This is a genomic window from Pseudomonas sp. LA5, assembly GCF_028640825.1.
In the GTDB taxonomy this organism is placed as follows: domain Bacteria; phylum Pseudomonadota; class Gammaproteobacteria; order Pseudomonadales; family Pseudomonadaceae; genus Chryseomonas; species Chryseomonas aestiva.
The window spans coordinates 1-43148 of the sequence record NZ_JAQYZY010000036.1 but is presented as its reverse complement, the minus strand read 5'-3'; the positions used below and the strand labels follow the sequence as shown (position 1 = coordinate 43148).

General features: G+C 60.0%; 47 protein-coding genes, 2 pseudogenes and 1 riboswitch. Of the genes and pseudogenes, 9 read left to right on the top strand and 40 right to left on the bottom strand.

Annotation, left to right across the window (positions count from 1 at the left end):
- Nucleotides 1-43: 43 nt before the first annotated feature.
- From PVZ72_RS12015 to PVZ72_RS12005, 3 genes are all read left to right on the top strand, one after another.
- Entirely contained in the window at nucleotides 44-1414 is a 1371-nt protein-coding gene (locus PVZ72_RS12015; protein ID WP_081049679.1) for an IS3 family transposase, read from the top strand.
- Nucleotides 1415-1565: 151 nt separating this feature from the next.
- Nucleotides 1566-1626: riboswitch (Fluoride riboswitch) on the top strand.
- 107 nt (nucleotides 1627-1733) lie between these two features.
- Nucleotides 1734-2117 carry a fluoride efflux transporter CrcB gene (crcB, locus tag PVZ72_RS12010; protein WP_027597932.1) on the top strand — a complete coding sequence of 128 codons (384 nt, stop codon included), beginning with the start codon at nucleotides 1734-1736 and terminating at the stop codon, nucleotides 2115-2117.
- 10 nt (nucleotides 2118-2127) lie between these two features.
- A complete protein-coding gene (locus tag PVZ72_RS12005; RefSeq protein WP_027597933.1) occupies nucleotides 2128-2478 on the top strand; it encodes a DUF190 domain-containing protein in 351 nt (116 codons plus the stop codon).
- 165 nt (nucleotides 2479-2643) lie between these two features.
- On the opposite strand, the gene PVZ72_RS12000 is transcribed toward PVZ72_RS12005, so the two are convergent.
- From PVZ72_RS12000 to PVZ72_RS11985, 4 genes are all read right to left on the bottom strand, one after another.
- Nucleotides 2644-3807, bottom strand: coding sequence for a TDT family transporter (locus tag PVZ72_RS12000; RefSeq protein WP_027597934.1), 1164 nt, complete (start codon nucleotides 3805-3807; stop codon nucleotides 2644-2646).
- A gap of 129 nt (nucleotides 3808-3936) precedes the next feature.
- The gene (locus tag PVZ72_RS11995; protein WP_027597935.1) at nucleotides 3937-4311 is read right to left on the bottom strand and encodes a COG4315 family predicted lipoprotein; all 375 of its coding nucleotides are present in this window, start codon (nucleotides 4309-4311) and stop codon (nucleotides 3937-3939) included.
- A gap of 32 nt (nucleotides 4312-4343) precedes the next feature.
- A complete protein-coding gene (locus tag PVZ72_RS11990; protein WP_037007585.1) occupies nucleotides 4344-5804 on the bottom strand; it encodes a YncE family protein in 1461 nt (486 codons plus the stop codon).
- A gap of 5 nt (nucleotides 5805-5809) precedes the next feature.
- Nucleotides 5810-6163, bottom strand: a complete 354-nt coding sequence (locus PVZ72_RS11985; protein WP_051398701.1) for a DUF305 domain-containing protein — start codon at nucleotides 6161-6163, stop codon at nucleotides 5810-5812.
- Nucleotides 6164-6293: 130 nt separating this feature from the next.
- Between PVZ72_RS11985 and PVZ72_RS11980 the strand changes: the two genes are divergently transcribed.
- From PVZ72_RS11980 to PVZ72_RS24225, 3 genes are all read left to right on the top strand, one after another.
- A complete protein-coding gene (locus tag PVZ72_RS11980) occupies nucleotides 6294-6806 on the top strand; it encodes an RNA polymerase sigma factor (protein ID WP_027597937.1) in 513 nt (170 codons plus the stop codon).
- A gap of 29 nt (nucleotides 6807-6835) precedes the next feature.
- Nucleotides 6836-7558 (top strand): anti-sigma factor family protein, encoded by a 723-nt coding sequence (locus tag PVZ72_RS11975; RefSeq protein WP_108576350.1) that lies wholly within the window; start codon nucleotides 6836-6838, stop codon nucleotides 7556-7558.
- 283 nt (nucleotides 7559-7841) lie between these two features.
- Entirely contained in the window at nucleotides 7842-8186 is a 345-nt protein-coding gene (locus tag PVZ72_RS24225; RefSeq protein WP_145248304.1) for a DUF3742 family protein, read from the top strand.
- Nucleotides 8187-8225: 39 nt separating this feature from the next.
- On the opposite strand, the gene PVZ72_RS11970 is transcribed toward PVZ72_RS24225, so the two are convergent.
- From PVZ72_RS11970 to PVZ72_RS11950, 5 genes are read right to left on the bottom strand one after another with little or no spacing between them, the layout of a single operon-like run.
- Nucleotides 8226-9782, bottom strand: coding sequence for a conjugal transfer protein TraG N-terminal domain-containing protein (locus tag PVZ72_RS11970; protein WP_145248302.1), 1557 nt, complete (start codon nucleotides 9780-9782; stop codon nucleotides 8226-8228).
- Between the two features lie 9 nt (nucleotides 9783-9791).
- Nucleotides 9792-10154 carry a hypothetical protein gene (locus PVZ72_RS11965; RefSeq protein ID WP_145248300.1) on the bottom strand — a complete coding sequence of 121 codons (363 nt, stop codon included), beginning with the start codon at nucleotides 10152-10154 and terminating at the stop codon, nucleotides 9792-9794.
- Between the two features lie 2 nt (nucleotides 10155-10156).
- A complete protein-coding gene (locus PVZ72_RS11960) occupies nucleotides 10157-11530 on the bottom strand; it encodes an integrating conjugative element protein (RefSeq protein WP_145248298.1) in 1374 nt (457 codons plus the stop codon).
- Between the two features lie 17 nt (nucleotides 11531-11547).
- Nucleotides 11548-12495, bottom strand: a complete 948-nt coding sequence (locus PVZ72_RS11955; RefSeq protein ID WP_145248296.1) for a TIGR03756 family integrating conjugative element protein — start codon at nucleotides 12493-12495, stop codon at nucleotides 11548-11550.
- Entirely contained in the window at nucleotides 12492-12929 is a 438-nt protein-coding gene (locus PVZ72_RS11950; protein ID WP_186304685.1) for a TIGR03757 family integrating conjugative element protein, read from the bottom strand. The genes PVZ72_RS11955 and PVZ72_RS11950 overlap by 4 nt, the downstream gene beginning before the upstream one ends.
- 281 nt (nucleotides 12930-13210) lie before the next feature.
- Between PVZ72_RS11950 and PVZ72_RS24220 the strand changes: the two are divergent.
- Nucleotides 13211-13303, top strand: a pseudogene (locus PVZ72_RS24220) (DEAD/DEAH box helicase); the annotation flags it as partial.
- A gap of 40 nt (nucleotides 13304-13343) precedes the next feature.
- Here PVZ72_RS24220 and PVZ72_RS11945 read toward each other — a convergent pair.
- A complete protein-coding gene (locus PVZ72_RS11945; RefSeq protein ID WP_027602314.1) occupies nucleotides 13344-13625 on the bottom strand; it encodes a hypothetical protein in 282 nt (93 codons plus the stop codon).
- A 1407-nt stretch (nucleotides 13626-15032) separates the two neighbouring features.
- On the bottom strand, nucleotides 15033-15266 hold the full coding sequence (locus PVZ72_RS11940; protein WP_144949569.1) for a hypothetical protein: 234 nt from the start codon (nucleotides 15264-15266) through the stop codon (nucleotides 15033-15035).
- Between the two features lie 233 nt (nucleotides 15267-15499).
- On the opposite strand from PVZ72_RS11940, the gene PVZ72_RS11935 reads away from it, so the two are divergent.
- Together PVZ72_RS11935 and PVZ72_RS11930 are read left to right on the top strand one after the other, a co-directional pair.
- Entirely contained in the window at nucleotides 15500-15676 is a 177-nt protein-coding gene (locus tag PVZ72_RS11935) for a hypothetical protein (protein WP_155951382.1), read from the top strand.
- Nucleotides 15677-16000: 324 nt separating this feature from the next.
- Nucleotides 16001-16558 carry a hypothetical protein gene (locus PVZ72_RS11930; protein WP_145248294.1) on the top strand — a complete coding sequence of 186 codons (558 nt, stop codon included), beginning with the start codon at nucleotides 16001-16003 and terminating at the stop codon, nucleotides 16556-16558.
- 40 nt (nucleotides 16559-16598) lie between these two features.
- Here the strand turns inward: PVZ72_RS11930 and PVZ72_RS11925 are convergent, their stop codons facing one another.
- The 29 genes and pseudogenes from PVZ72_RS11925 to PVZ72_RS11785 all read right to left on the bottom strand — a co-directional run.
- Entirely contained in the window at nucleotides 16599-17249 is a 651-nt protein-coding gene (locus tag PVZ72_RS11925; RefSeq protein ID WP_186304684.1) for a DsbA family protein, read from the bottom strand.
- Nucleotides 17250-17281: 32 nt separating this feature from the next.
- On the bottom strand, nucleotides 17282-17593 hold the full coding sequence (locus PVZ72_RS11920; protein WP_145248290.1) for a hypothetical protein: 312 nt from the start codon (nucleotides 17591-17593) through the stop codon (nucleotides 17282-17284).
- Entirely contained in the window at nucleotides 17590-20607 is a 3018-nt protein-coding gene (locus tag PVZ72_RS11915; RefSeq protein WP_145248288.1) for a conjugative transfer ATPase, read from the bottom strand. The genes PVZ72_RS11920 and PVZ72_RS11915 overlap by 4 nt, the downstream gene beginning before the upstream one ends.
- Nucleotides 20607-21053, bottom strand: coding sequence for a TIGR03751 family conjugal transfer lipoprotein (locus PVZ72_RS11910; RefSeq protein WP_145248286.1), 447 nt, complete (start codon nucleotides 21051-21053; stop codon nucleotides 20607-20609). The genes PVZ72_RS11915 and PVZ72_RS11910 overlap by 1 nt, the downstream gene beginning before the upstream one ends.
- On the bottom strand, nucleotides 21031-22545 hold the full coding sequence (locus PVZ72_RS11905) for a TIGR03752 family integrating conjugative element protein (protein WP_273862012.1): 1515 nt from the start codon (nucleotides 22543-22545) through the stop codon (nucleotides 21031-21033). The genes PVZ72_RS11910 and PVZ72_RS11905 overlap by 23 nt, the downstream gene beginning before the upstream one ends.
- Nucleotides 22529-23434: a TIGR03749 family integrating conjugative element protein gene (locus PVZ72_RS11900; protein WP_145248282.1), complete on the bottom strand. Its 906-nt coding sequence runs from the start codon at nucleotides 23432-23434 to the stop codon at nucleotides 22529-22531. Before PVZ72_RS11900 ends, PVZ72_RS11905 begins: the two co-directional genes overlap by 17 nt.
- Entirely contained in the window at nucleotides 23431-24087 is a 657-nt protein-coding gene (locus PVZ72_RS11895; RefSeq protein ID WP_145248281.1) for a PFL_4703 family integrating conjugative element protein, read from the bottom strand. The genes PVZ72_RS11900 and PVZ72_RS11895 overlap by 4 nt, the downstream gene beginning before the upstream one ends.
- Nucleotides 24084-24464, bottom strand: a complete 381-nt coding sequence (locus PVZ72_RS11890; RefSeq protein ID WP_145248279.1) for a TIGR03750 family conjugal transfer protein — start codon at nucleotides 24462-24464, stop codon at nucleotides 24084-24086. Before PVZ72_RS11890 ends, PVZ72_RS11895 begins: the two co-directional genes overlap by 4 nt.
- Before the next feature lie 15 nt (nucleotides 24465-24479).
- Nucleotides 24480-24845, bottom strand: coding sequence for a TIGR03745 family integrating conjugative element membrane protein (locus PVZ72_RS11885; RefSeq protein WP_145248277.1), 366 nt, complete (start codon nucleotides 24843-24845; stop codon nucleotides 24480-24482).
- Nucleotides 24846-24863: 18 nt separating this feature from the next.
- Nucleotides 24864-25103, bottom strand: coding sequence for a TIGR03758 family integrating conjugative element protein (locus tag PVZ72_RS11880; protein ID WP_042133079.1), 240 nt, complete (start codon nucleotides 25101-25103; stop codon nucleotides 24864-24866).
- Nucleotides 25100-25396, bottom strand: coding sequence for an integrative conjugative element protein, RAQPRD family (locus tag PVZ72_RS11875; RefSeq protein WP_244950589.1), 297 nt, complete (start codon nucleotides 25394-25396; stop codon nucleotides 25100-25102). The genes PVZ72_RS11880 and PVZ72_RS11875 overlap by 4 nt, the downstream gene beginning before the upstream one ends.
- 164 nt (nucleotides 25397-25560) lie before the next feature.
- Nucleotides 25561-25890, bottom strand: coding sequence for a hypothetical protein (locus tag PVZ72_RS11870; RefSeq protein ID WP_145248275.1), 330 nt, complete (start codon nucleotides 25888-25890; stop codon nucleotides 25561-25563).
- A 215-nt stretch (nucleotides 25891-26105) separates the two neighbouring features.
- Nucleotides 26106-26846, bottom strand: coding sequence for a hypothetical protein (locus PVZ72_RS11865; protein ID WP_273862011.1), 741 nt, complete (start codon nucleotides 26844-26846; stop codon nucleotides 26106-26108).
- Between the two features lie 66 nt (nucleotides 26847-26912).
- A complete protein-coding gene (locus PVZ72_RS11860) occupies nucleotides 26913-27842 on the bottom strand; it encodes a hypothetical protein (protein ID WP_145248271.1) in 930 nt (309 codons plus the stop codon).
- A 145-nt stretch (nucleotides 27843-27987) separates the two neighbouring features.
- On the bottom strand, nucleotides 27988-29454 hold the full coding sequence (locus PVZ72_RS11855) for a UvrD-helicase domain-containing protein (RefSeq protein WP_145248269.1): 1467 nt from the start codon (nucleotides 29452-29454) through the stop codon (nucleotides 27988-27990).
- A gap of 108 nt (nucleotides 29455-29562) precedes the next feature.
- Nucleotides 29563-30309, bottom strand: a complete 747-nt coding sequence (locus PVZ72_RS11850; protein ID WP_145248267.1) for a TIGR03747 family integrating conjugative element membrane protein — start codon at nucleotides 30307-30309, stop codon at nucleotides 29563-29565.
- A gap of 40 nt (nucleotides 30310-30349) precedes the next feature.
- Complete coding sequence (gene traD / locus PVZ72_RS11845) at nucleotides 30350-32608, bottom strand: type IV conjugative transfer system coupling protein TraD (RefSeq protein WP_145248265.1); 2259 nt, start codon at nucleotides 32606-32608, stop codon at nucleotides 30350-30352.
- A gap of 2 nt (nucleotides 32609-32610) precedes the next feature.
- Nucleotides 32611-32868 carry a hypothetical protein gene (locus tag PVZ72_RS11840; protein WP_145248263.1) on the bottom strand — a complete coding sequence of 86 codons (258 nt, stop codon included), beginning with the start codon at nucleotides 32866-32868 and terminating at the stop codon, nucleotides 32611-32613.
- A 9-nt stretch (nucleotides 32869-32877) separates the two neighbouring features.
- Nucleotides 32878-33378: an integrating conjugative element protein gene (locus PVZ72_RS11835; protein WP_273862010.1), complete on the bottom strand. Its 501-nt coding sequence runs from the start codon at nucleotides 33376-33378 to the stop codon at nucleotides 32878-32880.
- Nucleotides 33375-33953 carry a transglycosylase SLT domain-containing protein gene (locus tag PVZ72_RS11830; protein ID WP_145248259.1) on the bottom strand — a complete coding sequence of 193 codons (579 nt, stop codon included), beginning with the start codon at nucleotides 33951-33953 and terminating at the stop codon, nucleotides 33375-33377. Before PVZ72_RS11830 ends, PVZ72_RS11835 begins: the two co-directional genes overlap by 4 nt.
- A complete protein-coding gene (locus PVZ72_RS11825; protein ID WP_145248258.1) occupies nucleotides 33938-34690 on the bottom strand; it encodes a TIGR03759 family integrating conjugative element protein in 753 nt (250 codons plus the stop codon). The genes PVZ72_RS11830 and PVZ72_RS11825 overlap by 16 nt, the downstream gene beginning before the upstream one ends.
- A 12-nt stretch (nucleotides 34691-34702) precedes the next feature.
- Nucleotides 34703-35407, bottom strand: coding sequence for a methyl-accepting chemotaxis protein (locus PVZ72_RS11820; RefSeq protein WP_145248256.1), 705 nt, complete (start codon nucleotides 35405-35407; stop codon nucleotides 34703-34705).
- A 193-nt stretch (nucleotides 35408-35600) separates the two neighbouring features.
- Nucleotides 35601-37274: an ArnT family glycosyltransferase gene (locus PVZ72_RS11815; protein WP_425326775.1), complete on the bottom strand. Its 1674-nt coding sequence runs from the start codon at nucleotides 37272-37274 to the stop codon at nucleotides 35601-35603.
- Nucleotides 37275-37289: 15 nt separating this feature from the next.
- The gene (locus tag PVZ72_RS11810; RefSeq protein ID WP_145248254.1) at nucleotides 37290-38963 is read right to left on the bottom strand and encodes an ArnT family glycosyltransferase; all 1674 of its coding nucleotides are present in this window, start codon (nucleotides 38961-38963) and stop codon (nucleotides 37290-37292) included.
- A gap of 29 nt (nucleotides 38964-38992) precedes the next feature.
- Complete coding sequence (locus PVZ72_RS11805) at nucleotides 38993-40345, bottom strand: UDP-glucose dehydrogenase family protein (protein WP_145248252.1); 1353 nt, start codon at nucleotides 40343-40345, stop codon at nucleotides 38993-38995.
- A complete protein-coding gene (locus PVZ72_RS11800) occupies nucleotides 40342-40743 on the bottom strand; it encodes a hypothetical protein (protein ID WP_145248250.1) in 402 nt (133 codons plus the stop codon). Before PVZ72_RS11800 ends, PVZ72_RS11805 begins: the two co-directional genes overlap by 4 nt.
- The gene (locus PVZ72_RS11795) at nucleotides 40740-41081 is read right to left on the bottom strand and encodes an EamA family transporter (protein WP_145248248.1); all 342 of its coding nucleotides are present in this window, start codon (nucleotides 41079-41081) and stop codon (nucleotides 40740-40742) included. The genes PVZ72_RS11800 and PVZ72_RS11795 overlap by 4 nt, the downstream gene beginning before the upstream one ends.
- The gene (gene arnT / locus PVZ72_RS11790; RefSeq protein ID WP_145248246.1) at nucleotides 41078-42721 is read right to left on the bottom strand and encodes a lipid IV(A) 4-amino-4-deoxy-L-arabinosyltransferase; all 1644 of its coding nucleotides are present in this window, start codon (nucleotides 42719-42721) and stop codon (nucleotides 41078-41080) included. The genes PVZ72_RS11795 and arnT overlap by 4 nt, the downstream gene beginning before the upstream one ends.
- Nucleotides 42718-43148, bottom strand: a pseudogene (locus PVZ72_RS11785) (4-deoxy-4-formamido-L-arabinose-phosphoundecaprenol deformylase); the annotation flags it as partial. The gene arnT and the pseudogene PVZ72_RS11785, both read right to left, overlap by 4 nt.

The window sequence follows — 43148 nt, the reverse complement described above, 5'->3', positions numbered from 1 at the left end:
TGAAATGACCCCCGAAAGTTGGACGCTGCCTTGAAGGCGTACCATGCCCAAGTACTCTCTAGCGTTCAAATTGAAGATCGTCGCTCAGTACCAAAAGGGCGATTGCAGCTACGGCCACCTCGCTAGGGTGCATGACGTCAGCGTGGTGCAGGTAAAAGGATGGATTGGCGCCTATGCCAATCACGGAAAAGCGGCTCTACAAAAGCGTTATCGTTATCACAGCATCGATTTCAAGATCGAGGTGGTGCGACAGATCGTCGAAGGCCTATCAATCCGACGGGCTAGTGAGCGATTTAGTCTCAATCGCTCCCAAATGCAGCGCTGGGTCGATGCGTGGCAGAGGTATGGTATCGAGGGGTTGGCCAGCAAACGCAGAGGTGACTCCTTGCCCCTTCTTCCCGTTCCAGATCCATCCGCTTTCAAGCCCCACATCGCAAACCCAGTCCGAGAGCTGGAAAAGCAGGTTGCCTATCTGCAGGTCAAAAACGCCTTTCTGCGCAAAGCCATGAGCTTGGGTCTCAAGGACAGTGACCTGGACAATCAGCAGAAAGCACTTATCGTGCAGGAGTTGCGGTCACGATATCCACTTGATGCGCTTCTTCAGGGAGCATGTCTTCCTCGAAGCAGCTTCTACTACCACCTCAAGGTCACTCGCCAACCAGACAAACAAGGTGCCCGCAAAGAGAGCATCCGGACGATGTTCGCGCATCATCGGGGTCGCTATGGCTATCGCCGCATCACGCAGGCGCTACGCAATCAGGGGCAGCAGATCAATCACAAGGCAGTACAGCGGCTGATGGGCGAAATGTCGTTAAAGTGCACGCTGCGACGCCGTCGCTATCGTCCATTCACAGGGCCGGAGTCCTGCGTGGCGCCTAACCTGCTGGAACGCCGCTTTACCGCACCGCAGCCCAATCAGCGGTGGGCGACTGACATAACGGAGTTTCGTGTCAATCAAAACCGGCTATACCTGTCACCGATTCTTGACCTCTTCAATAAGGAAATTGTGGCTTTCGAGATAAGTGAGCGCCCATCGTTCGAGATGGTCTTACGTATGTTGAAAGACGGATTGAAGACCCTTCGGCCTCATGAGAAACCGCTCATCCATTCCGATCAAGGCTGGCACTATCAATACCCTGCCTACCAACAGCTGATCCGTCAGCATGGACTGACTCAGAGTATGTCAAGGCGAGCCAATTGCCTCGACAATGCGGCAATGGAAAGCTTTTTTGCAGTACTAAAATCTGAGCTTTTCCACTGCAACAGGTTCTCAAGCGTAGAGGAGCTGGCAGTAGCAATTCGGGCCTATATCGACTACTACAATAAGGAGCGAATCAAATTGGCACTGGGTGGGCGCAGTCCAGCTGAATATCGTCTGGCAATAGCGAAAGCTGTGAATACCTGTGACGAATAGGACGTTTGCCTCATAGCTACCGCAGAGTCGATCGGTTTCTAGACCCTCGGCGTTTGAGGAGTGCAGGCATGCTCCGGGTCTCAATAAGCAGTGGCAGGCATGTCGGCTTCAAGAACGAGCCATCTTCAAAGTCATCTGCTGCGCTGCTATGATCCGCTAAGGAGATGGCATTCCTCCTCAAACCGCCTCGTGCTGATGATGCCTACGTAACCCCTTGGCAGGGTGCGTAGGTGCGCCCTGTCTTTTTCGAGGACAGCGCTATGCACCGACCATATCCCTCCCCGGCCCCTAGTCTTCCATTCCCCTTGGGAGACGTTCCATGCTGAAGCCGCTCATAGCCATCGCACTCGGTGCGACCTTGGGTGCCTGGCTCCGTTGGATACTGGGCTTGAAGCTAAATGCCTGGTTCCCGTCGCTCCCGCCTGGGACGGTCGTTGCGAATCTTGTAGGTGGCTACATCATCGGAATGGCCGTAGCCATCTTCGCTGCTTGGCCCGGGATTGCGCCTGAATGGCGGCTGTTTCTGATCACCGGATTTTGCGGCGGCTTAACCACCTTCTCGACGTTTTCTGCTGAGACACTGATGCTAATCCAGCAAGGAAGGCTGCTCATGGCGCTGACTGCAATCAGCGTTCATGTCGTGGGGTCCCTGTGCATGACAGCCCTGGGTATCTTGACCATCAACCTGCTGCACCCACGCTAAAGGCAATAGCATGAACGACTATCTCGTTACGTTCTATACCGAACAAAATCGTCGCCATGAACATCAGCAGATTGGAGATTGGCTTCTGGATCTTGCTAAAGAGCTTCACCTAAGTGGCGCAACGTTGTCAGTGGCGGCTGAAGGCTTTGGCCAAGATGGAAAACGCCACTCCGCTCATTTTTTTGAGCTTGCCGATCAGCCCATCCAGGTAACGATGGCGCTGACTCAAATTCAACACGACATGCTGTTTCAACGCCTCGAATCGGAAGACTTGGCACTGTTCTACATCAAGACGCCTGCCGAGATTGGCACGGTAGGACGCCACCGCCCTTCCCAAGAGACAGAGTCATCCTCGTCCTGAGCTGACGCACCTTTGAATCGGTTAAGGCGGCCGCGGTAACCAACGGCATCAAGGGATGGCTTTCACTGAGCCCCATTTGCGGACTCATCAGCTCACTCGTCGTAGAGAGTGGGCTGATGGTCCTAGCTTGGTAGCGTTGCTCAGCGAGGCGCCACCTAATCGACCTCATTTGCGTGGTTGCAGATGAGCAATGCAAGGCGAGACGAACAGCGTCCCGCGGTAGGCACCGGCTAGGGTGCGTCCCGCGACCACCGCCCACAGAGCAGTCAAGGCGACGACCAAAAAGGCACCGAAGACGGTAAGGAAACCTGACCCAAGCGTGCTTCCCAAACGTAGCGTCGTGACGGCATAGACGCCCAGTGGAAAAGTAAAACCCCACCATCCCAGGTTGAAAGGGATGCCGTGGCGCGCGTACTTCAGCGTGATCAGTATGGCAAGGCTCATCCACCACAAGCCGAGTCCCCATAGTAGGATCCCGCCAATTACGCCTAGCCCCTGCGCGACGGCGCCAATTCCGGCCATACCGTGAGCAGCGAAGATGACCGGCGCGTCGCTGCCCATCACGAGCAGACCCAACGCACCTGTACCAATGGGGCCAAGCGATAACCAGCTCGATGCAGCCATGTTCTCGTGAGGCAGCTTGTGCAGTGCCATCCGCAATAGCAGGATCACGAGGACACTTAGGGCGACAGGTACCGAATAGGCCCAAAGCACATAGCTGGTCACCAGCACGGTGAATTGGTGCCCGCCATCGGCTAGGTGCGGTGCCAACAGCCCGCCACTGGCAGCGGCCACTTCGGCGGCTACCACAGGTAGCAACCATACCGCCGTCATTTGATCGATGCTGTGCTGCTGACGAGTAAACATCAGGTACGGAATCGCTACTCCGCAAACCAGTGCCATGGCCGCATCGACCCACCAAAGTCCGGTGGCAATCGTGACAGCCACCTCACCCCATCGTGGCAGCCCAAAGATCAGCATCCCGTTGATGATTGTTGCCAACCCCATCGGAATGGTGCCGAAGAACATCGATACGGTGGAGTGGGCAAAAATTTGCTTGGCTTCGTTGTAGAACAAGATCCAGCGAGCGGCATACAAGCCGCTGAATAGAACGAAAAGCAAAATGTTGAACAGCCACAGTCCTTCGGCGATCAGACGCAAGCCGGGTACCGACGCGGGAAAACTCGCTAAGGCGATTGCCAAAATACCGGTGCCCATCGTTGCCGCAAACCAGTTGGGGGTGAACTGGCGAACGACTTCGAGCGGCTGCTTGAGCTGGCTGAGCGGCTTGCCGCCGGTGCGCAGGGCTATAGCATCCTTTAATGTCATGAGGTGAGCTCCGCTGAAGAATGCAAACAGTCTAGCCCGGCTCGATTATCTGAAAAATTGAATATGATATAAAAAGTAATCTACTAAATAGATAAGCAGTCCCCGCTGTCCGCAGGGACTGCTCCACGATCAAGGCTTCGCGACGTGCCAGACTTGATTGACACCTTCACCGGTCGTTTCACCGGGCTTGCTGTCCTTTACCCAGGTATAGAGTGGCTGCCCCTTATAGGCCCATTGCTGGCTACCATCCTCACGCTGTACTACGGTATAGCCGTCACCGCTCTTGGCCCCTGCCGGTGCCATCAGCGGCGGCCAGTTCTTGGCGCACGGGCCGTTGCAGGCGGACTTACCCTCGCTGTCCTTGGTGAAGGTGTAAAGCGTCATACCCTTTTCATCCACAAGCACCTTACCCAAGGTGGTGTCGCCAACCTTGGCGGGCGTGGCCGCCACGGCCAGCCCTGTCATGGAGAAAATGGCAGTGGCAATCAACACTTGTCTGAGCATGCTGGACCTCGATGGTTATTGGTTATTGGTTATTAGTATTTCGATTGGAGCACTTGCACTTGCACGGGAGCACCTGGCGCATCGGCTGCACCAGGTGCGATGACGAGGTAGCGCTGTTCATCCGCCTGGGATTGCTGAACCAGTTGGCGTATCGGTCCTACCGCATTCACGATAGCTGCGCCGGCGGGATTGGTTTGAAAAGCGGCGAGAGACTCAAGAGCGCCGCTACCGTCTGCATGACGAGCCAACGCTAGTACATAGGGCTGCTTGGCCACCAGGCCCGTAACCGAGGCCTGCAGGACCTGAGTCAAGCCCTGGTCGAAAAGTGTCACCTGAGTGGTATGACGTTCGTGTTGACCCGGCGGAGCCAGGGCGATCTGAATACTCTTGGCGGCGCTCCCTAACGGCTTAAGATTTGCCAGCCCAGCGCCCTGGGTAGCGGCGCGGGGAACGTAGACCAAAGCCTGGGGCGCCTGCCCCACGGGTACAGTGGTTTCAACGCTATTGGTCAGCGTATTGATGACGGCCACACTGTCAGCATTCTCTAGTCCCACGTACAACCGCGTGCCATCTCCTGACGGCCAGAGACCGTGGGGCAAAGCGCCAACAGGAATGCTGGCGACTTGGCTGAAATCATCGGTTCGGAAGACCTTGACTCGATTTTCTCCGCCTACCGTTACATAGGCGAAGCTTCCGCGGGCATTGCGAACCAAGTTGACGTGATTAGTGATCGCGCCAGTATCAAGCGTCTTAATCAAGCTGAACGGCGGTTTGGCTGCGAACACCTGGGTCTTACCGACATCTTTTAGGGTGAGCCAGACCTGTTGGCCATCTGCAGACGCAGCGATGTTGGGGCAGAAGGGACTCGCCTGAGCGACGCGGCCAACAATTCGATGCTCGGCAACCGAAACCACTACGGTTTCCGGAGTGAACGAGGAGCAGACGTAGCCATAGCGGCCATCAGGGGAGAAGATCTGCATGCCAGGGCCTGGCGGTACGCCAATTCGCGTCTTCTCTTTGAAAGTCACCGGGTCGATCACGGCGATATAGTCCTCGCCCCGTACCGTGACCCAGAGCTCTTTGCCGTCAGGGGTGAAAAAGGCTTCATGAGGCGCGCGACCCAGATAGGTTTTACCCTTCACCTGGTTGTTGGCGGTGTCGATGAAGGACACGGAGTTCGAGCCTATCGCTACGACGGCCAAGGTTCGCCCATCTGGCGAAAATCCCAAGCCATGCACCAGTAGCTCGCCCTTGTACAAAGGACTCAAGTTCTTGGGTTGGCTGTCGCCTAGGGTGATGACGCCGAGCAATTTTTCCGTGCTGGGATCAATCACCGATACCGTGTTGGAGAACTGCTCCGCCGTATACACACGGTCTTGGGAACTAATCGTGATGTCCGGTTGTGCAGCAGCACGCGGAACTTGACCGGCTGAAGCGGTGCAGGAGATTACTAACAACACAGCGGCGAGCGGGGTGAGCGACAATCGAGGCATGAGGATTACCGAGTTGGAGAGGCGGGCAATTCAGAAAGCGCCTGCTGCATGACGGCGATTTCCTGTTGTTGGGTGACAATGATCTCTTGGGCCAGACGGCGTAGGCGTTCGTTATGGCCATACCGCAATTGGATCCGTGCCATTTCGATCGCACCCTGGTGATGTGCCGTCATCTGGGTCACAAAGTCGCGGTCTACGTTGCCACTGCTGGGCTTGTGCATCGCGGCCATCATCTGATCCATGGCCTGACGGTTGTCGGCCTGCGCCGTGGCGGCGCTGCTATCAGGTTCGGCCCAGGCAATGGGAAGCACGAGCACCAGAAGGGTGACTGCCAACAACGGGTGTTTGACTGAAAACACGTGGCGCTCCAGCAGACTGGTGAGTTTCCAATGCAGACGTTTGTACGGTCTGGGTTATTCCATACCTACAAAAATAAAAATTGTGGGGAATAAAAGGTCAGCTCAAGCGTCTGTCAGCGATACCAGGGGAATGTCCATGCTTGATGACGCCATGCTTTCTCAGCTACTACCGTCTCTGCGTCGCTTCGCAAGATCGCTTACTCGTCACGAAGCCAGCGCCGATGACTTGGTCCAGAGTTGTCTAGAACGGGCGCTTACGCATGGGAACACGCGCTGTCCCGCCGGTGATGTGCGAGCCTGGCTGTTCACCATCCTGTACCGCCAATTCGTTGATGGCCGACGTCGTGAGCGCCGCTATGGTCGTCTGTTGGAGTGGCTGGGATTCCAAGAGGTCCCGGTTGAGCCTTCGGCTGAGACGATCTATCTGGATCAAGAAGCGTTGACGAATCTTGAGAGACTCAATGACGAACAGCGTGCCCTGCTGCTGTTGGTCGCGGTGGAAGGCATGAGCTATCGCGATGTATCACAGGCGCTTGGCATTCCACTGGGAACCGTCATGTCTCGTTTGGCGCGGGCACGCGCGGCCTTGAGACAGATCCACGAAAGTCCTTTGGCTACCGCCGCTTTGCGAGTATTGAAATGATGTATCGACCTCCTACTCCTGAAGAGTTGATGGCTTATGCCGACAATCAGTTGGATGCGCTGCGGCACGAGGAGGTGATGCGCTATCTTGCAACCCATCCGGAAGATGCCGCACGGGTAGCTGATATCCGCGAGCAGAATCGTCGGCTACGGCTGATTTTTTCTCCCGTGCTTGAGCCTTTACCGACACACCTTATGCCAGCAGTCGTGCGACACCGGATAGTCGCCAGACGTAAAAGACGTATGACTTATCTCGCTTCGCTAGTGCTGACGTTAGGCCTGGGTAGCGGCTTAGGGTGGCAGGCACGGGAATCGATGCTGCGGCGGGCGCACGTTCCAATGGCGGATGCCGTGGAGGCTTATCGACTATTTGCGAGCGCCGAGGGGCGGCCGCCAGTCGATGTAACCGGCCAGGACGGTGCGATTCAGCATTGGCTTGAAAGGACATTTGTGCAGGCGCCCGCCCTCCCTAACCTGGAGCGCTTCGGCTTGATCCCAGTGGGTGGTCGTCTCATGGCCACGGACACCGGCGCCGCCGCGATGGTGCTCTACCGGGATACGAAAGGGCGCCAAGTGATCTTCTATGTGCGGCATCCCAACAGCCAGCGCGACGTTGGCCACGGATCTCGTAGGGAAAGCGATGTTACGGCTGACTATTGGTCAGGACAGGGCTACAACTTTGCGTTGGTGAGTCCTAGCGAAGCATCGTTTGATACCTTGCGTGAGGCGATCTCGCAGAGGCCACCTCTCTAGTTCCCGTTCAGACCAGTGCTCGTTGCTTGAAACCAACCCTGTCCAACATTTGGGGGTCATTTCACCAACGGCGGAGCCCTTTCTGGTAGGGCTTTTACCCTTGAAGCCCCCTTCCATTCCCTCCTTTGCTCCAGCCCATTTTCGCCTCTAAACCCTTGAATGATGTGACAGATAGCTCATATCCCGTTAGGCCTTAGCACGATAAAGCTGTTGCAGGCTAGTGAGCTGGGGCGTATAAGTGGTGTCATTCCGGCACTACATCTTTGTGAGGGGTCTAGAAGTAATGGCCACTTCTATCACTATTCCTGCGCAAATCGGTCATGCTATCGGGCGTTTGCTTTCTGCTGTTCTTAACGCTGAAGCTTCTGCCTGGCGTGTCGCTAGAAAAGCAGGCTTGCCAGCTTTTGCGACTGGTGGCCTACGTTGGACAGTTAGGGCGCTAGCCATCTTGGTCATGGCCTACATCTCACTGTACCTCCTACTTCCGGTCTTGCTTGTAATCGGCTTTGGATTGGTTTTTTCCAAATTGCCAGCTGGCACCACTGAGCTGTTCAGTTCTCACGTTTACCGGGACGGTATTGAAGGTTACGGCTACTATTGCGAAGTGAGTGGTAGACGGATCTCTTGATCCGCCTATCTTCTCTAGATCTACAGTTCTACGCAGTCGTCACTTCGCACCATTCGCAGCCACTTTTTGAGCCACATCAGCACCTTTCTGACTTGATGCCTTAGCGTCCTGCGTGCCTTTGGTCAGACCATCAGCTAGCCCTCCCACCCTGAAGCCGGCCCAAGTCATCGCAGTCATCCAAAACGCCGGCAGGATCAGAAACATCGCGCCCATGACGTAGTTCAGCAGCATGTCTCCCTGCATGTTGCTCAGGCCGATGATGGGGTCGAAGTTCGCGTGGGGCGCGGTATTATTTACCTTGTAGATCCCCGTGCCATACAGCGCGTCCATGATGGTGCTGTCTACCCACCTCGCCAGTTGCAGCCAGAAGTCCACGAAGATCAGTGCGAACTGGGCAAACGTGAGTGTCATGGCCACCTTGAGGTCATAGGTACCCAGTACCAGCACAATGGGGATGCAGATGATGAACGCCATCTTGAGGAAGGCCATCACCATCGGCGCGGCTTGCCGGACGCTGTCCATGGCCGGGAAGTAAGCGAGTGAGCCCACTGCTTGTCCCAGGCCAGCCGTGACCCTGGCGGCATCGTTGTACAGCGAACTGCCGATCTGGCCACCGTAGTCCCCGTAGACCTGCCCCTGTGTCAGCGTCTGCTTCTTCGGAGACACCAGGTCCCGAATCACGGAGTCATTCACCTCGTCCTGAGACATGAAGCTTGCCCACTTGGCCAGCTTGGCCAGAATGCCCGGCTCCACCTGTGCCAGCAGTCGTGCCCTGAGCCCCTTGGAGCCGTCCGACCACCACTGGGTGCAGGTGGGATAGCCACCGCCGCCGGTAGTCAGTGCCAGACCCGCGTCCCGGGTAGCATCGTAGGGCCATGCTGTACGCGGGGTATGGGAGCGGAAGCCCGAGCTGCCATCGCTGTAGTAACCGCTGGTGCTGAGGAAGTACTTCGAGCCGATCCAGCTAACGTCCAGGTACTGCTTGTCGGTCAGGGTAGGCTGGGTCATGAACAGCTTGGCGCGAGCCCGGGCGTAGCAGTCGTTGGTGAAGTCGGCGACCTCCTGGGCGAGGAGGGGGTTGTCGATCCGCTCCGCATTGACCTCCATGCGCAGCTGCTGCAGATCCTGACCGCAGGGAATGCTGGCCACGGCACCCGCCGCCATGCCCTTCGACAGGGCGTGGACCACCATCCACCAGACCGGCACTTGGGCGCTCTTGCCGTTAAGGGTGCTGAACGACGTTCCCCAGCCCGTTCCGTCCGGCTTGGGCACGTCGACCTGGCATTGCTTGGAGCGGGTCTGGTCGTACTGGATGGTCGAGAAGCTGACGTTCGCATTCGGAAGCGGCATCAGGCCGAGCATGATGACGACCAGGGCCACGAAGAACCGGTTCTCGATGCGCGCCAGGCTCAAAGCCCCCTTGTTGCCTTCGTCCTGGCCTTCGCCGCGGGCGCGCAGCCACTCCTGGATGATGATGGCGGCGAACGGCGCGGCAAACAGTCCGGTCCCACCGATCATCTCCCAGATGCCGCTGTTGATGATCCAGCCCACAAGGGTCAGGTAGTACTCGAGGTAGTCGTTGGTATAGAGCTGCATGGCAATCTCCTACAGCACGCCGGCGTTGCGCAGTTCAAAGAGGCCGATGACCACCAGGGCGAGCCCCTCACAGCGATAGATACGACCGCGCTCATCGGTCGCCGCCATCAGCCGGCGTCTCACCGGCCACCAGCAGCAGATCAGTCCGGCGTACAGGCACAGCCGCCACACCAGGAAGTGGCCACGATGCTCGGCCTGCCACTGGCGGTAGCTCTGCAGGTCGCCGAAGCCCCAGGCCGTCACAAGCACGAAGCCCAGGGCGATGGATACCGCCAGCAGGAAGGGCCAGAGCAACGACCAGGTCAGACGAAGGCCGCGCCGGCCGAGCCGGAGTCCGGTCCGAACGCGCTGAGTCCACGAGTATGTCGTCATGGTCACTCGCCTTTCTTCGCCGGGTTCTCGGTGCGATCAAGCCGGTTCGGCAGCGGATCGCCCTGGAAGATGCCTTTGGAGGCGTCCTTGCGGATCGAGGCACGCTGCAGGATGGTGGTCGGCGAGTTGCCGGCCAGCTCCCGGCGCATGTCCAATTCGGTCTTGAGGTTCTGGATCTCGGCCTGCAGGTTGGCGGCGTTCTGGTCGACCTGCGTCTGGGCGACCTGATTGGCGGCGACGTTGGGCTCCTGGCGGCCAGCGGCCAGGGTACGGACCAGCGACAGCGCCTTCTCGATCACATCGGCCAGGGACACCTCCGACACGAGCCGCTTGGCCAGTACGTCCTGGTCTTGCTCGGTACGCAGCGATTCGATGATGCCGCGGGTGATCGGGATGGAGTTGCTGCCGGCAGCGGCCAGGTTCTCGGCCGTCATGGGCTGGGTGCCGGCGATCAACGCATTCACCGCCTTGAGCTTGGTGTCGTAGGTCTCCTGAATCAGCGGGGTGAGCCCCACCCCGGCCTGGGTCACCGTCTTCTGGCAGTTGTCGCAGGTCTGCTGCTGTTGCTCGCCCAGGACGCGGGTGGCAAAGGTCGCGGCTTCCTGCGGCGACGACCAGGTGCTGCAGACCAGGCCGCCATTGCAGCTGCTGGTCGGGATCGAGCCGGTGGCGGTGGGCGAGCGGCCGCTCAGCAGGTTGTAACCGGCCTTGGTGACGTCGCTGACCACCTTGATGGACTGCTGGCCACTGCCTCCGGCCTTGCTTCCACCGACCCAAGTTACGCCCTCATTCCCGCTCTTCTGCTCGACCTGGTTGATCGCGGCGACCGCATCGGTGGTGCCGGCGGCGGCCGACTTCATTGCCTCCCCCTCGGCGAGCTTGTTCCAGCCGACCTGGCCGCCGGCGACATCGAGCATCTTGTCGGCGATCGCGCGGCAGGTGCCCTTCGAGCGATCAAAGTCCAGGCGCGCCTGGCCAATGCCGTTGGTGATGAGGTTATACAGGCCCGGGTTGGCGCGCTGCAGGATCAGGCCGGGCAGGGAGGCAACGGCGCCGGTGGCGTTCTGCAGCACCGAGCTCATGATGGTCTGGAAGCCCTGAGTGGCGCCGTTAAGCTGGTTCTGCAGGGTATTGGTGAGGCTCATGTTTCCGCAGATCAGGTTGGTGTTCCAGCCACCGCCAATCTGGATGCTGTCCATGTTGCCGACGCTGCCCATCGACACAGCATTGCCGCCGCCGATGCTGTAGAGCACGTCGTCACCGATGACGCTGCCCTGGGACTGCAGACGGTAGGGCTCGGCTGCCTGGACAGCGCTGCCGAGAAGAAGCCCGGCCAGGCAGGTGCTGGCCAGCAGGGTGAGGCGAGAGGTATTCATGATCGACGGCTCCCTGATCATTGAAAGTCGGTGCTGCCCAGGAAGACCTGGCCTTCACGCTTGCAGCAGCTGTAGGGGCGCCACAGCGCCCAGGCATAGGCGCCCATGGCGTCTTGGACGTGAGGGCCCGGGTTGGGAAAGGCAGCGCAGCTCTGGCTCAGCGTGGGCGTGAGCTCCTGCCACTTGCCCGTGGTGGCATCGCCCTCGAGCAGCTCGCCAGCGGGCCAGTAGCCGTCTTCTGGCTGGGCCAGCAGCGACTGGTAGACGTGGATCTGGCCAGAGCGCGTGACCACATCCCCGGCGCGCTGGGCCATGACCGCCGCAGCCTTGTAGTCGTCGGGCTGATGCAGGAAGCCGCTGCGCGGATAGACGTTGCCCCACAGGTCGCCAGACAAGGTGCCGCCCACTTCGCGCTTGCCCGGGATGAGGGCCTCCGGGTAGACGGCTTCGGGAATGCCGTATCGCCAGGCCAGGTAGTCGTAGTTGCTCAGCAGGTAGGGCATATACGCGGTACCGGCACCCTTGCAGACGTAGCCCGAGCCGCTGGCGAACTGGCTAAACGCATAGCCGCCCGGGTGGCCGATGACATCGGTGTTCTTGAAGCGGGCGCTGATAGTGGTGTTGGCCTGGGTCGCGCTGTCGCCCGGGTCGTTGCCGCCGGCGGCAACGCTGCTGACCGGGCTGAAGGACGCCATCTCCGTCCACGGGTTCTCGCCGGTATTGGCGTAGCTGGACACCACGGCATCGGGTACGAAGTGCCGGACCTTGGCCGAGGTCTTCACCTTGCAGCCGTAGGGGGTGCAGAACAGCCAGTAGCAGATGCCGACCACCTTGTATTCGAGGCAGTCGGGCGAGAGCGAGGACGACACAATGGTCGCGGTGGTGACCGCTGCGGTGGCCTGCAGGCTGGTGGCCAGCGGGATCGCCAGGGCAAGGCGCCTTAGACGCTGCACAGGCCGACTCATCGTCCACTGCTCCGGTAGCGCTCAATGCTGGCCACGGCGGCCGCCACGTCGGGCTGGCCATAGATCACATACTGACGATCCACCACGACGGCCGGCAGCTTGGCCACGCCCAGGCTCCACGCATCAGCCACGTCCTGGTGCGCCTTGGCGAGGTCACGTCCCAGCTGCTGCGCGGAGGCCGAACGCATCCGCTGCTGCATGATGGCTACGGCCTGGCGCAGATCCGCCGGCAGGCCTTCGGAGAGCTGCTGCTCAAGGCGTTCCGGGGCATCCAAGAGCACAACACGGGCGCCGGTGCTGTTGATGAGCGGATGAGCGGCGTCGGAGATGGCCAGCACATCCGCTGTGGCGACGGGGACACAGGCGGTGGCCAGGACAAAGCCCAGCAGGCGGGCTTTCAAGCCTGCTGAGAAGGTAGGGGGGGAAATGGACATGCGCGGTACCAGGCAGAGGAGTGGCTGGTACAGGAAACGCGATCAGAAGGGCTGGGTCAGCGGGAAACCATATCTACGTCGCTGGAGGTTGAGATACCCGCATCCGAACGGAAAGAGCCTGCTGCGGGTTTCCGAAGTAATTGCGACTTTCTGCGGGATTTCGCATGGACTGTTGTGGGATGGCTTTAATGGCCTCGGCAAAGCTCGGGGGGCTGCTATCGACCCAAAGCTGCCGTTGGCGGTCGACCCGTAGCTGACCTTCGGCGAGGGCGGTAAACGACCAGAAGCAGGTTATACGGGTGCTGTTCTTCGGCTACGCCGGCAGTTGGCAGATCACCTGCCTGCAGGTGAGGGCCGAAAAAATCGCGGTGGCCTAGATGACGAGTGGCTGACGCCTGCCTACGATCATATCCCTTACGACCATTTCCTTAGCTTGCTGATCTCCACACGGCGCGTCGCGGCGTGACCGCAGAGCTCGTTGCAGAGGTCGGCCGCGATCGCGCCCATCGAACAGATGTCCAGAATTGCGAGCAACGGACCTTCATAGCTCGTGGTCCTGTCAGTTATTACGTCGCAGACGGTGAGGATCCTATCGTCAGGATTGGTCTCGCTTCGTTCGAGCATCACCTCGAAGTTTGATGGGAAGAACGCCTCCACGTAGGAGGTAAGACTGAATTTATTTACTTGATGACTCATTTTTACCTCCACGTGCGACTTACCTAGCTTGGCAAAGGAGGGTACGTTTCGGTCAAGCGTAAGCGGATCGGATTTTCACCGAACTTTTGCCTTTGTCTTCAGACAACCGGTAATGGTGGCCACTGAACTGTGCACCGATTACCCCTTCCCATGCAGAGCATATATCGTAAACATGGGAGACAACGATGTCAGATATTCGAAGACCAAGAATTGATGCAGGAGCAGCCCCGGAAGACCTTCCGCCTACGCTTGAAGAGACTCAGGCACGGAACGCTCAGATCCGCTTAACCAAAATTGCAAAGCTCCGTCAACAAGCGCTTTGCGACCGCTCGAAGGCGGCCGATAGGAACGAGAAAGTGAATCCCTAACAATAGGGACCGTCGGTAATAGTGGCCACTGAACGAGCGTGTGTTTTCCACTTCCAAGCTTATGAGGCCATTTTCGGCCTCAATGTGAGGTGGTAAATGATCACTACGTCCAGAGTCTTCCAACGCTTCAGTTCGCCGATTGCGCCGGCCATGATAGTGAGATCGCTATTCGGGATTGACGCGGCTATCGCGGGTTCTCGTTTCGCGCAGGCGACTGAGCCTGATGCGGTTGAACCCTTGGACCCTGACCAGGCCGACCCAGCAAATCAGCCTGATTCCGATTTGGACGCTCCGGAAGATCCGGTGACGGGCGATATCGACGACCAAGAGCCAGCGCCTCGCTAGCTTAATTGCAAACCAAACAAAGCCCAGCCATTGCGCCGGGCTTTTTCTTTTCTAAAGTAAAAAATGGATCCATCTGACTGGGGCGGTGAAAATCTGGTTAGATGGGGCACGGCCGGCGGCATTGGTTTGGCCTGGGATCTTAACCAACTCTGCAAGTTCTTCTCCCGCGTCAATGCCGGTGTAACTAACGGCCACGCCGAGAATGACATCCTTGATCGCTGCAGTGTTTCGGGGCTACCTCTGCTTGAACCAAGATTTTCGCTAGAGAACCGGCTATTCAAGCCTCAGTGAATGACCTTAAGCCTATTCAAGTCAAGCTCAAGTATGCGGACTTTTTCGAGATTCTCCGCGTAACGCTGGAGCAGGATTTCTAAAACGGCCCTATCAGCTGATAATTTCAGTTATTCGATGCTGATTTTTTGCCGGGTGAGATGTTCGACTTCTCTGGTGCCAACGTACAATTTTCTTGCTTCGCTCATTTTTCAATTCCATTCGTAGTTGCCGGCATACCAGCACCATAAGGAGGTTTTTACGTGCCAGTAGCAAGATGCTTTACTTTGAATATCATGCCTTAGCTCGCAAAGTCTGCCGAGTTAGCTCCTCGCCGTGTTAAATTTGCGCAAGCGAAACGATAATGAGAAAATCCCAAAATTAAGCGATGCACTTCGCATTTTAGGTCGCGACTACCGTCTCGCTAGGTCTCTTGAGGTCTTGCGTCAGATTCCAATAGAAAGCGAAACGCTTTTAAAACGGTCTCTTGTCGTTCTTGAATTTCGACAATGCATAGACCCAGCATATTGCGAAGAGCTTCGGTATCAGCTGTTCCATGACATTCATAAATTTGACGTAGTAGCTGATTAATGGCGTCTTGTTCCGCTGAGTACCGCTCGAGCAGCTCTATTCCGTGCTTTCTATCCAGCTCTTTCATGCCACGCTCCTATAGTGAGAATCGCTACGATAACCATTCATGAGAGATAGTATCTATGGCAATATCACGTTTTCGCTCATCTGATGAGCGGTGGATAACAGTCTATCTTACCAGGTGTCTTCTCATTATAGCCTTTGGTTAGATGAGCGGAAATCGAAATGGACGACCTCCGACAGGCGCTGTCTGCGTTAGACCCACCTATAAAGCATTTTATTGAGTATAGGAGTAGTGGCATGCTTTTGACGCTGTTGGATATTGAAATTTACGCCAGTGTCTTCAGATTCATCACCCCTCGAACCATGCGAAGCGCAGAGGCCCTGAACCTGACAATACTTTACGCCATCAATGAATTGCGGGTTAAAGGCTCACATCTTCCACTAGATGCAGATACAGTAATTATCAAAGCCTGAGCTATACTAGCGGTCATCTAACATTGAAGCGCTAACGGCGAGCTGGAGATTACCCGCATATGCCTGGATGGCGGCATATTCTGGCAAGTCTATGGCGCAGATATATTTTCCGACACACTCCATTTATTGCCAGGCTGTATTGGGTTCGTTGACTTAAATAAGTCTGTCTATGGGCTGTGGGTTTTATTACACGATAGGCGAACTTCTTCACTGTTAGCTTTTTTCCTACCTGTCCGCTTTCGACCGATTTTAATCCAGTGATGAAGGACTGCTATTGGCCGTTTGCTGCCCCCGCCGAAGGGCAGCTCTGGGTCGATTGCTGTCATGCGCTATTTCGGTAATTTCAGAACTCCACAACGAGTTCGAAAGCCGGCGTCTGCTTCAGGTGAGATGTCTCAGCGCTGCCAAGGCACTGCCTACGGCTACCTGGTGCAGATGTTTCTCTTCTCGACGCCCCTGCCAATAGCCTCGGCGTTCGGCATACCGCATCGCGAGGGCGGTATCTCCTCGGCGAAGAGCAGCCAGCACCTGTTCATCTGCGATGTCACGAAAGAGGGTGAAGAGCAATCGCTCGGCCGATTCCATCGCTTCCCGCTCACTGCAGTAAGACTCCTGATGTTCATAGGCGCCCACTCGGAACAGCCACTGGTGACTGGACCCTTGGGTGACTCGTGCCAGCTGGATGGGCGGAAGTGCGCTGCCCGCTTCAAATGCGATCCTAAGCTTCGGTACTTCATCGGTGACACGGGGGAGGGAATACTAGCGGGATTGCTCATCGGCGTTGCCTGGCATTGGAGAACGGTGGCGCGGGGTATCCCGGCGTTGCATCTCGGCATCGATCATCCGCAACAGATGGCTGAGGCGGCTGTTGAGCCGCCGTAGGGTCCGATCGGAAAGGCTGGCCAGCCACGGCGGAATGTCATTAGCGCCGCTGTGCATCCGCACCTCCCTGACTCGCCAGCCAGTCCATGGCAGATAGCATGCCGGCTTCGTCGAGCAACGACGGAAGCCGGATCGTACGGCCAGACCGATTGTCACGGAGCTCGAAGGTCGGGGTGGCATCGATCCGCTTCTGCGCTGCGGTTGCGGTCTGCTCAGCCACTACCCGCCGCACGGTCGTATTGTCCTGGATGCACGCTTGCAGGTGCTGCAGCGATACGGCTGGTTGCAGGCCGAGTTGCTCGATCGGCACTGCCAGGCCGGCACCGTTGCCAGGGCTGTGCTGGTAGAGCGCTTCGACCGCCCGCCAGAACACCGGATTACCGCCCAGCCATCCCGCACACGTGACCAGCCGTGCTTCGTACTGGGCCGCATCGCCGTGCATGGGCAGCGGCAGGTGATGCCACTGCCAGTTCAGCGCTTCGTGCCGATCGATCAGCTGTTTGACCTGCAGGAAGGCTTCCTTGCAGTAAGGGCATTCCAGGTCGCCGTACTCGATCAGCGTGAAGCGCGCTTTGGCAGCCCCATAGATGAACGTCGGTGGCTCAGGAGTAACTCGTGGCTCTACTGTTGCGAGCCATCCAAAGAGGTGCCATAGGACATAGAGCAACACGGCCAGCAGTATGAGAGCCATTGCCGCTGGTTGCCGAGATATAGCTCCCCTAATCATGCCGAAGCCTCATGGGCAGAAGACTGATCGAGTTGCCGGCTCAACACGTCGCGATGCAGCACCTCCAGCAGCGCCTGTTGTGCGTCATCCGGCTGCGGATGCTTGACCAGCCAGTCCTTGAGCGCCGTGTCGAGCTGGGCCTCGATCTCACGGCGATCCACCGCGCGTGATTTCACTGCCTGCAGGTTGCTGATCAAGACCGGTGCGCAGATCTTCAGGGCCGTGAGCGTCTCGGGCAGGTGCGGCTGCCGAAGCAAGCCGGTCAGACTGTCGATGAGGTCCTGGGTGAATTGGTCCATCACTCTCATCGATGGGCTCCTCGAGCCGGTGGCAGCTTGAAGGGGTAGGGTTCGATCCCCCGTAGCCGGTCTAAACGGGCGGCGACGGCCAGCGCGGCGCCCAGCTCGTCGGTGCCGAGCTCTTCCATCAGCTGGGCGCGCTCCGCCTTCTCCTCTGGTTCCGTCATAGCCAGCGCCAGATAGAGACTAGGCGGTACCGCGCGGAAGAGCGTCTCCATCGACTTGGAGAGCACCACGCCTTCGGTATAGGCGCCGCTTTGCTTGCGCGCCGACAGCATCAGCTCCTTCTGCGCGGTACTCAGATTGCGGAATTTGGAGATTTTCTCGACTTCATCCGGCGGCATGTTCAGGCAGATCCACCACTCGATCATGTTGAGCATCGGCGCGCCGGAAATCGGGATGTCATCAATGTTCTGGGTCGCCAGCCAGAACCAGGCGCCGAGCTTTCGCCACATCTTGGTGATCTTCATCGCATAGGGCAGCAGCAGCGGGTGCTTGGTGATGATGTGGCCTTCGTCGGTCAGCTTGATCAGCGGCCGGCCCTTGTACTGGTCACGCTCAGCGATGTTGTTGATCGAGTTCAGCAGCGAGATATAGGCGATGCCGAGCTGCGCCTGATAGCCCTCTCGGGCGTAGGTGGCAAAGTCCACGACAGTCAGGTCAGCCTCTGGCCAGGGCGTGCCGGGGCGGTTGAACATCTCGCCGTCGGCGCCCATGCAGAACATCTCCATGGCTTCGGCCATCTCCTGCAGGCGCTCCCGTCGTGGCGCTGGCAGGCGTTCGTCACGTGAAGCTTCGCTCAGGGCGTCGCGCACATCTTGGGTGAGGACCGTCTTCTCTGCCTTGGAGCAGGCCTTGGCGGCATTGATGATGGCGTGCCGGATGGCAGCGCGGTCGGCGCGTGTCATGCGGGCGTCTTCCTTCTCTTCGCCGCCGGTGATCATCAGGCGAGCCACGATCTCCATCTCGCCGAGCACGTCGCGTTGATCGTCCTCTAGGTCGGGCTTCGGACTGCTGGCTTCGTCTGAGGCGTCGAGGTCCTCGGCATCGAGTACGGCCACGTGAGCCGGATCCTCAGCCAGGCGGATGGCGTCGGCGAAGGGTGCCAGGCTGACGCCAGCGCCGGGGACAAGACGGACCTTATGGACGGTCAGGCCGAGGCGCTGTGCAAAGTCCGCCAGTAGCCCGAAGCTGTTACCGGCTTCGGCCACGAAGATTCGCGGCCGGTAGATGGCCAGCCACTGGATCAAGAGGTTGTTGAGCGTCGCCGATTTGCCAGCACCGGTAGGACCAAAGACGAAGCCGTGTGCATTCATCTGCCGATCAAGCTTGCTGAGCGGATCGAAGGTCAGCGGACTGCCACCGCGGTTGAATTGAGTGATGCCCGGATGTCCCGTTCCGGTTGAGCGGCCCCAGATAGGTGTCAGGTTGGCGACATGCTGAACCAGCATATGCTGGGTGTACCACTGCAGTGCTCGTGGTTGGTTGGGATCGAAGTTGCCGGGGAGCCAGCGCAGGTAGCTGTTGAGAGCGGCCACCTCATCCTCGGGCCGCACCGGCTCAATGCCGGCGCTGGTCAGGGTGTTGGTGAGGTCGTTGCAGCGCTGCTCCAGCTCCTGCTCGTCTTTACCCCGGACATAGAAGGCCACGCTGCCCTGGTAGAGCTTGTGCTTGCGCCCGATCAGCTGACGGGCGTCCTTGATGGCCTCCCGTGTGAGGGCAGAGGCCTGGTTGTCGCCGACGGCCTTCTTGTGCAGGTTGTTGAGGTGAGCTTCGAGCGTATCCTGGGGCGTGGCCACCAGCGTGATGGCCAGTACGGTGTCCTCGGGCATCTCGTCGAAGAGGGCGTGCAGGGCATCACCAAAGTTGCGCTCGCCGGTCATGTGACCGGTCCTTGGCGCGGTGCGCAGCCGATCCAGCATCACCACACGATGAGGTTGACCATCGAAGAACCACAGGCCCTTCTGCGCATCCGAGCGAGGCTCACGGTACATCAGGCACTGGGAGAAATCGGTCCCACTGGCCAGGAAGGGAAGGGTGCCTTCGGCTAGCAACTCGTCCTGGTCGAAGGCGCTGTTGACCACCTCGAAGAACCGCTGCTGGTCCTTGGCCGAGGTGCCCAGGTGATCCGGGCACGGATTGAACCACTGCAGCAGCCAGTAGCGAATGGCGCGCTCGTCCATCCGGTGAGCCGTCACGCCGGCATTACGCAGCGCGCCGGTCAGCCGGCTGCAGATGTTCGCCAGGTAGGCAGCGGGCGCCTGCCCCCTGACCAGACCGTCGCCGATGCTCCGCCGGGAAACGACCATCCGGACGCGCCGATGCTGACCGCGCCAGGGCAGGTGGGATACGGCCGTGTCGTTGAATAGACCGCCAGGCTTGGCGATAGCATGCAGGTGGTGCTTCATCAGGCTCTGATAGAGCTTGGTGAATTCGGAGCCGCGGGCGCGCGGCTGGATGTAGTTGGTCAGCCCCGTGAGGTAGCCGTCGAACTGGGTCTCGTCGCGGGCATAGAACTGGATGACCCAGGGACTCTGCTCCAGCTCATCGAAGGCGTCCTGCAGGGCGTTCTCCAGGGCGTCGCGGGCCTGGCGAAGCCAATTGGCTTCGCGGCCCTCGGTACCGATCGGCACCAGGTCGAAGAAGGCGGCCAGCGACTTGCCGTCTTCCAGCAGCATCGCCTGATGCTCGGGCAGGTATTCGATCCAGGGCAGCAGGTTGGTGAAGCTGGGATTGACCTGGTGCATGTTGGCAATGTCAGCGACCGTCGCGGGCTTCTCCTTGCCCGTCATCCAGGCACCTGGCTCAGGGATACCGTGCGCTCTCAGGCGATCCAGGTAGCGCTGGTAGGCGGCTTCCTCGTCGACCTCAAGGGCGCGGGTGGCCCGGATGGATTCAGGATGAATGACTGGCTCAATGTTATCAGCTGGCTCATCAAGGGCTTGCTGGCTTTCCACCAGCGCAGGCTCAGCAGTCGAAGTATTGGGGGTCTTCTTGCCACGCAGGCGTTCGAAAATGCCCATCAGTAGTTCTCCACCCGCTCACCGGGCATGGCGTACTGCACACGCTGGTAAAGCGGGAAAACGGTGGTATAGCCGGGGATGGGTGCCGGGTCGGAGCCGGCCAGGTGCGGGAAGACGTACATGACCAGGTCCGGATTGGGCAGGCGCTTGAACTGGCTATAGATCTCGTTCTGCGCGGTGCGCGAATAGCCAACGTTGTCAGCCAGCGGCCGAGCCTGGGCCGTGTCCACAGGAGGGCGTAGCTCTGCCCGGGCATCGACGAGTTGGCGCCCCTGGCTGCTGCCGGCCGAGCCGGTGGTACCGGCGTTCCAGACGTCCATCATGGTCTGGTCGCCGTGGGGGAGCATCTTCTCCTTGTCGACCGCGCAGCCGCTGGCCAGCAGGGCCATCGCCAGTACAGCCGCTATCTGAAGTCGTGTGCGGTTAATCGAGGGCTGCCGAGGCATGGCGGGCTCCTGTGCGATAGTCGACCTTGCGGCCCTTGAGTTCGTAGTCGATGGCCAGCTCCTGGTCGAGGTGAATGGCCACCTTCGCCCCGGGCTGCACGTACACGGCGGCAAAGGCCTGGCCGTAGAGCTTGTTCACCCAGGTGGAGATGTCGCTGACACCCTGGTTCAAGATCTTCCCCATGGCCTCATTGCCGGACATCCCGGTCGTACCAATGGTGCCGTTCGGGGTCTGGACGTAGCTGGAGCTGGTGCCGTCGTTCTTGATGAGCGAAGCGGCGCCGGCGCCGGCAGCGGTGATGAGCGCCTGGGAGCCGATGTATTGGGCGGCGTTGCTACGGCGCTCGCCGGCGATGCAGGGGATGCCGTACGGATCGCTGATCCAGCCCATACCACCCTGGACAGCTGCGGGCTGGCCATTGGTGGAGGCGTTCTGGTTGTTCTGTCCGTTGCTCTGCTGACCAGCGTTTTCCTGGGGCGCCGGCAGGGTACGCACGGTGCCGTCGGTGAAGACGAAGGTCATGCTGCGGATCTGGCCGCGCACGCAAGACAGCGTCCAGTCGCCCGAGGCCGTCCCGCTCACGACGGCGCCGGCGACGTCGGGCAGGTCGATGCCGTTGGCGGTCAGGTTGTCGGGGCCGATCAGGGCCTTGAAGGGGTAGGGATCATTAACCGTGCCGTCAACCGGCACGCGGCCCACCAGGGCGGTCATGGACACCGAACCCATCAGCGTCGAGTTCTGCGGCAGGGTGTAGACCTTGCGGACCTTCTTGCGGGACTGCTCATCACCCCCCATGCCATCGGCTGCGCGCTGAGCGCCACCTGAGGCAGCGTCCAGGGTCTTCTGGCCAGCGGCGCCGAAGGCGGTCGGGAAGGCGAAACCGCTGGCGGCCTGGCCGCTGCCGGCAGCAAGAGGCTTGCCATTGGCGTCGACTGCGGTGCCATCCTGCGGCTCGATCCAGACGAGATCCGAGCCACCTTTCTTGAACTGATTGCCTTCCCCAGGAGCGATGCCTAGTCCGATTGGCATGTCGGCGCTGGAGCCGGTACCGCTGCCCGTCTGGTTGCCCATCCGCGATAGGGTGTTGAGCTGCTTCTGCAGACCATCGAACAGACCCTGCGTCTGCTTCTGCTGGTTCTCAAGGCCCTGGTTGATGCCCGCCTGGACGCGACTATCGACCGTGGTGTTGATGTTGCTCAGCTGGGCCTTGAGACCATCGTTCTCCCGCTTGGCCTCTTCGTTGTCCCTCAGGACCTTGTTCAACTGCTCTTTGAGCTGGCGACTTTCGACGACGATGGTACGCAGGGTGTCGTTGGCCGTGTCGCCCTCGATCCCCAGCGCCTTGGCCTGCTCAGGTGTGAGCTGGGCGGACTGTGGCTGTTCGGGCGTTTGTGGCTTGCCCTTACCAAGTAGGGTCACGCCGACATAGACAACCAGGACCAGAACCCCGAGCAGCGCATACTTGAGGAGCGGATTACTTCTGAGCTGCATGACGGGCCTCCGTGGTGACGCGAGGATCTGCGGCGCCCAGGCTGGGCAGCAGTGACTGGCCAAGGCCATGATCCCGGGTGACCAGGTAGAGCACCGTGGTGTCGCTGGCATCGCCCCGGGCGCCGAGGTAGGGGTGCTGGAAGGTCGCGGTCGCGAAGTCGCCCATGAGCTCACGCGGATCCAAGGCGAGACGCTGGCCGGTCTGGTTGCGCAGCTTCACGGCGGTCACCCAGTGATCGTCCAGGCGCCAGGCGCCCAGTTGGCTTGCCTCAACCGGGAGCGCCGGCAGCAGCGTCGACAGGTCCAGGCGCTTATCAACCTTGACCTGGGCGACGCCCTCCACCGGCTCCACGGTGCGCAGCGGCGCATAGAGCATCTGGGCGGCGTAGCGGGTGAGCACGACGGGGATAGGTGTTTCACGCTTGGGCGGCGCTGGCTCGTCCTCTTCCTCATCAGCTTGGCGGCTAGCCTTCGCTGACGATTTAGGGGCAGTCGCCGCGGGCTGACCGTAGCGAGTGGGCGTGGTGTCGCCCGGAACAATCTTGATGGGCTCAAGCGCAGCCTGGCCTTCCTGTGCTGGCGTTGCGGCGATGTCGACCAGCATGATCTCGCCGGTGGCCGCATTCTGAAGCTGCAGCCGGCTGGGCTCGATCGGGTCTTTCGCCCGTAGATAGATCGCACCGCCAGTGCTCTGCACCCTGAGCTTGTCAGCGATGGCGGGAGGGACGCCGACCCGAACGTTGGCATCAACGAATAGGATTCGCTCCTGGCCAACCACGAGCGGGATAGCCAAGGGGACACGTTCCCACTTGCGGATCTCGATGGCCTGGGCAAGGCTGCTGAGCAGCAGGCCGCCCAGCACCAGGGCGAGGGAGTGGCGGGATCTCATGGTGTACCTCGAGCTTTGACTTCGACGCCGGCCTCGATCCGCTGCGGCTGACCGCTGTAGCAGTCCCACTTCATGCCCCATGGGTTCTTCTCGGGATCGACGTCGGACCTGACGACATGGAGCGGGTAGCGGGTGAGCGCCGTCTTGACCTTCTCGCCACCCAGGTACTCGTTGGCAACGACATCCAGCATGACCGTCCACTCGCTATTGCCGAGCACCTGGACGCGGCGGGAGGGGTCGTCGCCGTAGCCTGATCCGGGGATCTCCGCGACGTTGCGCACGCGTTTGCGCAGCTCGCCGCTGTTGCGTTTGAGTGCTTCGTCCCCCTCCAGATAGGCCTTGCACGAAGGGGTGATGAAAGGGGTCAAGCGGGCGATGTTGTCGCTGTAGTTCTTCTCGCCGTCAGCTGGCCAGCTGTTCATCTGCTGGAAGATGTAGAAGGCGTAGGAATAGACCGACTCGGGAGGGATCTCCCACCAGGGGCGTGTGCTCCCGGAACGTAGGTCAGGCGGCACGTGCACGGTCAGATCCTTGGGCGCGCTGTACCAGCCGTAGCCGTTCCAGATCGCGATACCGCTGACCAGGCCCAGGGCAAGGCGCAGGGTGGTGATATGGGCGCTCTGCGAATCGGACAGCTTCCACGCGCGGCTCATAGCCCCACCATCCGCTTGCAGGTCCAGGCACCACTGCGGATGACCAGGCGGCGACCCGCCAACCCCCAATGCGCAAGGCGCCACTCGACTTGGCGCCAGAGCCAGGTTTCCGGGCGGCCGCGCTTCCAACGGCGCAGGATCCGTCCTGCGGATACCAGGCCCAGGGCGCCACACGCCAGGGCGGCGAAGATCGGCATGGCCGGTGTGACGACAAACGCAAACGGGATGCCGACTGCGAATCCAAATGCAGCACAGATGCCGACCGTGGCGAACATCTCGTCCGTGGTCAGGCCGCCGACGACGACGGGTTGGGTGTTGAGGCGATTCGGCAGGAAGCGAAGGGTGCCGTCCTCATGCAGGTCTTGGGTGATGTCCATCGGCGCGGCCCTGCCTTACATGATGCCGGTGGCTTTGGTGACGATGAAGATCACCAGGCCGATGAGGACCACGCCGACGGTGATCGTCACGCCCAGGTCCTTCCAGGTTTTCTTCCCCACGTGGATCTCGTGGTAGACGGTAATGCCGTGAGCGGCGACGACGATCAGGCAGAAAGCACATATGGCTAGCGCAAACAGAGAGATGAGGTCGAAACCGTAGTTTTTCAGCGTTTCCAGCCAGGTAGACCCTTCGCCTCGCGAGGGAGCTTGGGCTTGGGGAAGGGCAGCTTGGCTGATTGCCGGTAGCAGGGCGGCGCTTACCAGGGCGACTTGTGTTCCGGCGCGGGCGCCGAGGGTGAGCAGGTGTCTGAGGGACAGCATGGATTTCTCCTCGAGGGGTTAATGCAAAATGAGCCAGGACAGTGCGCAGTAGAGGAGCAGCCCACGTATGAGGGCGCCCTTGGCAGCGGCGGCTTTGAGGTTCTGATTCGCCCAGCCCTTGTAGAGGCTGATGGAAAGCCAGGCGAACCAGAGGGTGACGACGGCCATGGCCACCGATAGCCAGAAGGTGTTGCTGGCCGCCGGCGTAAGGCCGCTGGCCGCCTGAAAGGCAGCGGTCTGCGCGGCGGTCATGCTCATGGCTGGGCGCCTTCACGCTGGTACTGGCCGGAGAGCTCGGCCGCATCGCGCGGCTGGGCACGGCTTGGAGCTAGGTAGTCCTTCAGGCCCTGGCGGATCCGGGCGATGTCAGCGGCAAGACGGTTGTAGTCCAGGTGGTAGCGGGAATTGCCATCGCTGGGCAGCTCAGCGCTGCGGCGGGCGACCGCCTCAACGGCGTTGAGCTGGCGGATCATCACGTCGACGTTGGCTTGCTCGCTGGCGGTGCCGGCGGCGCAAGCGGCGCCCGTCGTCAGTCCAAGCGTGAAGATCAGGCCACTGACGAGACCGAAGCGGGCGAAGAGCTTGCGTGGAGGAGGGGACAGTTTCACAGCGGGACCCTGGGCTAGCGGGTTGATGCCGCACAGGATGCCGAGGGCCACCAGGGAGGTCAGCGGGAAACCATTACTGCACCTAAATAGGTTGTAAACCCGCTTGGTTATTGGCTCTGCGAGGGGCTGATGAGACGCTTGAAAAACAGCAGAAAGCCGGTGGCCACCGCGTAGCCCACGCCCCAGCCCTGGTTGCCCTGGGCGGTCTGCTGACCGATCTGGGCGCGTCCTTCCAGCACCGGCTGCACGCTGATCAATTCCCAACCGTCAGCGCCCAGAGCCTGCAGACGAGCTTGTCGTTCTGGATCGGCCAGGAAAGCAGCGACGTCAGGGGTGCCTGTCTGCTGTTCGTGCTTGAACATCAGCCAGCCGCGCTCTTGGACGCGGTAGGTGAGGGGGGAGAATTCAGTGTGGTATTCGAAGCGGGCAGGGGACATGGATGGCTCCAGTTCGATGGGGCGGCCATCGTCCTGTGGTCCACAGTAGCCTCACCAGGCTAAACCGTATTCAAGTCTCATGAGGTTACTACGAAAGCCTCGAACGAACCGTTTGGCTGTACTGTCATCAGAGAATTCACGGAAGGTCGTATGACCGATATTGCGTTTCTTCCTGGAAATGCCAAACAACTAAAACTATGTCTCTACTTGTCTCGTCAGGGTGTCGATTCCTGCCAGGTAGCCGCCTTATGCAGTGGACCTATCTTTAATAGCGCTATGGGCTTTTTCATCGATTTTGTTTCAACTAGCTCAAAGTCAGAAATTTTATCGTTATTGGATATCTTACCTATGAGAGTGGTTTCTCCGTAAAAGCCTAGCACAATGCTATCGGATGCCACCCAGTAATAGGCTTGTCTGGACGCTTCCTTTTTTCCAGATAAAAAGAAGATTGCGACAAACACGAAAATTCCGATAGAGCCGAAAAGTATATATTTTGCGGTTTTTCGATATCTGTCAAAATTCGCTATGGCGTGCTCGTTAGGGGTATCAAGCTCGTTGCCTATTTCTGCATAATGACCGTTGATAAGTAGAGCAACTATTGCAGAAGCAACGGAAATTATTCCAAAAGCCCATTGCCATTGCGTCGTAAGAGATAGATAGGATGCTCCTGCGCACAGGTAAAAAATAGTCATTGCGCAAAGTACATAGCGCTGCGAAGTATGCGTAACTCGAACGCCGTATGCTATTGTGCTTGTAATAATAATTAAAAATAACGGTGGGTATATGTTTGTAATCATCGGAATGATCGGTAGCGAAGTTATCTGAATAAAGCCCGTGGGTGCTCCAAGGTAGCTTAGGCGTCCGTACTCAGAAAAGCCAAAAAGTATATATGCTAAGGGCCCTAGTAAAGTAATGGCCGATAAAAATGCTGTGAGGACGTGATTTTTTTGAGTCATGTCTATTCTTTGTATTACAATCTTCTTAGAAATATTTGCAACCTCATAGCTTGAGGGTGCAGAGCGTCAGAGGGTTCGATCCTTTGAAAATAGGCGGGAAAGCCAATTGCCAGGCCTTGTGTTGGCTTCTGATTGAAATCCACTTAGCCAACTTTCGTAATCCTCATCTTTAGGCAAAAAGCCTTCACTTTTCAGTTTTTTAGTATCTATCTTAATAAGAGTTGCATTAGATTTTTTTAGATACTTCCTATTTTTTTCAACCAAAGCTCCTCCGTGTATACTCAAGTCTTCGCAAAGCTTTACACCAAAAAATATGATGTCGTCGGTGTACATTTTTATAGCGGTCAAAGAACTGCCGTATTCATTGTTTACATTACCTGATTTGCTAGGTGCTCCTAAGTATAGGATCGCGACAGTTTCCGGGTCATGGGCGCCGATTTCTTTGAATTTTTCTATGATTTCGTTTCGTTTGGTTATAGCGTAATTATGATTTCCTATAGCATCTGAAAGCGCGCTTGCACTTGCTATCGCTCTTCCTGTTGCCGTAATTTTGCTGAATACAATTTCTAATAATGTAGAGATTGGTGGGGTCAGTTGTTGTAGAGTTGTGAAGTTTGGCGCAATTTCTAAAGGTGCGCTTTCTTGATGATTTGTCTTTAATTTTTTCAAATGGTTTTGATAAGACAATTTGTCTTCATCATATTGTTTTGTTAAATCGTTCAGGAATTGACTTTTTACAGCTGCGCCTAGGTTTGTTATTGAAATTGCCAATGTGGTTGCACTGTTTATATTTCTTATTTCCTTTGTGAGTTCTTCACGAATTTTTGATTTTTCCGCTGTCTTTTGGGCAGCATACGCGCCCGCAAAGGCCCCTGCTAGTGAAGTGGTGAATGCTGAGTTACTGGCTTCTTTCAAAAGGCTAATCAAATTGAGAAAGGAGCTGTAAAGTGTTTGGTGTTGCGTCGCTAGTTCTTGGAGCCAGATTTCAAAATTCATGGTTGATAAGTTCTATATAGTGTGTGTGAGATGAATTTAGTGCTTGAAATATAAGGTTGAGCTCTTAAGTATAGAACTGATTTATGGGGTAAAAACGGTCCTAAAGCTAAAAAATGTATTCTTTCATCTTGAGTGTCCTAGCCTTTTAAAGGCCAGCTTTGACTAGGCTCCCGTACGCATCCTTGTACCGCTGCATGATGTCGATCAGCAGCGAGTTTACCGCCAGGATCTGTATAGCCCGGGTCACAGACACGTATAGCAGGTTCAGCTCATCGTCGCGGCTGGCCCGGTCAGTCTCCGGCGCGAGGGGATCCGCGCTGAAATCGTCGTAGAGCCCCACGAAGTCCCACTCGAGGCCCTTGGCTTTGTGCGCGGTCGTCAAGGTGACTGTAGCGTCTAGTTCGCTGGCCGCCGCGCAGCGCCGCAGCTGCTCGATGCGCTTTGGCAGGTCGAAATAGGCCTCGATGATCCGCACCGAGCGCTGCATCTCCGGATCCTGAGTAGCCTTGGCGATCTCTTGGTACTGCTCGAAGTCACGGTAGTCGCGCAAGAGCTTCTTCTGCTGCACCAGGTCATTGCGACCTCGGCTGAACTGGAACAGGTCCTCGAGCTCGCGCAGCGAGTAGCTGTCGATCCCGCCAATCCAGAACATGCGGTGACCACCTTGCTTCTCCAGGCGCAGGGCGTTCTCGATCACGCCGCTTACGGTGCGATGCAACCAGGTTCGGTGGGCAAGGTCCTCGGGCAGCGATCGCTTGACCAGGGTGCGCTGGCCGAGCCCCTGCAGCTTCACCGTCTCGCCCTTGAACGACAGGATGACGTTGGCCACGTGGGCGACGGCCGGGCCGAAGCGGAATGACTGGGTCAGGTAGTGGCTCTCGGCGTCCGCCATCCAGGTCGCGCTGAGGGCATCCTGGGCACCACGAAAGCGGTAGAGCTGCTGGTGGCGATCGCCGACCATGACCTGGATGGTGCGCTGCCGCTGCACCAGGTCGGCGATTACCGGGTTCACGTCCTGGCCCTCATCGAGCAGGATGGCGCCGAAGCGGTTGGACAGGTCCGGGCGGCTCATCTGGTAGAGCTTGAGGTAGCCGTCGTGGGTGATCTGCACGGTGGCGTCCTGCAGGTCGATCATGCGCTTCCAGACGCTGATGGCCATGCCCACCACCTGCGTGATCCGTCGCTCCTGCAGCGGCGTCAGGCCGCGACCGTCGTAGCGGGTGAAGTGCCGGCCGTCCAGGGCCATGTCGGCACTGGCCGTGAAGGTGTTGAGGGTGTTGACCACGTCCCTGGCCAGCTCCCAGTCCTGGGTATCCAGCACCCGGGCGACCTCGGTGATGCGCAGGTTGCCGGCCTGCTTGTGTTGGTACTGGGTGCCATAGACGGCATAGGCGAGGCCGTGGGCGGTCTTGCAGGTGACGTTGCGCGGAAAGCGATTCTTCGCCGCCATCTCCACCGACTTGTTGTAGCAGAGGTAGAGCATCTTCACGTCAGCATGGGCGCTGGCGTAGCCCACCAGGGTTGTGGTCTTGCCGGTGCCAGCAAAGGCCTGGATCAGCAGCTTGCGGGCGTTTGACGCGATGGCGGGGGCTTGCTCAGGGGTCCACTGCATGGGGTAACTCCAGATCGGCTGGGACAGGGATTCAATACCACCCCTGCATATTGATGGGCGTGAGGGCGCTCCTTGTGGCCAGGTTGCGGCCGCGGAGCAGGCCGGCGGCTACAGGTACTTCTTGAACGAGGCGGTCGTGAGGTTCACCGACAAGGCCAGCAAAGCTGCACACGGCAGCAGCACCAGGAGCGGGCTCAAGCTGAACGGCAAGGCGAGGTAGAGCGACCAGGGCAGCAGGGCCAGCGGCAACATGGTGCTCCGGGCCTTGTGGTAGAAGTAGCTCGACTCGCGGCCCGCGCTGAACTTGCGGATGTCCCGCCGCACCAGGCCGTCGATGAATCCAACCAGGGTGGCCATGGCGAAGAGCGGTACCGCCAGGATCAGGATCACCAGGCGCACGCAGAACACCAACACGGTGAAGAGGGCAGACAGGCCGTAGGTCTGCACCGTGGTGATGCCTTGCGCGGCCATGTAGCGCAGATCCAGCTCGCCACGTGGGCCGGCGGCGGCCAGCTGCTGCATCCCGGTCAGCCAGTGGATCAGCCCCGTCTTCACGAACAGCCAGTCATAGAGCAGCCCCACCAACCAGGTCGCAGTGTGCCCGGGCTCCTGGACCACAACGCTGGACAGGAAGCCCTGAGACAGCCAGGCCAGTTCGTGATCGAGCATGCCCTTGGCGTGGTGCCAGCCGGCCTCTGGCCAGAGGAAATACAGGCAGAGCCAGTCGACCAGGATGGCGCCGCCCAGGGACAGGAACATCACGCCGATGAAGTGGAAGGGGAAGCTGAGCACCGACCCGATGAAGGTCTGCTCCTTGACCTGTTGCTGCTGGGCACGCTGGGCGACGTCGGCCATTAGCGGCATCCTCTGGGGTGCTCGTGGTCAAGGATGGTGGTCATGCCGCGTCCTCCGATCCCTGTGTCATCTTCTTGAAGTCGTCCCGCAGATCCAGCGGCAGATCGTCCGCGACATGACGCTGGCCAGGCGCCTCCCACCATTCGCTGCCGTTTGCTTGGCCAACCTCGTAAGACTTGCGCATCTTGGCCGCCAGCTCCTGCAAACTGGCCGGCATGACCTCATCAGGGTCGTTCGCCGGGAGTGGTAGGCGAATTTTCCAGAGGTTGCCGCCCTCCATCAGGGCGAAGCATTGACCTTTGGGTAGGCCGATGATGTGCGCCGGTTCGAGCATGGGCACACTGGTAGCGCTGACCTGGTCGTGGGTATTGGACGTGAATGCCGTCTTGGCGTTGACGGCATCGCTCGCGCTGCTCGCCGGCGTGGCCGTGAACACCTGCACCTTGGGTAGCTGATTTGTGAGGAGCTCGGCCGTTGCCGTCTCGCGAACCCGCAGCATGAGCAGGTTGTTGAAGTTACCGATTACCTGCCCGGATTTGGCACGGTTGCCGATCCTGGCCTCGATGTCGGACAGGGTCTGGGTGTAGGCCGTCACCTGCATGCCGGCGCCGCCGCCCTTGTTGATCATGGGGATGAACTCGTCGCCGATGAGCTCGTTGAATTCGTCGCAGTGCAAGTTGATGGTGACCTTACCGTTCGAGCCCCCAGGCAACCCATCATCGATGCCGTACTTGTAGATATGGCCCGCCACCGAGACCAGGTCGGAGAACATCGAGTTGCCCACCGCCGCGGCGACCTCGGTGTCGGACAGGGCGTCCAGGCCAACGTAGACCACCGCGCGCTTTCTCACCACCTGCATCCAGTCGAAGATCGGGCGTGGGTCGTTGACATCCTGGTAGTCCGGCGAGATCAGCTCAGCCATACGGCCAGTGGTGAGCTTCTCCAGCAGCGGCAGGAGCGAGGCGACGATCTTGTCGAAGTAGGTCTTGTCGTAGCGCACCGCGCTGCGCAGGCCATCCATAACCGGATCCGTCACGCGGGTCTGGTTCAGGTACTGGTCAATGGCGATCACACGAAATGGCCGGCCCTTCATGTTGAAGGGCACATTCTTGTCGTTGAGCTTGCTCTCGATGAAGATGATCTTTTCCCAGGCCTTGGGATCATGCTCGTCGAAGTATTTCTGGGCGTACTCCAGGAACAGCCCTTCAATATTGATTACGTGCTGCTGAATCTGCAGGTAGTCCGGGCGCCGGCCGAGGGCGACCAGGGCCCGGGCGATGATGTTGACGAATCGCCAGGCGAACTCCTTGAACGCTGCCGAGTTGCCCTCGCTGGAGAGCTGGCCAGCGACGCGGGTGGCCACCTCGGAGATCCGACCAAAGCGGCCAACCGCGTTGTAGCGGGCGGACTGGTCTGGCCAGCCCAGGTGGAAGACGTAGAATTCGTTCAAGCGGCCGGCTTGCTTGCAGTCGAGCCACATGCTCTTCAGTAGATCGGCATCGCCCTTGGGATCGATGACGATGACGACCTCGTGTTCGTACTCGCTGTCATTGGCTGCATCGGGCATATCGGCCGAGCGGCGGCGAGACCAGCGATGTGGTCGCTGGGTCCGTCGTCCCATCTGCACGGACGCCCGGCGCCGACGGCGCTTGCGACGGATGTCCTGGCTGATGAAGAGCTGAGCCGCGCGCGTCTTGCCCACCCGGGTGGTACCCAGGACAAGGGTATGCCCGACCCGCTCGCCCAGCGGCAGGTTGACGTCGTGTTCGTCGGGTTCGATGCCGTGCAGCCGCGGTAGGCCGCCTACGGGTGGCAGCGGTCGGAAGGGGTTGCAGGGGTTGTCCCAGGCGGTGGCTTTGGCCAGCAGGGTGAGCGGGAAGGGCGCGAACTCCAGGCGCGCCTCGAGGCGCCGCGCCTTGTTGGTCCATTCCGACGGCTCGACATAGGGCGCGTACTGCGGCAGGTAGGTGTCGACCAGGCGCTGGGTGTGCTTCTGCTCCCAGCGAAAGCCCTTGCCGATGAACAGACGCTCGTTGCTGACCGGGATCTCCTTGCTGGTCATGCTGTAGAACGACAAGCGCCGGATGTTGCGCCGGTAGCGCAGCACGCGCAGCGCCTGGCGGAAGCGGTAGGTGCCGAAGCCAAGAAACGCTACGGCCGTGACCAGGCCGAACAGCGGGGTCAGGGCGACGGCCCAGGGCGCGAACACGCACAGGAAGGCCATCGCCAGGCACACCTGCACCGTGTAGAGCTCCACCGCAGGCCGCAGCAGCGTGTCCAGGGCATGATTGCGGGCCATGGTCAGCGCTCCAGCTCGCCAGCGCCTGGCAGCGCCATGCCGGCGGCGTGCTCCTCGCGAATGGCTTCGGCCTCGCTGTGTGGAAGCGCTGCTTCGAAGCGCTCACAGAGGGTCAGCTCATCATCCAGCGAGCGGCCTGTGATCTCCCCGCCATGAAGGTCGATCAAGACGCCGAGGTCGCCTGCAAGGGCTTCGCGAGCGGCGGCTCCGGCGGGCATACGGATCACCAGCGTCATATACGGGGATAGGGGGCTGGGCATGAGGGACTCCTATTGCTCCAAAGCGGTGGGGGTGATGAGCACGGGGTAGTGGTTGAGCCCGAGGCGGGCGGCCAGGTCATCGCCGACCACGGGGCTGATGGCCAGCCCGGGGGCCCAGCTGCGGATCGCGGCCAAGCGCTCGGCGCTGGTCACATTGACCGCCAGGCCAGCGGCGCCGAGGCGCTGCAGAGTCTCGCCACGGCTGGCCAGCCACTGGCGAGACAGTTCGTCGTCGCCGATCAGGAAAAAGGGCTGCAGGCCAGGCGCATTGAGTGCGCGGCCTTGGACGGTGCCGGGGGTGAGCTGCTGCGATCGCACGGGGAAACCAAGGGCCTGGGTAGGCTGGGGCAGCGGCGCTTGCTGCTGTACCTGTACCGGGTCCGGATTCAGGCTCTGGTAATAGGGCAGGGCCGAGACGCCGCCGCGATCTTCGACCACGGTGAGACTGGCAGCCTTGGCGGCCAGCGGCAGGGTCACGGTCAGGATGAGGAGCGAGAGGATCTGCTTCATGGGTTCGAGGCCAGCAAGGTCACGCCGGTGACCCGGCTTAGGTGTTTGGCGAAGAGCTCGCGGTACTTGGCAGCGGGGGCGCCGCCAGCGGGACGGTGATAGCGGCCAGCGACATTGATCCAGTCGCCGCCCTGGGCACGCAGTTCGGCGAGCATCTGCGCTGCGACTTCCAGGTTCTTGTAAGGGTTGAGCGCTTCACAGGGCGAAACGCCGCGGCCGAAGCGATGGCCGTTCCAGCCCATGTTGACCTGGGCGATGCCAACGTCGACGCGCTTAGCGCCGGCGGTGCTCAACGCGACCAGCAGCGCAGTGCAGGCATCAGCGCGGGTGGCGAAGCGATAGCCGGCGCCGGCGACATTGAGCGTCCAGGGCCACGGGACCAGCTGTGCGCCCCTGCCGCGCAGTCGGGTACCACTCTCCTGTAGGGCGACTGAGTAAAGCACCTCGGAGGGGATGCCCGCCTGAAGGGCAGCCAATTGATAGGCGGGCGGCGGTGTCTCGGACCCCTGGGCGCCGATCGCAAGCGTCTGCAGGATCACGCCGGCGCCGAGCGCCTTGATCATTGCCGTAGCCATTGTCCATTCACCTCGCGGACAACGGCCGGCAGCTCGCCGCCCAGGCCCAGCTGGACCCAGCGACCGGCGTCGTGGTTGAGGGTAATCTGCCGTCCGCGCACCTTGGCCGGATCGACGCCAGCGAGCACAGCCCAGCGGCGGATCCGGGCATCGTCGTTCTGACTACCGATCAGGTAGAGGTCGAAGGCCTGGCCCGCGCTCTGCAACGCCTGAACCCGCTCGGTGCAGGCGGCGCAGCTATCGGTCACGAAAACGGCGAGCCGTCCATTGCCGCGCACGGCTGGACTTGCCTGGGGCGCTGCCTGGACGCCGGACTGCACCGGCTGTAGGTTCGGGTAGAGGCGATTCCAGGCGTCGCGGTAGGCCTGGTCATAGGCCAGTTCCTTCTGCACCCGCTGCGCCTCGGCGCGAACCTGCAGCTCGGCGTAGCGGCGCCGCTCGGCATCGGACTGGGCTTCGATGCCCAAGGCGGTGAGCGGATCCAGACCAGGTGAGTAGACGCCACGACTGCCCTGCATCAGGGTCCGGTAGCGCTGGAATTCCTGACTGCTCAGGCCCCATTCCTGGGCGATGGCACTGTCGTTACGTTGGACCGCGCTTTGGCGCTCAGCGCTACCCGTTTCGCCGGAGAAGACTTGGGGGGCGACAAGGTCTGCGGTGAGTGCCGGTGCGGACGGCGAGAGTAGGATGAGGGCGATCGCAAGGCTCGCCGGGAAGAGAGGGGACTGGGGGCGCATGAATTGCCTCTACTACTTGACGGAAAGGGTGCGGGTCGCGCCGTCGACGCTGAACTGCGCCTGGCGGTCATCGAAATTGGCCAGCCGCCAGCGGGTACCGCCGACGTTGTCGCCCGGGCGCACCAGGTAGAGCTCGCTGAGCTGAGTGCTGCCGGGCGGAGCGACGGAAAGAAAGCGCTCACCGCCGCGGTACTCGATACCGACTACCGTGAACGGAGGAGGCGTCTCGATCGGCTTGGCCGGCTCGGACTTGCGCGCGATCGCCGGGGTGCTGCGCTGCTTGGGGACGATCAGTGGCGGCGGCACCTTTGGGGGCTCCGCCGCTTTTTTGCGCAGATCCCCCAGGTCGTTTTGCAGGCCTTCCAGCTTGGCCTCGAGCACGACCAGGTCGCCCGCCTGGGCCATGCCCTTCAGCGCGGTCTGATTGGCGTGCTGGATCTCCACCAGCATGGCCTGGGCGGTATCGATACGCTGAGACAGCGCCTGCTGACTTGCCCGGAAGTCCGCATCCTGGACCCGCTTGCCGCCGTCGAAGCCATCCATCTGGTCCTGCATCTTGTCTAGACGTTGGGTGATGGCGTGGACCGTGTTCTGGTCAGCCGTGGCGTTCAGGCCTCGATTGAGGTGGGACAGCTCAACGTAGAGATACAGGCAGGCACCAGACAAGGCTGCAAAGCCAGTGGCGACTAGCGTTTGGGAGAGGGAAGGGCGCTTCATAGGGGACCTCGCACAGGATGCCGTGCACGGTCGCAGAAGCTTTGCGAGGGGTCAGTAGGAAACCTTATTCAGGTCTCAGAAGGTTAGATTTCGGGGTTCAACAGCCCGTGACACGTAGGCTGAGGAGCAGGTGAGCGTGGCGATCTACTTACTAGAAGGCTATTGCACCACCGGACTACAGGTGCAAGCGGTTCTACGGCATACGGTAGACCAGGCAGGGGTTGCGATTGAGGCGGCGCTCCATTACGGGTTGGAGCTTCTCTAGTCGTGTGCCTGCCAGCAGCTCGCGGTCCTGTCTGGCAAGTATCACCCAGGCTCCAGCCGGAAGTGCATCCAGCAGCGCTTTCTGCTCGCGCGCAACGAAGATCGGCTGTTCGTCGTGATCCACGTTCATCATGTATCGAATCGCCCAGCTGTCTTGGCCAATGCCGAAGAACACCAGCGGACCCGGTTGTTGGGCGCGCAACCCTTCGACCTGGGTTACGAAGCCTCTGGTGTCGTATTCCACGTCCTGGATGGGTTCAACTACCGCAACCAGCATGAGCCATTGGGCCGCAAAGGCGACTCCGCTCAGGCTCAGCAGGCGCCGCACACTGACGGTAGTACGCCACTTCACGAAGGCCATAAGCTGCAGGCCAACGAAGAAGAGGATCAGACCCGCTAACGAAACGTCCGGCCAATAACCTTGCTTTTGCCAGAGATGATGGCCAACCAGCACAACCACGAGCACAAGCCCGGGTAGCACGCCCACCAGGGTGCGATAGGCCATCTCCATCCAGCGCAGCCGCGCTGCCGCCTGAATCAGCGCAAATGCGGAAATGGCGGCGAGGAAGGGCACCATGGGCACGACATAGTAGGCCCGTTTAAAGTTGGGAATGGACAAGCCAATCAGAACGATCAGGCCACACCCGGCCAGCCACAGGAGCTGGCGGCGTTCGGGTTTGTCTGGGCTGAACAGCAATTCCCGTCGCCAGGCCAAGAGGGTCAGCAGCGCCAGCGGCATCACCGGCAGATAGCGGTACAAGCCCAGTTGCAGATAGAACCAGAAGGGTTGCCCGCTTTCGTCCAGGCGTCCCTTGACCTGCATTTGCCAGACCTCTGCAGCGAAGGCCTCACCGCCTTCCAGCCGGGCCAGTTGCATCAGCGTCCACCAGCATGCGGCCAGCAGGATGAGCCCGACTACGCCATAGCCAATCAGATTGCGTATTGCAGCCGATCTGCGGTGCGGATCGCACCAGGCAATCACTAGCCAGTACACGGTCACGATGGCGCAGGGCTCTACCAAGCCTAGGGGGCCACGGATGGCGAAGCCTAGGACAAAGAGCGGAAAGACGAGCAGGCGCAGCGTGGGGCTGTTATCGCGATCGGCGCGGTGGAGCAGGTAGAAGCACGTCATCATCACGAGCGCCACCATCTGATCCAGGCAGACAGCACGCGCCTTTTCCAGCCACTGAGGAGTCAGCACGACCAGCAGCACGGTGAGCAGGGCCCAGGCCCGACTACGGTCGGCGAGAGCCCGGTAGGTAATGGCCAGAACACCGGCAGAGGCCAGGGCCGTGGGCAATACGTTGGCGAGTTGATTGGGTGCACCTATGACTCGCGCAGCCAGCCAGCTCAGCCAGGTCGCCGTGCCAGGGTAATCGGGGTAGGGCTGGCCATAGGTCGTGGCGAAAAACGATGGGCCGTGGCGGAACATCTCTTTCAGAAACAGCGCCCATCGGTAATCAAAGCCTTGCGGCGCTTGATCCCAGATCCCTAGGGTGAAGAGTGCGACTGCAGCGATGAAGACCAGCAGGCTTTCGACCCTGATTCCAGCTTTGGAGCGTGTCATCGACGGCGTGTCGATGGATATTTGCAGAGTTTTCATTGTTGCAAAGCCCAGTTAGGGAAGCCGATAGACCAAGCAGGGATTGCCATTCAGACGGCGTTCCAACACGGGCTGGAGCTTTTCCAGAGCGGTGCCGGCAAGTAAGTCCCGATCTTGCCGTGCGAGCACGATCCATGAACCAGCCGGCAGGGTATCTAGTAGAGGGCCCTGATCGCGCCCAACGAAGATCGGCTGCTCGTCGTGATCGAGGTTCATGATGTAGCGGATAGCCCAGGTGTCTTGGCCAAGTCCAAAGAACACGAGGGGCCCCGGCTGCTGTTCACGCAAGCCTTCTACCTGAGTAACAAAGCCTCGCGTCTCGTATTCCAGATCCTGGGCGGGTTCAATTACAGCTACCAACATTACCCAAAGCGCCGTGAAGGCGAGGGCGCTTAGGGTCAACAGGCGCTTGGTACCGTACTGGCTGCGCCATTTCATGAAGCTCACAAGCTGAAGGCCGGCGAAGAGAATAATCAGGCCCGATAGGGATACATCTGGCCAGTAGCCGTGTTTCTGCCAGAGGTGGCGGCAAACAAACAGCGCTACGATCGCCAGCGCGGGTAGCAGGCCCACAAGCGTGCGATAGGTGACTTCCATGCGACGCAGACGTGCTTCTGCTTGTATCAGCGCGAAGGCGGCGATCGCGGCCAGGAAGGGCACCATGGGTACGACGTAGTAAGCGCGTTTGAAATGTGGAACGGACAAGCCGAGCAAGATAATCAGCCCACATCCCGCAAGCCACAGGAGCTGTCGGCGGTCTGCAGTGTCGGAGCTAAAAAGGAATTCCCGGCGCCAGGCGAAGAGGGTCAGTAATGCCAGCGGCATCACCGGCAGATAGCGGTACAGGCCAAGCTGCAGGTAATACCAGAACGGCTTGCCGCTCTCGTCGAGACGTCCTGTGATCTGCATTTGCCAGACCTCGGCCGCAAAGGTGTCACCGCCTTCCAGGCGCGCGAGCTGCATCAGTGTCCACCAGCACGCGGCTAGCAGGATGAGTCCAGCTAGGCCATAGCCGATCAGGCCGCGGATAGCCGCCGGTCTGCGTCGCGGATCACACCAAGCAGTTACCAGCCAGTACACGCTCACGACGGCGCAGGGTTCGATCAGTCCCAAAGGCCCGCGGATGGCGAAACCCAGTACGAAAAGCGGAAAAACGAGCAAGCGCAGCGCGGGGTGGTTATCACGATCAGCGCGGTAGAACAGGTAGAAACACGCGAGTACCACGAGGGCGATCATTTGATCCAGGCAGACGGCACGCGCCTTTTCTAGCCACTGAGGGGTCAGCACTACCAGCAGCACGGTGAGCAGGGCCCAGGCCCGGCTGCGGTCGGCGAGAATCCGGTAGGTGATGGCCAGAACACCGGCGGAGGCCAAGGCCGTAGGCAGTACGTTGGCGAGTTGATTGGGTGCACCTATGACTCGCGCGGCCAGCCAGCTCAACCAGGTCGCCGTGCCAGGGTAATCGGGATATGGCTGGCCATAGGTGGTGGCGAAGAATGAAGGCCCGTGGCGGAACATCTCGTTGAGGAATACTGCCCACCGGCCATCAAAGCCTTGAGGGGCTTGATTCCAGATGCCGAGGGTAAAGAGCACCGTCGCTGCCACAAAGGCGAGCAGACTCTCGAAGCCTAGCTTGCCCTGAGAGTCATGATGCAACGGCGTGTCGATGGATAACTGCAGAGGTTTCATTAAAAACACTATCCAAAGGAAATTCAGTGTCAGGCGGCGAGGGACTTACCGCGGCCAATGGCGAAGTACTCGAATCCGCGCTTGGCCATCCGCTCGGGGTCGTAGAGATTTCGGCCGTCAAAGATCAGGGGTTGCTTGAGCTGTTCATAAAGGAGGTCGAAATCGGGCGCCTTGAATTGCTGCCACTCGGTACAGACGATCAGGGCGTCGGCTCCAGCGAGCGTAGCTTCGGGCGTGCCCATGAGGGCGAGGCGGTCGGCATGACCATAGAGGCGTTGCGCCTCGGCCATGGCCACGGGGTCGAAGGCGCGTATGCGAGCACCGGCAGCCCACAAGGCCTCCATCAATACGCGACTTGGCGCGTCGCGCATGTCGTCCGTGTTCGGTTTGAACGCCAAGCCCCAGAGTGCAAAGGTGCGCCCCTGCAGTTCCCCGTTGAAGTATCCGTGGATACGCCTGAAAAGCTTCGATTTCTGTCTGGCGTTGATCGCCTCGACTGCGTGCAGCAGATCCAGGGAGAGTCCCTGTTCTTCGCCGGTTCGGATCAACGCCTGCAAATCCTTCGGAAAGCAGGAGCCGCCATAGCCGCAGCCGGGGTAGATGAAGTGACTGCCGATGCGCGGATCAGCGCCGATCGCGAGACGCACAGCCTCGATGTCGGCACCTACACGCTCGGCCACCTCGGCGATCTGGTTGATGAAGCTGATCTTGGTGGCCAGCAGACTGTTGGCCGCGTATTTGGCGAGCTCCGCACTGCGAATATCCATGAACTGGATGCGATCATGGTTGCGGTTGAAGGGCGCATAGAGTTCGCGCATCAGCTCGCGCGCCTCGGGTGACTCGGTGCCCACCACGATACGATCCGGTCGCTTGCAATCCGTGATGGCCGCGCCCTCTTTGAGAAACTCCGGATTCGAGACCACCTCGACGTGCAGCGTCCGACCTTCCTCCACCAGGACTTCATCGATGATGGCGCGCACCCGATCACCGGTACCGACGGGGACGGTCGATTTATTGACCACCAGCAGAGGATCACTGCCGCGATGCTCCAAACGTAAGCGGGCGATGGTTTCGGCCACGGCGAACACCGCGGTGAGATCGGCAGAGCCATCGGCTGCCGGTGGGGTACCCACCGCGATAAATTGGACGCTGCCGTGTGCGACCGCTGTTGCCGCATCATGGGTGAATTCCAAGCGACCGTCGGCGAGGTTGTTGCGTACCAGTTCTTCGAGACCAGGCTCGTACAAGGTAATTTCTCCGCGCTTGAGCCGGTCGATTTTGGCTTGGTCAATGTCCATGCACACAACCTGATGGCCGACTTCTGCGAGGACGGCGGCCTGTACCAGGCCGACATAGCCGATGCCGAATACACTGATGTTCATAGGGTATTCCTGATAGGGGAGGAGACAGGGGCGCGATCGCTGCCAACCAGCGCAACGCCAACCACGATCAGCGCGATGCCCAGTAGCGGGCGCGCGGACGTGAACTCGGCAGCACCTGGCAACCAGAGGGCGCCGAGATGAACCAGTACGTAGGAAAGACTCAAGGCGGCGTAGGCCCGGCCCAACGGTATCTTCGCCAGGGCGATCAGCCAGGCCAGCATCGACAGGCCATAGCAGCCCACGCCAACGGCTAGTTGCACACCCGCCGCGCTGAGTAGCGCCCCCGGATCGGTTGGCCAGCTCGACACGGCAGGTAATTGCACCAGGGCATAGCGCATGAGCAACTGCGCCGCGGCAGTCAGCCCGATACTGGCGAAGAGGGAAGCCAGGCTGTTCATGCCTGACCACCCAGGAGCGCTGCGCCCAGTACGATGCATAGGCAGCCCCACCAGGCTCTGCGACCGATCCGCTCGTTGAACGCCACACGCGCCAGGAGCGTGACGGCCAGGATATTGAGCGACAGCAACGGATAGGCGATGCCGACCGGGACGCGTTGCAGCACCGCGAACCAGAGCAGCAAGGCGGTTCCCATGCAGGCCAGCGCTAGCCATAGCCATTTCGAGCTTATGAAAGCGGCAAATCCTGATCCTGCAGCTGCGGCCTTTTTCTGCCCGAATTGACTGGCGCTGGTGAGCAGGATGACGGCTACGATCAACGTCACTTCAGTGGCCGTCACCGCGCTGTCCTCGGGTAGACCAGCAGGACGAGACGCTCGTTGACGATCTTGTCCGAAGTGGCCGGTAGACTCGCGAGCAGCCGGTCGTCACTGTCGCCACTCATCCGCAGCAGCACCGCGATGGAGCCTTCGCGACGATGCTCCTCGATCCAGTTCGGTAGTTCGCCGTCATCTAGCAGACGACCACTGTCGGGCTGGCGATCGAAACCATACTTCAGCTCTCCTGGGCCACCGACGATCACGACGTCCGAGCGGCGAGTTGCCCAGGCCACGCTGGCCGCTACACCAAGGTCATTACTGACCAGCAGATGGGCCGGTTGCAGCTTGCGTAGCTGATCCTGAACGAAGACGCTGGGCAGCTTGTTGTAGACCAGGCCCTTGGGCAGGGCGACGGTGAGCAGCGGCAGTACCAGCCAGATCGCTAGGGCCGGGGCCAGCGCCGTCTGTCTAGGCCAAAGCAGAGCTCCCAGACCAGCCAGGACGAAGCCAATGGGTGCCAGTAGTGCCAGCGCCCATGCCAGGTTATCGGCGCCGCCATAGATTCGGTCGTCGAACACCATTAGAGCGCCGAATCCCAGGACGCCCAGTAACAGGTTGAAGATTCCGTTGAGGCGCAGTGCTCGCCATTGGCCAGCCTGATAGGCGTCGAAAAGCACACGCGCCAGCAGGGGTACCAGTGCCGCCATGGCTGGAAGAAGGTACGTGGGTAGCTTGCCGCGGCTGAGGCTAAAGAAGATCAACTGGCTGACGAAGGTGATCCCTAGGAAGGCAGTCCCCGTATGGCTGCGCTGCTGCCAGAGGTTGCCCAGGGTGCGAGGAAGCAGGCCCGTCCAAGGCAGGATGGCGACCAGTAGAATCGGCCCATAGAACCAGAAAGGTCGCTCGTGCTGGGCGTCATCGCTGGCAAACCGCTGGATGTGTTCGTGCCAGAAGAAGAAATTCCAGTAGTCGCCATCGCGGTGGGCTACCCAGAGCGCCCAGGGGGCCACGACCAGCGCCGCCACAATGACGGCCAGGGGGCCGCGGCAAATCAGTTCCAGCAGTCGGCGTTGCCAGACGAAAAAGGGCAAGGCGACCAGTACAGGTAGTACCAGGGCGAGAAAGCCTTTGGTCAGCAGGCCGCAGCCACAGGCCAGGCCCAGCAATGCCCAATTGCGCAGCGCCACGCCAAGGGTAGTAGCGGCTTGAGCCTGCCAGAGGGCTAGCAGCGAAAGCGTCGTCCAGAAGGCGAACTGGGCGTCCAGAGTCACATAGGTGGCCGACGCCGCTATGGCGAGGCACGACAGATAGAGCACACCGGCGAGTAGCGCCAGTTGCCGATCACCCCAGATCAGACGCGTCAGGCGGACAACTAAAGCTGCTGTGGCGAAGCCGGCTAGCAAGGGTACAACGCGTACGCTGAGCAGCGAGTCTCCCAGCAAGGCTTGAGCTATCGCCTGCGTCCAATAACCACCGATGGGTTTCTCGAAATAGGGCAGACCCAGGAAGTGGGGTACTACCCAATCGCCGCTTCGCCACAGCTCTTGGCCAATTTGGGCGTAACGCGATTCGTCTGGAATCCAGAGACCGCGCCAATTCAAGGGGAGCACGTACGCTAGTAGCGCCACGGGCAGTAAGAACAGCAGACGCACTCGACTCATTGTTGCACTCCTAACCATCCCTGGCGTCCCGCAAGACTGCCGCGGACAACTTTCCCCTCTGGAAGCCTGTGTGGATCCTCGGGCAGGCGATCGCCCATGGGTACGAAATGGATTTCCTGCTCGCGCGCCGCCTTGAGCAGGGCGCGGAAGTCCTCGGCGAAGGCGATGCCTTCCACCTCGGCGTGCAGGGTGTAGACGTTGAGCGCCCCCGGACGGAAGCGCTTGAGCAGATAGCTGTTCCAGTCGGCGGCAGGAAGGTCGGGGCCGACCACCTCATCGAAGGTCGGCATGTCTACCGGGATCTGAGGAGTGCCCAAAGCTCCACTTTCCAACCGAGGAACGAAGAGGCTTCTGCCGCGGCAATCGCTGTTGTAGCGGAGGCCGAAGGCCTCCTTGGCCAGCACCACGCGCGGATCGGCGCGCCAGC

What these genes read in the sequence shown, in the direction of transcription:
- PVZ72_RS11905 (WP_273862012.1), bottom strand. Translation starts at nt 22,545, where the DNA reads ATGCAGCTCAGAAGTAATCCGCTCCTCAAGTATGCGCTGCTCGGGGTT.
- PVZ72_RS11810 (WP_145248254.1), bottom strand. Translation starts at nt 38,963, where the DNA reads ATGAAACCTCTGCAGTTATCCATCGACACGCCGTTGCATCATGACTCT.
- PVZ72_RS11825 (WP_145248258.1), bottom strand. Translation starts at nt 34,690, where the DNA reads ATGCGCCCCCAGTCCCCTCTCTTCCCGGCGAGCCTTGCGATCGCCCTC.
- PVZ72_RS11970 (WP_145248302.1), bottom strand. Translation starts at nt 9,782, where the DNA reads ATGCAGCTCTATACCAACGACTACCTCGAGTACTACCTGACCCTTGTG.
- arnT (WP_145248246.1), bottom strand. Translation starts at nt 42,721, where the DNA reads ATGAGTCGAGTGCGTCTGCTGTTCTTACTGCCCGTGGCGCTACTAGCG.
- PVZ72_RS11880 (WP_042133079.1), bottom strand. Translation starts at nt 25,103, where the DNA reads ATGAGCATGACCGCCGCGCAGACCGCTGCCTTTCAGGCGGCCAGCGGC.
- PVZ72_RS11830 (WP_145248259.1), bottom strand. Translation starts at nt 33,953, where the DNA reads ATGGCTACGGCAATGATCAAGGCGCTCGGCGCCGGCGTGATCCTGCAG.
- PVZ72_RS11915 (WP_145248288.1), bottom strand. Translation starts at nt 20,607, where the DNA reads ATGGGCATTTTCGAACGCCTGCGTGGCAAGAAGACCCCCAATACTTCG.
- PVZ72_RS11975 (WP_108576350.1), top strand. Translation starts at nt 6,836, where the DNA reads ATGGCTTATGCCGACAATCAGTTGGATGCGCTGCGGCACGAGGAGGTG.
- PVZ72_RS11990 (WP_037007585.1), bottom strand. Translation starts at nt 5,804, where the DNA reads ATGCCTCGATTGTCGCTCACCCCGCTCGCCGCTGTGTTGTTAGTAATC.
- PVZ72_RS12005 (WP_027597933.1), top strand. Translation starts at nt 2,128, where the DNA reads ATGAACGACTATCTCGTTACGTTCTATACCGAACAAAATCGTCGCCAT.
- PVZ72_RS11820 (WP_145248256.1), bottom strand. Translation starts at nt 35,407, where the DNA reads ATGAAGCGCCCTTCCCTCTCCCAAACGCTAGTCGCCACTGGCTTTGCA.
- PVZ72_RS11800 (WP_145248250.1), bottom strand. Translation starts at nt 40,743, where the DNA reads ATGAACAGCCTGGCTTCCCTCTTCGCCAGTATCGGGCTGACTGCCGCG.
- PVZ72_RS11935 (WP_155951382.1), top strand. Translation starts at nt 15,500, where the DNA reads ATGCTTTTGACGCTGTTGGATATTGAAATTTACGCCAGTGTCTTCAGA.
- PVZ72_RS12000 (WP_027597934.1), bottom strand. Translation starts at nt 3,807, where the DNA reads ATGACATTAAAGGATGCTATAGCCCTGCGCACCGGCGGCAAGCCGCTC.
- PVZ72_RS11980 (WP_027597937.1), top strand. Translation starts at nt 6,294, where the DNA reads ATGTCCATGCTTGATGACGCCATGCTTTCTCAGCTACTACCGTCTCTG.
- PVZ72_RS11840 (WP_145248263.1), bottom strand. Translation starts at nt 32,868, where the DNA reads ATGCCCAGCCCCCTATCCCCGTATATGACGCTGGTGATCCGTATGCCC.
- PVZ72_RS11925 (WP_186304684.1), bottom strand. Translation starts at nt 17,249, where the DNA reads ATGGCTCTCATACTGCTGGCCGTGTTGCTCTATGTCCTATGGCACCTC.
- traD (WP_145248265.1), bottom strand. Translation starts at nt 32,608, where the DNA reads ATGGCCCGCAATCATGCCCTGGACACGCTGCTGCGGCCTGCGGTGGAG.
- PVZ72_RS11945 (WP_027602314.1), bottom strand. Translation starts at nt 13,625, where the DNA reads ATGAGTCATCAAGTAAATAAATTCAGTCTTACCTCCTACGTGGAGGCG.
- PVZ72_RS11850 (WP_145248267.1), bottom strand. Translation starts at nt 30,309, where the DNA reads ATGGCCGACGTCGCCCAGCGTGCCCAGCAGCAACAGGTCAAGGAGCAG.
- PVZ72_RS11885 (WP_145248277.1), bottom strand. Translation starts at nt 24,845, where the DNA reads ATGCTGTCCCTCAGACACCTGCTCACCCTCGGCGCCCGCGCCGGAACA.
- PVZ72_RS11960 (WP_145248298.1), bottom strand. Translation starts at nt 11,530, where the DNA reads ATGAATACCTCTCGCCTCACCCTGCTGGCCAGCACCTGCCTGGCCGGG.
- PVZ72_RS12015 (WP_081049679.1), top strand. Translation starts at nt 44, where the DNA reads ATGCCCAAGTACTCTCTAGCGTTCAAATTGAAGATCGTCGCTCAGTAC.
- PVZ72_RS11955 (WP_145248296.1), bottom strand. Translation starts at nt 12,495, where the DNA reads ATGAGTCGGCCTGTGCAGCGTCTAAGGCGCCTTGCCCTGGCGATCCCG.
- PVZ72_RS11860 (WP_145248271.1), bottom strand. Translation starts at nt 27,842, where the DNA reads ATGAATTTTGAAATCTGGCTCCAAGAACTAGCGACGCAACACCAAACA.
- PVZ72_RS11805 (WP_145248252.1), bottom strand. Translation starts at nt 40,345, where the DNA reads ATGAACATCAGTGTATTCGGCATCGGCTATGTCGGCCTGGTACAGGCC.
- PVZ72_RS11890 (WP_145248279.1), bottom strand. Translation starts at nt 24,464, where the DNA reads ATGGACATCACCCAAGACCTGCATGAGGACGGCACCCTTCGCTTCCTG.
- PVZ72_RS11940 (WP_144949569.1), bottom strand. Translation starts at nt 15,266, where the DNA reads ATGAAAGAGCTGGATAGAAAGCACGGAATAGAGCTGCTCGAGCGGTAC.
- PVZ72_RS11870 (WP_145248275.1), bottom strand. Translation starts at nt 25,890, where the DNA reads ATGTCCCCTGCCCGCTTCGAATACCACACTGAATTCTCCCCCCTCACC.
- PVZ72_RS11815 (WP_425326775.1), bottom strand. Translation starts at nt 37,274, where the DNA reads ATGAAAACTCTGCAAATATCCATCGACACGCCGTCGATGACACGCTCC.
- crcB (WP_027597932.1), top strand. Translation starts at nt 1,734, where the DNA reads ATGCTGAAGCCGCTCATAGCCATCGCACTCGGTGCGACCTTGGGTGCC.
- PVZ72_RS11910 (WP_145248286.1), bottom strand. Translation starts at nt 21,053, where the DNA reads ATGCCTCGGCAGCCCTCGATTAACCGCACACGACTTCAGATAGCGGCT.
- PVZ72_RS11855 (WP_145248269.1), bottom strand. Translation starts at nt 29,454, where the DNA reads ATGCAGTGGACCCCTGAGCAAGCCCCCGCCATCGCGTCAAACGCCCGC.
- PVZ72_RS11920 (WP_145248290.1), bottom strand. Translation starts at nt 17,593, where the DNA reads ATGAGAGTGATGGACCAATTCACCCAGGACCTCATCGACAGTCTGACC.
- PVZ72_RS11895 (WP_145248281.1), bottom strand. Translation starts at nt 24,087, where the DNA reads ATGAGCCGCGCGTGGAAGCTGTCCGATTCGCAGAGCGCCCATATCACC.
- PVZ72_RS11865 (WP_273862011.1), bottom strand. Translation starts at nt 26,846, where the DNA reads ATGACTCAAAAAAATCACGTCCTCACAGCATTTTTATCGGCCATTACT.
- PVZ72_RS11965 (WP_145248300.1), bottom strand. Translation starts at nt 10,154, where the DNA reads ATGACGACATACTCGTGGACTCAGCGCGTTCGGACCGGACTCCGGCTC.
- PVZ72_RS11950 (WP_186304685.1), bottom strand. Translation starts at nt 12,929, where the DNA reads ATGTCCATTTCCCCCCCTACCTTCTCAGCAGGCTTGAAAGCCCGCCTG.
- PVZ72_RS11995 (WP_027597935.1), bottom strand. Translation starts at nt 4,311, where the DNA reads ATGCTCAGACAAGTGTTGATTGCCACTGCCATTTTCTCCATGACAGGG.
- PVZ72_RS24225 (WP_145248304.1), top strand. Translation starts at nt 7,842, where the DNA reads ATGGCCACTTCTATCACTATTCCTGCGCAAATCGGTCATGCTATCGGG.
- PVZ72_RS11835 (WP_273862010.1), bottom strand. Translation starts at nt 33,378, where the DNA reads ATGAAGCAGATCCTCTCGCTCCTCATCCTGACCGTGACCCTGCCGCTG.
- PVZ72_RS11930 (WP_145248294.1), top strand. Translation starts at nt 16,001, where the DNA reads ATGCGCTATTTCGGTAATTTCAGAACTCCACAACGAGTTCGAAAGCCG.
- PVZ72_RS11900 (WP_145248282.1), bottom strand. Translation starts at nt 23,434, where the DNA reads ATGAGATCCCGCCACTCCCTCGCCCTGGTGCTGGGCGGCCTGCTGCTC.